This window comes from Streptomyces sp. CHD11 (genome assembly GCF_018638295.1).
GTDB lineage: Bacteria > Actinomycetota > Actinomycetes > Streptomycetales > Streptomycetaceae > Streptomyces.
Genome location: NZ_JABTTS010000026.1, coordinates 188,112 through 245,782, shown reverse-complemented (window position 1 = coordinate 245,782; position 57,671 = coordinate 188,112). Strand labels below are relative to the sequence as shown.

The window sequence follows — 57,671 nt, the reverse complement described above, 5'->3', positions numbered from 1 at the left end:
CGTGGTGGTAGCTGTCGTGCGGCTTCACCCGGCGGAGCATGTCCGCCCGCATCACCCCGTAGAAGTCGTCGCCGCCGGGCTCGAACAGCAGACTGCGGAAGCGCTCCGGCGCGTGCGGGGAGTCGGTGGCGAGCCCGTACGCGTAGGGGACCTTCACCTTGCCGTCGCCGTCGATGACGGCCTGGCCGCTGTGCGCGAGGATCACGCCGGGACGCTCGTCCAGTGCGTCGACACAGGCCCGCAGCAGGTCCCGGGCGTACAGGTCGTCGTGCGAGGCCCACTTGAACAGTTCGCCGCGGCACTCGGTGAACACGTGGTTGTGGTTCGGCGCGGCGCCGATGTTCCGGGGCAGCCGGATGTACCGGACCCGTGAGTCCTTCACGGCGTACCGGCGGCAGATGTCTTCGGTGCCGTCGGTCGAGGCGTTGTCGGAGACGACCAGTTCGAAGTCCTCGTAGGTCTGGCCCAGCAGCGCGTCGAACGACTCGGCCAGGTACTCCTCGCCGTTGTACACGGGCAGGCCGATGCTCAGCCGGGGATGGGTGGTCACGGTGTCCTCACTTCGGGGATGGTGTTCCGGTGGTGCTCGCGCAGGGCGGACCGCAGCTGAAGCCACCACACGGCCGAGCCGCAGGCGGTCGCGGCGGCGACGCCCCAGGCCGACCCGGCCGTACCGGCCACGACCGCGCCGCCGAGCCCGCCGGTGACGTAGAGGGCGGAGGCGATCAGCTGGCTGCGCAGGCTGCGCCGGGCCGCGCCGAGCGCGCGCAGCCCGGCCGCCGCGCCGGTGCCGAGACCCGCGCCCGCGACGCCGAGCGTGACGGGCACGATGAGCTCCGCGGCGCCGCTCCAGACGCCGCCGAGCACGAGTTCGCCGAGCCGGTCCGGCACCAGCAGCAGGGCCCCGCCCCAGAGCAGTGCGGCGGCGGCCTGTCCGCCGCCGAGGAGGAGGCAGAATGTGCCGAGCTGCCGCGGGGCCCGCCGCAGTATCCGCGCCGCCTCCGCGACGGTGACCAGCGAAAGCCCCATCAGCAGCGCGAGGAACGGGCCGAGCAGCAACTCGGCGCCGCGGATCTCGCCCACCGCGCCGACTCCGGCGATCGCGCCGAGCCCGTAGGCCCGCAGCTGACTCGCGCCGCTGTTGCCGACGTTCTCGACCAGATAGCGGTAGCCCAGGTCGCGGTGCGCGCGGATCCACTCGCGCGCGCCGGACAGCCGGGGCCGGATCCCGGACTGCAGGCAGCCGTACAGGGCGGCCAGGGCGGCGGAGCCGCCCCAGGCGAGCACGAAGGCGGGCACGGTGCCCACGCGGGCCGCGACCAGCAGGGCCGGGACGAGCGCGACGCCCCACACGACGTCGTTGACGAACGCCTTCCGCCCGGTGCCGGCGGCGAAGAACGCGAACCGCCAGGCGTCCTGGAGCAGCAGACCCGGCAGGACGACCCCGAGACAGGCGAGCGCGGCCCCCAGGCTGCCGCCCACCACCGCTCCGGCCGCACAGCACACCGCGCCGAGGGCGGTGCCGACCCCGAGCGCCGTACCCGACGACCGGGCCGTCGCCCCGCGCCAGGAGGCGTCGGGCACTCCGCTGTAGCGGACCATGAGCGGGTCGGTGGCCAGCCCGCGGGAGACGTTGAGGACCACGCCGTAGGTCACCCAGGCCAGCGTGAACACGCCGAACGCGGTCGCGCCCAGTGAGCGGGCCACGTAGACGCCCACCACGAAGTTGGACACGCTGGAGGCCGCCTGGTCGGCCAGTCCCCAGGACAGCCGGCCGGCGACGGCCCGCCGGGCGGATCTCGCCGGTGTCGTCGTCTCCCCCTTGGCGGTCATCGGCGTCACGCCTTGAGCAGCCCGGCGCCGTGCAGGGCCTCGGCCGCGTCGGCGACGGTGTCGAACGGCAGTCCGGACCGCTCGGCGACGTCCAGCAGACTGTGCTCCCCGTCGGAGAGACTCAGCACCCAGAGCATCGCCATCTGGGCCTCCTTGGCGTCGCTGCGGCCCCCGAGCGAGTCGTAGAGCCCGCGCCGGCCCAGCTGCGGTTCGCCGTACGGGCTGAGGTTGACGTACCGCCGGTTGCGGTCGAGCAGGGCGAACGCCTCGCGGCAGACGGCGAGGGTGTCCGCCATCGCCTCCGGGGTGACGAAGTCCGGGTTGTCCGCCGAGGTGTGGTACTCGGGGTACCCGGCGTACGGGGTCCGGCTGAGGGAGCCCACGCCGAGGTCGAAACCGGGGGAGCAGTACTGCCGTTCGTCGTAGCCGTACGGGGTGAAGTCGGTGATGTGGTGCGGGCGTCCGGAAGCGGTCAGTACGTGCCCCAGGGCCCGGTCGATCTCCGCGTCGCCGCGCCTGCTCCGCTTGTAGGTCAGTTGGCCCCGGTCACCCGCGCAGGCCAGCACCAGGCCGTGCCTGACCCGCGCCACCCGCTCCGCGTTGCGGGCCAGCCAGGTGATCGCGCCGATGGTGCCGGGGGCGAAGATGAACCGGTAGGTGTAGTGCGGCTGCCGCTCCGCCAGTGCCCGGGCCAGGAAGACGGCCACCGCGATGCCGGCCAGGTTGTCGTTGGCCAGCGACGGGTGGCAGACATGGCAGGAGACGATCACCTCGTCGGGGACCCGGCCGGGGACCACGTGCTCGGCGTAGGTGAGGTGGCCGTCGGCGAGCGTGGAGTCGATCCGCACCTCGTACTCGCCGTCCGGCAGGGCGTCCAGCGTCTCCTGGGCCAGGCAGAAACCCCACTCCGGCGTGTAGTAGCTGGTGCGGTACGGCACCCAGGCCGGGTGGTCCGGCAGGGTGTGCAGATGCGGGCGCAGCTCGGCCAGCGGCATGGTCGCCGACACCGGCACGCTGTAGCCGAGCACATGCAGACTGGACGCGGCGAAGTCGACGACCCGCCGGCCGGAGGCGTCGGCGATGTACGCGTCCCGGACGTTCCACTCCTGCGGCACCGTCCAGTCGAGCACCTGCGTTCCGGTCGGCACCTCGTGCACCCGCAGCGGGAGGTACTCGCCGACGATGTCCAGGGTGGCGCGCACACCGTCGCCGGTGATGCTCCGGCACAGCGGGTACAGCCGCTCCACCAGCGCGTGCATCTCCGCGCCGGCCGACGTCATCCGCGCCACCGCAGGGTGTCGTCGACGGCCCTCGAGCCGGTGGCCGCGCGCAGCACGGCGAGGCGGGTGAAGCGCTGCTCGAAGTCCTCCCGGGTCAGGCCGTGTTCCCGGTAGGCATCGGCGAGTTCGAGCGCGCCCCGCTTCACCGTCCACTCGCAGTCGAAGCCGGGTATCGCGGCCCGGAACCGCGAGAAGTCCACCCGGTAGGAGCGCGGATCGGCGCCGGTCTCCCCGGTGATCACCACCTCCGAGCCGGACACCGCCTCGGCGACCTGCCCGGCGATCTCCGCGACGGTGACGTTGTTGGTCTCGCTGCCGATGTTGAACGCCCGGTCGTGCACCGCCACCCGGGGCGCGGTCAGCGCGGCGGTGAAGGCGCGGGCGATGTCGGCGGCGTGCACCAGCGGACGCCAGGGCGTGCCGTCGGAGAGCACCAGGACCTCGCCGGACAGAAGGGCGTGCCCCACCAGGTTGTTCAGCACGATGTCGGCGCGCAGCCGGGGCGAGAATCCGAACGCGGTGGCGTTGCGCATGTACACCGGGCTGAAGTCGCCGTCGGCCAGCGTGCGCAGGTCGTCCTCCACCCGCACCTTGGACTCCGCGTACGGCGTCACCGGACGCAGCGGCGCGTCCTCGCCGACGAGTTCGTCACCGCCGGCGGCACCGTAGACCGAGCAGGTCGACGCGTACAGGAACCGCTGGACCCCCGCGTCGCGCGCCAGTTCCGCCAGCCGCACCGACGCGTGGTGGTTGATGTCGTAGGTGAGTTGCGGCGCCAGCGATCCCAGCGGGTCGTTGGACAGGGCGGCCAGATGGATCACGGCGTCCACACCGGCCACGTGTTCGGCCGTGATGTCCCGCAGGTCCACCCGGTGCCCCGGCGGGTCGGCCGGGGCCGGGCCCAGGACGCAGTCGGCGAACAGGCCGGCGTCCAGGCCGACGACCTCGTGTCCGGCGGCGGCGAGGACCGGGGCCATCACGGTGCCCAGATAGCCCTGGTGTCCGGTCAGCAGTACACGCACGGTTCAATCCCCCAGGTCGAGAGTGAGTTTGGTGACGGCGAACGCCTCGGCGTAGCGCGCGTGGCATTCGATGCCGCGGATCCGGGCCAGCCCGAGGAAGGCCTCCCGGTCGTACCAGGGCCGGTGCCGCTGCGAGGGGTAGTGCTCCTGCAGCAGCCGAACCTTGCGCTCCGCGACGTCCGGCGACAGCGGCTGGTACGCCACCGGACGGCCGAGATCACCGTCCCACTTGACGATCTCGTAGCCCAGCACGAGGTGGTCGCGGAACGCGGTGGTCATCAGCTTCGCCGATGCGCGGTGGTCCTGGTGGGCGTCCCCGGTGCGCGGGGCCAGGACGAGGTCGGGCTCGGTCCGTGCGCGCAGCTCCTCGACCGCGGTCTTGGCCTCCTCCCAGTGCGCCGGGATCCGGCCGTCCGGCAGCTTGAGCACGGTCGGCCGCAGGTCGGCACCCGGGCAGAAGGCGGCGAGCGCGGCCCGTTCCTCCTGTTCCCGCTCGCCGCCACCGCCGGAGAGCACCAGCGCGTCGACGCGGACGCCGGGTTGCGCGAGGCACAGCGTCAGCAGGGTGCCGCCGGCACCGATGGCGATGTCGTCGCAGTGCGCGCCCACCGCGACGATCCGCTCCAGGCGCCCGGCGCCGAGCCGGATCACGCGGTCCTCACCCCGGCCTTCGCCGCCGCGCCGCCCCGCTCCCACACGGCCCAGGGGCGGTCCCCCCGGGCGTAGGCCTCGTCGAGCGCGGCCCGCTCCTTCACCGTGTCGGTCGGCTTCCAGAAGCCGCGGTGCCGGTGCGCCACCAGCCGGCCCCGCTTGGCCAGTTGGGCACACCCGTCGGCGACCAGGTCCCCGCCCTCGGGGATGTGGTCGAAGACCTCCTGGCGGAGGACGAAGTAGCCGCCGTTCTCCCACAGCGGCAGTTCGCTCACCGGGGTGATGCCGCCCACCAGACCGTCCTCGCCCAGGTCGACGCAGTGGAACGACGACTGCGGCGGCACCACCATCATCGACGCGCCGGCGTCGCGCCGGGCGAACCGGTCGATCATCTCCGGCAGCGGGGCGTCGGTGAGCACGTCCGCGTAGTTGGCGAGGAACATCTCGTCGCCGTCCAGATGCTCGCGCACCCGGCGCAGCCGCTCCCCGATCGGCGACTCGACGCCGGTCTGCGCGAACGTGATCGTCCAGTCCGCGATGTCGGTGGAGAGCAACTCCGTGCGTCCGCCGCGCAGGACGAAGTCGTTGGACGTGGTCTCCTCGTAGTGGAGGAAGAAGTCCTTGATGTGGTGCGCCCCGTACCCGAGGCAGAGGATGAACTCGGTGTGCCCGTAGTAGGCGTAGTAGCGCATGACGTGCCAGATCAGCGGGCGCGGGCCGACCATCGCCATCGGCTTGGGCACGTCGTCGGAGGTCCCGTTGCGCATCCGCAGCCCGTAACCGCCGCAGAACAGTACGACCTTCATCGCTCGACCTCGACAATGCTGAGTTCCGGTATGGGGAAGACCAGCCGGCCGCCCCACTCGTGCACGTAGGACAACTGCTCGGTCAGTTCGGCGCGCAGGTTCCACGGGAGGACGAGGACGTAGTCCGGCCGGTCCTCCGCGATCCGCTCGGGCGGCAGGATCGGGATGCGGGTCCCCGGGGTGAACCTGCCGTGCTTGTAGGGGTTGCGGTCGACCGTGTACGCGAGCAGGTCGGGCCGGACGCCGCAGTGGTTGAGCAGGGTGTTGCCCTTGCCCGGGGCGCCGTAGCCGGCGACCGTCTCGCCGCGCTCGGCCGCCTCGATCAGGAACCGCAGCAGGTCCCGGCGCACCTTGGCCACCCGGGCGGAGAACTCGGTGTACCCGGACAGTTCCTGGAGCCCCGCGGCCTTCTCCCGGTCCAGCACCTCGGCCACCCGGCGGGACGGTTCGCCCGCCACCTCGGCCGGCCGGGCCCACAGCCGGACGGAGCCGCCGTGCGTGGGCAGCGACTCGACGTCCACCAGCGTGAGTCCGCCGCTCGCCAGCGCCCGGATGGCGGACGCGACCGTGTAGTACTGGAAGTGCTCGTGGTAGATCGTGTCGTACTGGTTCTCCTCGATCAGGGTCAGCAGGTGCTGCACCTCGACGGAGACCCAGCCGTCGTCGGCGACCAGGGCGCGCAGGCCGCGGGTGAACCCGGCCACGTCGGGGATGTGCGCGTACACGTTGTTGGCCACGACCAGGTCCGCCGGGCCGTGCCGGTCGCGGACGGCGGAACCGGTGTCCGGGTCCAGGAACGCCGTGTGCGTGGGCACCCCCGCGTCACGCGCCGCGGCGCCGACGTTCACCGACGGCTCGATGCCGAGGCAGCGGATCCCGCGGTCCACCACATGCCGCAGCAGATAGCCGTCGTTGCTCGCGACCTCGACCACGAAGGAGCCGGCCCCGAGACCCAGCCGCTCTTCGGCGCCGGTGACGAAGGCGCGCGCGTGCTCCACCCAGGAGGTCGAGTAGGACGAGAAGTACGCGTACTGCGTGAACGTCTCCTCCGGCGTGATCAGCGGCGGGATCTGCGCGAGCCAGCAGTCGGTGCACACCCGCAGGTGCAGCGGGTACGCCGGTTCCGGCAGGTCCAGTTGATCCGCGGCGAGGAAACTCTCGCACGGCGGAGTCGCCCCCAGGTCGACGACGCTCTCCAGCGCCGCCGAGCCGCAGAGTCGGCATCGTGTCATCTGTTTCCCCCATCCCGCTCGCGCGGGCGCCCCCGCCGCGAGCCCGTGTGTCCGTCCCCCGGCGGCGGGCCGTCCCCGCCGCCGGACCGCCCCGCGATCGCGGTGCGGTACCCCTCCTCCAGACGCTCCAGCCCGACGGCCGGGCTGAAACCCCGTTCGTACCGGCGCCGGGCCGCCTCGCCCATCTCCCGGGCCGGGCCCGGCCCGGCCGTGATCCGGCGCAGACAGGAGATGAGCGAGCCGACGTCGTCCGGCCGGTGCAGCAGCCCGGTCCCGCCGTCCTCGACGAGTTCGGTGAAGGCGCCGTGACCGGCGGCGACGGCCGGCACCCCGGCCGCCATCGCCTCCGCGACCACCAGGCCGAACGTCTCCCGCCACGTGGAGGGAGCCACCACGGCGACCGACCGCGCGACGGCCCGCAGGCACTGCGCCCGGTCGTACAGGCCGCCGTACCGCACGTCGTCCCGGCCCGCCGCCCAGGCGGCCACCTCCCGCTCCATCGGTCCCGCGCCGGCGATCACGAGCGGCACGCCCACCCCGCCGCCGGCGGCGATCTCGTCCCACGCGGCCATCAGCAGCCGTACGCCCTTGGCCTCCGCGAGACGGCCGAGACAGAGCAGATGCTCGCCGTCGCCCGCCCTGCGGATCTCCGGCTCGGGCACGAAGTTGTGCTTCACCGCCAGCCGTCCGGCCGGCATCCCGGCCGCCACCAGGATGTCGCGCTGCGCCGCGGAGATGCAGAAGAACCGCGCCACACCGCTCCACCAGCGCCGCCGGTTGAGCGACAGGCCGACCGCGAGCGGCACCGTCGCCGGCCGGGAGTTCCGGTAGCAGCCGTGCCGGACGGCGGGCAGCGGTGACGCCCCCACGCACTCGGTGCACGGCCGGCCGTCCCGCTGCAGCGTGCCGGGCGGACAGACCTGCGAGTAGTTGTGCAGCGTGGCGACGGCGGGCACCCCGGCGTCGGCGCAGGCGGCCAGCACCGCCGGCGACAGCAGCGGGAAGACGTTGTGGATGTGCACCACGTCCGGCCGTTCGTCCCGCAGCCGCGCGGCGAGCTCCCTGCGGACCGCCGGGTTCCACGGCACCAGGAGCGGCACCGCGGCCTTGCCGAGCAAGGAGCGGCCGGCGATGTCGTCGCTGCGCCGCTCGAACAACCCGACCCGGTGGCCGGCCCCGCGCAACAGCGCCACCTCCCGGTCGACGACCGTGTTCTCCCCGCTCGGCTGCTCCGAGCGGTAGCGGTTGTGCACCACGAGGACCCGCATGCTCAGGTCACCTCCGTCGTCCGGGCCCACCGGGGGACGCGCCGTCGGGGGACGCCGGGCGCCGGGAGAGCGGTGGCCTCGCCGGACGCCGGCCGGTCGGTGCCGGCGGCGGGAGCCGCCAGCAGCGACGCGGCCACGGCCAGATGCAGCAGATACGGCGAGGCGTCGCCCAGCCCGGCCTCGGTGTACGAGGCGATCGCGCAGTAGCTGATCAGGAAGAGCGCGCAGGCCCTCGACAGAGACGGCGGCCGCAGCAGCGCGACACCGCCCAGCACGATGATCATCGCCGCCACCAGCACCACACCGGCCGTCCCCTGCTCGTGGTAGACCGCCAGCCAGCTGTTGTCGATCGGCAGCCCGCCGAACGACTTGTCGCCCAGACCCACGCCGAACAATCGCTCCGACGCCGTCCGCGGTGCCGCGAGCAGGGCGTCCCAGACCTTGGCCCGGCCGGTGAGACTGGTGAAGTTCTCCTGGCTCTGTCCGCGCAGGAACCACGCCTGCAGCGCGGAGCCGAACCCCACCGCCGCCACGGCCGCGCACAGCACCGCCCAGCCGAAGAACCGGCGGGCGGCGGCGCTGGTCAGCACCAGCGAGCCGATCGCCACCGTCAGCCCGGCGATCAGACCGAGCGTCGCCGTACGGGTATGGGTCAGCGCGAGCAGCACCAGGGCCGGCCCGGCGACCAGGGCCGCGCCGCGCCGGTCGGTGCGGCGGCCCAGCACGAGCAGCACGGAGAGCCCGGTGATCACCGCGGCGTACTGTCCGATCTGTGGCGGGGTGAGCGGCCACAACGCGCCGACCAGCCGCCCGCCGTACAGCTCGGGCAGCGCGGTACCCGGTGCGACGACCAGTCCGGCGGCCACCGAACAGAGCACCATGAAGTACATCCGGATGTGGTGCCGCACGAACGCCGGGCCGCCGTCCCACCAGCGGCTGAGCAGCCACAGCGTGCCGACGAAGAGAGCCAGCCGGGCGCAGCGGAACAGCGCCCCGAACCCGGACTCCAGGCCCGCGCTGGAGAGCACGCTCGGCACCAGCAGCAGCGTCAGCAGGAACAGGAAGGCACTCGGCCGCACGCGCGGCCGGGAGTTGACCGCGAGCGCCAGCGCGAACGCGGCGACCAGCGCGCCCATGGTGACCGACTGGATGAGGGAACGGGGCAGCGGGACGATGGTCTCCGCCCCGGTGGAGCCGAGCGTATTGAGGACCAGCAGCCCCCAGGCCGTCCCGACGATCTTCGGCGTGCGGTCCGTACCCATCTCAACCACCGTCCCGTGCGCGGAAGGTGCTGCCCTCGTCCTGCTGGTACGGCGCCCCCTGCCACTGCCCGGGGTCGAGCACCCGGCTGGGGTCGTGGGCGACGAACTTCCACGGCCCGACGTAGACGTTGTCGTGCCATCGGTTGTCCTGCCCGAGGGTGATCGCCTCCGCCACCCGCTCACCCTGGTACGGCGACCACTCAGGGTAGGTGCCGTAGTTGGCCAGCACCGCCATGCGGTCGCACTTCACCACGCAGTCGACGACGGACTTGTCCAGGACGAAGCGGTTGTCGTGGATGTCCACCCGCTGGGTCCTCCACCGGCAGTCGTCGTAGAGCGGGGCGGTGGCGATCCCCGGCCGCGCGCAGCGGTCGGTGTCCTCCACCAGCAGCGTGCAGTCGCCGGACGAGGTGTTGGCGGGGCTGTTGCAGAACCGGTCGGCGTTCTCCCACAGGGTGATGCCGGACCAGTTGTTCTCCAGCACGTTGCGGTAGATCTCGATCCTGTCCGTACGGGCCCGCACCCGCGGCTCGCCACCGGACTCGGAGAGGTAGACGGTCGCGAAGGGGAAGCTGTCGCCGCGGTCGGCGTACTTGCGGCCCTCGACCCAGTTGTTCCGCCGGATCGTGTTCTCGCGGATGACCGCGTTGTAACTGGTCTCGTAGATCAGCGCGGCGCCGTCGTTGGCCTCGATCACGTTGCGCTCGATGCGGAAGTCGTTGTTGTTGGTGTCCGCCCACAACCCCGTTCCCCGGTTGTGGTGCACCCAGTTGCCCCGGACGTCCGCGCCGTCCACGGCCCAGAACTTGACGCCCCCGGTGCAGCCGCAGCCCGGCCGCCGCCGCTCCCAGTCGCCGGTGTTGTTGCCCGTGATCTCGTTGCCCTCGACCACGAGACCCCTGATCCCGCCGCCGCCCTTGTACGCGTTCATGCCGTACTGGCCGTTGCCACGCAGGCAGTTGGCGCGGACCTGTTGCCGGGCACCGGCCATCAGACCGGCGCCGGAGTTGTTCTGGATGGTCGTGTGCTCGATCACCCACCCGTCGGCCGAGTCGTGGTTGACCACGCCCTCGTCGTGCGGCGCGACGAAACCCTGCACGGTCAGATGGCGGACGCTGACGTCGGGAGCGGCGCCGCCGAACGCGTACTGGTTGGTCTTCCGGCCGTCGAGCACCGCGCCCGGCGCGCCGAGGTAGCTGTTGCCCTCCTTGGGGACGACCTGGGCGTAGCGGTCGGGAGCGAGCGTGTGCCGGCCCGGCCGGAGCCAGAACGTGGTGCGCGGGGGGCTGTTCCTGGTCTTCGCGGCCAGGTCGCCGGTGACGGCGGGATCGACCGTCACCGCGCCCGCCGGCGCCCTGGCCGGACCGGCCGCGGGATCGTCGCACACCCGGGCGACGGGCGTGGACGGTGACGCGGTCGGCTCCGGCCGCGCGTCCGTCGTCCTCTCACAGCCGGTCGCCGCCAGCAGGACCACCGCCAGCGGTAACGCCCGGCGCCGCCACATGCTCCCCACCTGCTCTCCTCCTCTCAGCTCTGGAACCCGAGCACGGTGGTGAAGCCCGCCGCACCGTCGGTGAAGGTCCGGGCACCGTCGGTGAAGCCGGTGCCGACCAGGGTCGTGGCGGGTTCCTTGCGGCCGAAGCCGGGGGAGTACCAGCCGAGCGGCGGATCGCTCTCGCCGCGGTGTGCCCGCCAGGACAACCGGCCGGGCAGGTCCAGCTCCGCGGAGCGGTCCTCGCCGTCCCGGGTCCAGGTGAGCACCGCACGGCCGCCCACCAGGTCCGCGGTGATCGCCGGGCCCAGGTGGAACGCCAGGCGCACGGCCCGGCGCGGACCGCTCACCTCGTCGGTCACCCTCAGCTCACGTCGGGTATGGCTCAGTTCGACCGTGCGGCGGTGTACGGACGGCCGGTAGCCGTCGTGCTCGGCGCACCAGCGGGACACCCCCTCGTCGGAGGTGTCCACGGTCAGGACACGGCTGCGGGCGTGCCGGGTCCACAGGAACGGGCCGCCGGAGACGGACTGGTCACCGCCGTCCAGTTGCAGGGTGTTGTGGCCGAGGGTCGAGCGGAAGTACCGCCGCCACTCGGGCTGCCCGTGGTAGCAGTACGTCCCCGGATCGGCGAGCACGTCCACCCCGTCGTGCCGGACCTCCACGGACAGCGCGTCGGCGTGCGCGTGCGCGGCGATGGACAGGAACCCGTGCGGACCGCCGTCGCAGCGGCACCAGATGCCCCCCGGGCCGCGCAGCACGGTGAGCCCCGCGTCCGCGAAGTGGGCCGGCCGGCTCGCCGGGCGGGACGCCGCGCGGACGGCGGGGCCCGCGCGCAGTGTCCCGCCGCCCGCCCGGAGGCCGGCCACGGCGGCATCCGGCGCCCGCCCCCGGCGGGCGGCCTCGCCGGCCGTGCCGCGGAACCGTCCGTCCGGAGGCGCCGTGGGGCGGGGACCTCTGCCGGACGCCGGGCGGAGCCATCCGCCGAGGGTGTTCGTGAGGCGGGGGAGTGTGCCGGGTGCCGGGCGGGGGCGGCTGTCCGGGGTGGCTGTGGGGTGGGGAGGTGTTTGGGATGTCGGGCGGAGCCATGCGTTCAGGGCTGTCGCGAGGCCGGGGTGTGAGCCGGGCCCCGGGGCATCGGCGGCGAACGCCGGAGCGGCTCCGGGCCGGATGAGCGCGGCCAGCAGCGGGGTGCGCACATCCGTGCCGGTCACCTCCGGCCACCAGGTGAGCCGGCCGAACACGGCGTCACCGGTGGACAGCAGCGAGCCCCAGCGGTCGGTGCCCGCGCCGTCCACGACCAGGCCGTGTCCGTCGTCCGCGTCCCCCTGGCGCGGTGGGCGCAGCCGGTGGTCCACGACGGCCGCGAGCGCGTCGGTCATCCGCAGCAGCACCAGCCGGACCGGCGCGGGAACCGCCACACCCGCGGCGTCCGCCTCGGCCACCGCGGCCAGGCCCAGCTCCAGCACCAGTCCGTGGTACTCGGTGGCCAGCTCGCGGTTGAGGCCGGAGCCGAAGGTGTTGTGCCGCAGTTGCCGCTCCAGCGTCCGCAGCGCCTCGGCCCGCCAGCGCGCCGAGGCGGGGAACCACCCGAAGGCGCAGGCCGCGGCCACCTGCCCGGCGGCCTCGGCGACGACGTGGTTGTTCGCCGAGGACCCCCGGCTGGGAAAGGCGGCCAGCCAGCGCTGGTGGTGCCAGATCTGGTGCAGCGCCACCGGGTTGTCCTCGAACAGCGGGGCCGCGCCGGGCCAGCCGTCGAGCAGCCGGCGGATCCACACCCAGGACAGCAGCCGGATCCCCAGCTCGATGCCGCTGGTCCAGTGCACCCCGCGCAGCGGCCCGTTCACCGCCCACCAGGACCGCAGATGCCCTGCCACCCGCTCGGCGTACCGCTCGTCCCCGGTGACCGCGTAGGCGGCGGCGAGCACGGTCAGGTACTGGTGCCGGGAGGGCTCCCAGATCTGCTTGATGTCCCCGACCGCGTCCTCGTCCCGGTAGGGCACGTCGAAGGCGTAGCCGCCCGGGGCCCGGCGCCCGGTCTTCGGGTCGTACCACCAGTCCGGGTCGGTCAGGTCGTCGCGCTCCACCCCGAAGAACCCGCCGTGCCCGGCCATCAGCCGGTCCGCCTCGGCGACGAGTCGCTTCGCGGCGTCCGGGGGCACCGCGGCGAGCGTCCCCGGGGGCAGCACGGCGGTGAACCGGGCGCCGGTCACGACCGGGCAGTCCGGCGGCGGCACCGACCGCCACCGCCGCCTGCGCACCGTGTCGCCGACCCGGCCGCCGACCTCCCGCGGTCCCATCCGGGAGAGCCGGCGCAGGTACCAGCCCGGACTCCCCGAGCTCACGGTCATCGCGTCCCCGTCAGCGTCACGGGCACGCCCCCGGCCAGCGCGGCCCGCACGGCGAGGGTGGCCGCGGTGGTGGCGGCCAGCGACTCCAGCGGCACGGGCATCGGCCCGCCGGTCCGCACGGCCCTGACGAACGCGGCCAGTTCGGCGGACTGGCCCTTGTCCCGGGCCTTCGGCAGCCGCGAACTGACCCACCGCTTGCGCCCGTCGTACACCGAGGCACGGACGAAGTCGTCCAGGCGCAGCGCCCGGCCGTCCGCGACCAGGTCCAGGGTCTCCTTGGGGAAGCCGGCCGGGCCTGTGGTGACGTAGCCGATGGTGGCGGTGGACCCGTCCGGGTAGCGCAGGACGACCTGGAGGTCCTCGTCGCCGGGTGTGGTGAGCGCGTACACCGAGACCGGATCGGCCCTCAGCAGCCAGCTCGCGGTGTCGATGAAGTGCCCGCCCTCGCCCGCGAAACGGGAGCCCTCGGTGCCCTGGCGGAGGTACCAGCTGCCGTGGTCGAGGCGGCCCGCGTTGACCAGGTAGCGGACGTGTCCCGGACCGGTCCGCGGGCCGAACCGTTCCCCGGCCTCCCGCAGCAGCGGGGCGAACCGGCGGTTGAAGCCCACCTGGAGCCGGTCGTTGCCGGACTCCTCCACCGCCGCGAGCACACCGGCCAGCTCGTCCTCGGTGAGCGCCAGCGGCTTCTCCACGAAGACCGCCTTGCCGGCCAGCAGCGCCCGCCGGGTCAGTTCGGCGTGCGAGCTGTGGCGGGTGACCACGAACACCGCGTCGACGGCCGGATCGCCGAGCACGGCGTCGAGGTCGGTGGTCGCCCCGGCGAAGCCGAACTTCCGCTGCGCGTTGGCCGCGGACAGCGCCGTCGTGGTGACGACCGTGGACAGCTCGACGCCCTCGCGCTGTGCCAGGTGCGGCAGCAGCATCGACGTCGCGTAGTTGCCCGCGCCGACGAACGCGAGCCGCACCGGCTTCCTGGCGGCCCGGACCGGGGCGGACGGCTTCGCGCCGTGCCGCACGGCGGGCACGGTCACCGCGGGCGCCCGGGCCGCCCCGGCCTCCTGCTCCGGGTACCGGAACAGCACGGCCACGGCCTTCAGACCGCCGTCCTTCATGCTCCGGTACGTCTCCACGGCGTCGTCGAAGTCGGCCGTGTGGGAGACCAGGGGCTCCACGTCGACACGGCCCCGGGCGACCAGATCCAGGAAGCACGCCAGATTGCGCCGCTCGGTCCAGCGCACATAGCCGATCGGGTAGTCCCGGCCCTCCAGTTCGTACTCCGGGTCGTACCGCCCGGGGCCGTACGACCGGGAGAACCGGACGTCGAGCTCCTTCTCGTAGTACGCGTTCCACGGCAGGTCCAGCCGGCACTTGCCGATGTCGATCACCCGCCCGCGGTCCCGGCACAGCCGGGCGGCCAGCTCGACGGGCTGGTTGCTGTCACCGCCGGCGGCCAGATACACCTGGTCCACCCCCCGGCCGCCGGTGAGTTCGGCGACGGCCTGCTCCACCGCGGGGGAGGCCGGATCACCGCAGGCCGTCGCGCCCAGCCGCTCGGCCAGCTCGCAGCGCACCGGGTCGGGGTCGGCCCCGACGACCCGGACACCCGAGGCGTCCAGCAGCTGCACCACCAGCTGCCCGATCAGCCCGAGGCCGATGACCAGCGCCACATCACCGAGCTGCGGCTCGCCGCGGCGGACGCCCTGCATCGCGATCGACCCGACGGTGCCGAAGGACGCGTGCTGCGGCGCCAGGCCCTCCGGCACCGGGGCGTAGAGGTTCTTCGGCACCCAGTTCAGCTCGGCGTGCAGCGCGTGCTCGTTGCCCGCGCAGGCCACCAGGTCACCGACCGCCACGTCGTCGATCCCGGCGCCGACCTGCTCGACCACCCCGCACAGCGAATAGCCCAGCGGCGTGTAGGAGTCCAGCTTGCCCATCACCTTGCGGTAGGTGGCGGGGACCCCGTTGACGGCCACGCTCTGCACCACCTTCGCCACCTGGTCCGGCCGGGAACGCGCCTTGCCCAGCATCGACATGCCGGCCTCGGACACCTTCATCAGCTCGGTCCCGGTGGAGATCAGCGAATAGGAGCTGCGGACCAGCACACCGCCCGGCTTGCACCCCGGCACCGGCACGTCGAGCAGGGCCAGTTCGCCGCTCTTGTAGTTCTGTACGACCTGTTTCACCCGAAGTCCTCTTGTTTCTCTACGCCGTCGGTGAGCTCTGGCCGGACCCGGAGGTCGCGCCGCGGTACCAGTACTCGAGGGTCAGCACGTGCCACAGATGCTTGGAGAAGTCCTGCTGTCCGGCGGCGTCCATGGCGACGAGCCGCTGGAGCGCGTCGCGGCGCAGGAACCCGGAACGGACCAGTTCGCCGTCGTTGACCACCTCGCGCACCAGCGGGGCCAGATCCCGGCTCATCCAGGCCCGCAGCGGGGCGCTGAACAGACCCTTGGGCCGGTGGACGATCTCCCGGGGCAGGACCGAGAGGGCCGCCTCCTTGAGGACGGCCTTGCCCTGCCGCCGGACGATCTTGCGGTCACCGGGCACCGCGAACGCCGCCTTCACCACCTCGACGTCCACGTACGGCACCCGTACCTCGGTCGACGCGGCCATGCTGGAGCGGTCCGTGTACGCGAGATTCAGGCCCGGCAGGAACATCCGGGCGTCGCCCAGGCACATCCGGTTGACGAAGTCGTCGAGCTCGTTGTCCTCGTAGACGTCCGCGTGCTCGGTCAGCACGTCCTCCACCGCTCCGGCCAGGTCCGGATCGACCAGATCGAGCAGTTCCTGCCGGTCGTACATGGTGTAGCTGCGCCGGAACGCGGTCTCCTCCGGCAGCTCGGCGAAGGAGAGGAACCGCTTCGCGAAGCGCACCGACCGGAACCCGCGGCGGGACGTGGCCACCGGCAGCCGGTCCACGGCGCCGGACACCCCGCGCCGCAGCGGCCGCGGGACGCGCTGGTAGCGCAGCGCGAGCGTGTTGGCCAGGTGCTTGCGGTACCCGGCGAACAGCTCGTCGGCGCCCATCCCCGACAGCATCACCTTGACCCCGGCCTCGCGGGCGGCCGAGCAGATCAGGAAGGTGTTGATCGCGGCCGGGTCGCCGATCGGCTCGTCCAGGTGGTACGTCATCCTCGGCAGCAGATCGAGCACGTCCGGGGCGATCTCGATCTCGTGCAGGTCGACACCGAACCGCTCGGCCACCTGCCGGGCGTAGCGCAGGTCGTCCGGCATCGCCTCGAACCGGGCGTCCTCGGCGCGGAACCCGATCGTGTACGCGGAGATCCCGGGCCGGTCGCGGGCGGCCAGCGCGGTCAGGTAACTGGAGTCGAGCCCGCCGGAGAGGAAGGTCGCCACGGGTACGTCGGAGAGCAGGTGGCGCCGGGTCGACTCCTCGACGACGGCGGCGATGTCGGGCTGTTCACCGGCCAGGGCCCGCTCGCGCGCCTCGGCGGCGACCTGCCGCAGATGCCAGTAACGGCCGCGCTCCACCCGGCCGTCGGGCCGGCACCTCAGCCAGCTCCCCGGCGGCAGCTTCTCCGCCTCGCGGAACGCGCACCGTGAGTCCGGCACCCAGTAGTACAGCAGCGAGGCCACCATGGCCGCGTGGTCCACCTCCAGTGACCCGCCGGTCACGGCGGCCAGCGCCTTGAGTTCGGAGGCGAACACCAGACCCTCGCCGCGGCGGAGCAGGAACAGCGGCTTGACACCGAGCTGGTCGCGGGCGAGCACCAGCTCACCGGTCCGCTCGTCGAAGATCCCGAACGCGAACATGCCGCGCAGCCGGGGCAGGCAGTCCGTGCCCCAGCGCCGCCAGGCCTCCAGCACCACCTCCGTGTCGGAGGTGCCGCGGAAGCGCACGCCCGAGGCCGCCAGTTCGGCGCGCAGCTCGGGCGCGTTGTACAGCTCGCCGTTGTAGGTCAGGGCGAGGCCGCCCGAGACCATCGGCTGGGCGCCGGTCCCGGACAGGTCGATGATCGCCAGCCGGCGGTGCCCGAGGTGCACCTCGCCGTCACCGACGCCGTGGCTGTACCGGCCCGCCCCGTCCGGTCCGCGGTGGGCGAGGGTGTCGGTGAGCCGGTCGGTGACGGCCTTGCCGTCCGGCCATCGGTAAGTGCCTGCGATGCCACACATGTGCTACCGCGCCTCCTGGTCGCTGTCCGGGACCCGTGCCGCCGGCGTCGGCAGCCGTTCCGCCCGCCGGGGGCCCTCCCCCGCTGCCTGGACGGCGTGGGAGGTACCCCCACCGTTCCGCCGGGCCGCGGGCTCGCTCCCGCCGCGGAGCGCGGTGTGCGGCCCGTCCCACAGCGTGCCGTCGGTCCGGTCACGCGGATCGGGGTCGGTCAGTACGACACCGATCACCGCGATGCGCAGGTCCGCGAGCTGCCGTGCCACGGTGTGCAGCCACGCGGCGCTGCCGTGCCCGGCCCGCACCACGAGCACGGTCCGCGTCCCGAGGTACCGCAGGTCGGCCCACGCCGTACCGGGCGCCACCGACCCGACACCGAGCCGCCGCCCGCCCGCCGGCACGGGCTCACCGCCGGCCGCGGCGGGCTCCGCCGGCGCCGGGAGGCCGCCGCCGGGGTGTGGGCCGGCCAGGGTGCCGGGGATGGCGTGGGCCTGCTCGGTGCCGGTCACGGGCGGATCGCCGGGCTCGCGGCGGTGGCCGGAGAGCCGGGAGCCGGGCAGGCCGTCGATGACGACCACGGGCTCCTCCCGCGCGAGGAACCGGGCGAGGTCCAGGGCGATCAGGCTCGCCCCGCGCGCGCAGCCCAGTTCCAGCAGCGACACCGGTTCCGTGGACCCGCGTACGGTGCGGGCCAGGGACGTGGTGAGCCGGGCCCGTGCCGCCCGGCTCCGCCGGCGCCGCCACAGCCGGGCCGGCCGGCGGGGCAGTTCCGCGATCACCGACGCGCCGAGGTTCGCCGCGACATCCCGGCGCAGCACGGGGCGGTCCGCCACCACCGAGGCGACCGCGGCCACCGCGAGCCCGAGGGCGAGCCCGAGGACCAGCCCGATCGCGGCGTTGGTGCCGGCGGTCCCGGGCAGGGAGTGCCGCACCACGCGCGGCGCGTCCACGATCTGCGTGGCGGCGACGAGCCGGGGCGTGCCCACCCGCGCCTCGGCCGCGCGCTGCCCGAAGTCGGTGATGCGCGAGGTGAGTTCGGCCCGGCGGGCGAAGAGCGACTCCATGCTCGCCGAGTCCTGCGCACCGCCCTGCGGAGGTGACCCGTCGGACTCGTCCCCGATCGCCTCGTTGACCTGGTCCAACTCCTCCCGCAGGCGCTCCCGCTGGTCGAGCAGGGACCTGGCCTCGGCGTCCGCCGCCTCCCGCATCCGCCGCACGTGGTCCGCGACGAACGCGTCGGCCAGCGCCCCGGCGCGGGCGACCGCCTGCGCGTCGCTGTCACCGGTCACCGTGATCTGCAGCAGGTTGTTGGTCAGGCCCCGGCCCTCGTAGTCCGCCAGGAAGTCCTCGGGCTTCTCCGGGGACTCCAGCGACCGCAGCGCCGCACCGGCGATGCGCGTGGTGTGCAGCAGCGCGGCGTCGGTGCGGATCAGCGTGCCGGGGTCGTTCGGCTGGTCCTGCTGGTGGGCGACCAGCACCTTGGCCACCGCGGTCGGCGGCGGCGGCAGAAGGACCGCCACCGTCGCGCCGAGGAGCAGTCCCAGCAGCGCCGTCGAGCCCCACAGGCGGCGTCGCCTGCGCACCGACACCACCAGCGCCTGGAGGTCCAGCAGGGGAGCGGAGGCCGGAGGGTCCGGCGTCACGGGCGTCGTCATGCCGGTCCTCCCGTCGGGTTGCCGCGCGCGGTGAGCGCCGGCGCGGCGTCGTCGTCCCGGGCACGGCCGGCGGGCCGCGCCGGAGCGGCCGGGACCCGGCCGGCGAGGACGACGCCGACGATCTGGTGCCCCGCGTCCGCGCACGCCCCGGAAACGCCCGCGAGCTCCTCCGCGGTCCAGCGGCCCGCGCCGAGCACGACCAGGACGCCGGACTCGTCGTCGCGGTCCGGCACCATCGGCCGGGACACCGGTACCTCCACCACCCGCAGGCGCGGATCGCCCCCGGACTCGGCGGCGAGCCGCTCGGCGGCCCGGACGGCGGTCTCGTCGCCGCCCGGGACGACGACCAGCAGCCGCCGGGCGCCGGGCAGCCGGTCCCGCAGACGGGCGCACACCCGCCGGTAGCGCAGCCGGCGGCCGGCCTCGTCCCCGGACGCGCGCGGGGAGGGCACGTCCCACCGCACATCGGCGCCCAGCAGCCGGCGGATCCGGCCCCGGGGGCGGCCGCCGTCCCGCGTCCGGCGCCCGGACGGTCCACCGGGTACGTCGACGGTGCCCAGCAGGGCGGAACCCAGCGCCGCGGCGATCTCCGCTCCGGTGCGCGGCCGTCGACCGGCCCGCGCGGCGGTGAGATGGCCCACGACCGTGAGCAGGAAGAACAACAGCGCACCGGCGCCGATGAGTTGCGGCCTGGTCGGCGGTGCCTCGCCGTCGGGCCGGGCGGCCGGGCCCATCACGACCATGCCGGCCCTGCCCGTCGCCGGGTCGGCCTGGTTCAGCTGGACGACCGCCTCCTGCAGCGCGGTGCGCAGCTTCGCCAGCTCGGTGCGGGTCTGCACGCTCTCCACGGTCCGACCAGGATCGGCCGCGTCGGCCAGTTCGGAGATCCGGCGGCTGGTCCCCAGTACCAGCTGCCGCAGCTCCTCGGGCCGCGCCGCCGCTTCGGAGTCGGCGGTGTCGCCCACGACGCGCGCGGCGAAGTCGACGAACCGCTCGACCATCCGGTCGGAGAGCTGCTGTGCGCGCTCCGGGGTGTCGGCCGTGCCCGAGATCTCGATGATGTTCCCGTCGGAGGCCCTGGCGCTCACCCGGTCCCGCAGGCCGCCGCCGTCCACCCCGCTCCAGCCGAGCTCGGTGGCCACCCGGTCGACCACCACCGAACTGGTCGCGATCTCCACCTGGGTCCGCAGTTCGCGGTCCTCCCACGCCCCCGGCAGCAGTACCGACGCCGATGTCGTGTACCGCGGCGGGAACACCAGGGAGACGCCGAAGCCGACGAGCGCGCCCACCAGCGTGAGGACGGTGAGGAGCCGCCGGCGCCCGCGGATCAGCCTCCCGATCGTGACCAGGCGTATCGTGTCGTCACTCAACGGCGCTGCCTCTTCCCTGCCCGGAGCGGGCCGCGGGCCGCAGGCCGGTCGCGGCAGGCGGCGGCGTACGCGGCGAGCAGCGACGCCTGCGAATTCCGCCAGGCGAGCGGCCCGTTGATCCGCTCCTGGCCGATCTTGCCCATCCGGGCCCGCTGTTCCGGATCGTCCAGCAGCAGCGCGATGAGCCGGGCGAACTCGGACTCGTCGTCGGCGGGAGCGTAGAGGGCGGCGTCACCGGCGGAGACGCGCGCCTCCTTCAGATCGAACGAGACGAGCGGCCGGCCCATCACCATGTACTCCAGGACCTTGTTCATGGTCGACACGTCGTTGAGCGGATTGAGCGGGTCCGGGGAGAGGCACACGTCCGCGGTGGAGAGGTAGCGCACCAGGTCCTCGTCCGGGATGCGCCCGGTGAACCGCACCTGCTCGTCGAGCCCGAGCGTCCGGGACAGCTCCACCATCGCCTCGAAGGTGTCGCCGCCGCCGACGAACACCGCGTGCCAGTCGGTCCGCCCGACCTCGTCGCGCAGCTTCGCCAGTGCGCGCAGCGCGTAGTCCACGCCGTCCTGCGGGCCCATGACGCCGAGATAGCACAGCAGATGGGGCTTGCCCTGCTTCAACTCCGCCTCGGGCGGTACGGGACGGAACCGGCCGGTGTCGGGTGCGCTGCGCACCACGAAGACGTCCTGCGGCCGCCGGCCGCCGCGGCGCACCGCGACGTCCCGGTAGCTCTCGTTCGTGGCGAGCACGACGTCCGAGGCGCGGTAGGTCATCCGCTCCAGCGCGCACACCGCCCGGTAGAGCAGGTCCTCGCCGCGGCCGAACCGGGAGAGGTACAGCTCCGGTACCAGGTCGTGCTGGTCGAAGACGAACCGCGCCCCGCGCCGCTTCAGCCACAGGGCCGGCAGGAACAGCAGGTCGGGCGGGTTGCAGGCGTGGACCACGTCGACCGGGCCGACCTTGCGGGCCAGCCGGGCCGTGTGCCACAGCGCCGATCCGTACTCCCGCAGATAGCCGGCCGGACCTCCGGTGGCCGCGCGCAGCGGGTAGCGGTGGATCCGCACCCCGTCGATCTCCGCCTCCGGCTCCGTGTCCCGCTTGCTTCCCCGCGGGCAGATGACGTGCACCTCCCAGCCCGCGTCGCGCAGCGTCGTGCACTCCTGCCACACCCGCCGGTCGAACGGCACCGACAGGTTCTCCACCAGGATCAGCGCGCGCCGGCCCGGCCGGCCGCCGCCGGCCGTGGCCCCGGACGCCGTGTCACCGGCCGGCACGTCCCCGGACGATCTGTCACCAAGCAAGGCCCACGTACCCCGGTTCGGCCCGGCGCGCCTCGGCGTCGGGGAGGTGGACGAGGTCGACGATCACCGGGCCGCCGCTGCCCCGGGGCAGCGCCGACAGCACGGCCGGATCCCTGGTTCCGACCAGGCACACCTCGGCGTGCTCGAGCACGTCCCCGACGGAGTCCGCGAGGAGTTGCGCCAGATGCGGCAGCCGGGTCTCGATGTACTCGCGGTTCGCGCCGAGCAGCCGTGACAGGCTCACGTTGGCGTCGTGGATCCTGAGGTCGTACCCCTTGCCGAACAGCCGCTCCGCCAGCTCGACCAGCGGACTCTCGCGGAGGTCGTCGGTGCCGGGTTTGAAGGACAGCCCGAACAGGCCCACCCGGCGCTTCCCGGTGCGCTCGACCAGCTCCACGGCGCGCTGCAGATGGTCGGCGTTGGAGGGCAGCACATGGGCGAGGATGGGCACCGACACATCGGCCCGCTGCGCCGCGTGGACCAGGCTGCGCAGGTCCTTGGGCAGGCAGGAGCCGCCGAAGGCGAAGCCGGGCCGCAGATAGGCGGCGCTGATGTTCAGCTTGCGGTCGGCCAGGAACACGTCCATCACCTGGTGCGAGTCCACGCCCAGCGCCTGGCACACCGCGCCCAGTTCGTTCGCGAAGCCGATCTTGAGCCCGTGGAAGGCGTTGTCCGCGTACTTGATGGCCTCGGCCGTCGGGATCGGCACCCGGAACACCTCGCCGGGCAGCCCGTCGTAGAGCGCCGCCACGGTGTCGCCGCTCGCCGGGTCGAGTTCGCCGATGACGGTCTTGGGCGGGTCGAAGAAGTCCCGCACGCTCGTGCCCTCGCGCAGGAACTCCGGGTTGACCGCGACCCCGATGTCCACCCCGGCCGTGCCGCCGACGTGCTTCTCCAGGATCGGCAGCAGCAGGTTCAGGCAGGTGCCCGGGAGCATGGTGCTGCGGAACACCACGGTGTGGCGCCCGCCCCGCTCGGCGAGCGCGGCGCCGATCTCCTCCGTCACCCGCTCCAGATAGGTGGTGCACAGGCTGCCGTTGGGCTCCGACGGCGTACCCACACAGATCAGCGAGACCTCGCTGTCCCCGATCGCCTCGCGGACGTCACCGGTGGCGCGTAACGCCCCGCTCCGCACCCCCTCGGCGACGAGCTCGCCGATCCGTTCCTCCACCACCGGGGCCTTGCCGTCGTTGACCAGGTCGACCTTCACCGGGTTCACGTCCACCCCGACGACCCGGTGTCCCGTGGCGGCCAGGCACGCGGCCGACACACAGCCCACGTAGCCGAGCCCGAACACGCTGACTCTCATGTCCTGTTCCTCCCCCCAGGCAGGCCCTCACGGCCTGCGGTCCGCGCGCCGGCCGGTCCACGGCGGCCGCGCATCAGTAGGCCCCCTGCCCGTGGAGCACCGCACGCAGCGTCTTCCACAGGATCACCGTGTCCAGGGCGAGCGACCAGTCCTCCACGTACCGCAGGTCGAGGCGGACCGCCTCCTCCCACGACAGGTCACTGCGTCCGCTGATCTGCCACAGGCCGGTGAGTCCGGGCTTGACCAGCAGCCGCCGCCGGATGTCCGGGCCGTAGGCCGCCGACTCCTCCGGCAACGGGGGCCGCGGGCCGACGAGCGACATCGATCCGGTGAGTACGTTGAAAAGCTGCGGGAGTTCGTCGAGCGAATAGCGGCGCAGCACGGCTCCCACCCGGGTCACCCGCGGATCCCGGCGGATCTTGAACAGCAGTCCCGCACCCTCGTTGCGGTCGGCCAGCGCGTCCCGCGCCCGGTCGGCCCCGGCGACCATGGTGCGGAACTTCCAGATGGTGAACTCGCGGCCGTCCTTGCCGACCCTGCGCTGGCGGTAGAACGCCCCGCCCCGGCTGTCCGCCACCACCAGCAGCCCGACCAGCACCATCAGCGGCGCGAACAGCAGCAGCAGGGCCGCCGCGCCCAGCCGGTCGACCACCCCCTTGACCGCCCGGCGGCCCCCGGAGAAGGCCGGCATGCTGACCCGCAGCAGCGGAATGCCGAGCACCGCGTCGATGTGCAGCCGCGGACCGGCCACCTCCATCAGCACCGGGGCCACCACCATCTCGGTGTCGCTGCCCTCGAGGCTCCAGGCCAGCCGTTGCAGCCGCTGCGGTGACCAGTGCGGGTCGGGGGTGACCGCGACGACACGGTAGCCGTCACGGTGGAGGTGGTCCGCGACGTCCGCCAGCCGGCCGACGACCGGTACGCCGTCGAGCCGGTCACCCTCCGGCGCGGCACCGTGCGTCGTGCACACCGCGTCCACCCGCCAGCCGAGGTGCGGGAACTTGCGGGTCCGGGAGATCAGGTCGCGCACGGTCACCGGGCTCCCGGCGGCGAGCACCGGTCTCAGGCAGCGTCCCTCCTTGCGCTGCCGGTGCAGCCACAGGCGCAGCAGATACCGCTCGGTCATGGTGACGACCGCGATCGCGGGGACCGCCACGAAGATCCAGAGCTTGATGTTGCGTGAGGTGAGGGCGATCCCGCCCAGCGCCAGCACGACGGTCGCCATGAACAGCGAGCGGCCGAGCCGGCGGAACTCCTCGGCGCCCTGCCCGAGTACGGCCGGTGCCCACGACCGGCTCACCGCGAGCGCCCCCAGCACCAGCAGCCAGGTGCCGAAGGCGAGAATGCCCCATTTCTCGTGCCAGTCGGCCGCGTCCCGCGCGCCGAAGAAGTTGCCGATCGACGCCACCACGACGGCCGTGGCCACGGTGTCGCCGGTGATCACGGTACGGCGGTACCGCTGCTCCCAGTCGACCACGGGCCGGCTGATCCCCCCGCCCGCCAGACGCTCGCGCGCCGACGGGAACGGGCTTAACGCTCCCCCTTGCCGCACAGAACCCCCCAGGTCCAGTGACTCGCGTATGCGCCCTACACTGTTCCTCCGCCCGGGAGACCCCCGCCCCCCGCGCCGCGCCGTTCCTCGCCCCCACGGGAAGGCCCCCGCCTCCCGCACCTGACCTTCCGGCTCTTTCGGAGGTGCTCGGACACCCCGTCCCGGCGGCCACGGACATGCCTGTGCCGCCGGACATCCGAGGTGCGTGGAACCCCCTGGAACCTCGGATGCTCCCCGCATCCGGGCCCGTCAGGCTCCAGAAAACTTGATCATCCCCGCGGGTGCTGCCGGGGACGCGACTGCTGGCTTTCCGTAGCGCCGGACCTATGGATCATTAACGGTCGCCTCGTGTTCGAACAGCTGAAGCACGGTCAATCTAGACCATCGAGCACGGTATGTAGAGGGGATGTGTGTAATTCGTGTTCATGGTCGAGGTGTTGTCGTGGTGATCCGGCCGGATTCCGCCCGGAGGGCGTGGACCGACAGGGCGGATCCGGGAGGGACGGCGCAGGCCGACGCGCACTCCGCAAGCCGGGCGGACCCTTCGGGAGTGCCTGGTTCGTCCCGCAGTCCCCCGCCGATACGGGCGTACCGCCGTCGGCGCCCCGTCGTCCGGAGCCCGGCGAAGCAGGACCTGCGTCAGCGTGGGTGCGGCGCGCCGGCGAGTCCGCCGCCTCCTGCCGCGATCCCCCCGGTCGGCCCGACCGGGGTGAAGGGGGCGGTGTCCTGGGTGCAGACCGCGCCCTCGGGCGGCAGGGCGCCGGTGGTGAAGTAACGCACGGCGTGCTCGTTGACGCAGGTACTGGGGTTGAGCAGGGCCGTGTGACCGTAGCCCTCCAGGGTCAGCAGGCGGGCGTCGGCCAGGGCGCCGGTCATGGCCTCGGCCGCCTGGTAGGAAGTGGCCGGATCGTAGGTCGGGTTGACGACCAGGACGGGGTGGGCGGTGGGCCGGTCCCAGGGTCCGGTGTAGCGGTGGGCCGCGGTGGCGGGCCAGTGGCCGCACCACTCGTAGTCCCACACCCAGCGGCGGCCGAGGTCCCCGGCGCGTGCCGCGCCGAAGGCGTCGAGTTCGGCGTAGCGCTCCAGGGTGCGGGGGTTGGGGCTTTCGGAGCAGACGACCGCGGGCTGCTGCTCGAACCCGGGGTAGGGCAGCAGCTCCGGGAGCCCGGGGACGGGCGGCGCCTCCCCCTGCCACAGCTTCTGCAGCAGGGCGGCGGCGTCGGTCCAGCCCGGGTGGACGAAGTACAGGAAGGACCACAAGGACTCCACGGTCCTCGCATAGGTCCACTCACCGACCGGCTTCTGCCGGAGCCGCTCCAGCAGGGTGGTCAGTTTGCTCCGGGTGGCCTCGGGGTCGCCTGCGGTGAAGGCGCAGCCGGACGCCGGTGCCCGGCCGCACAGCTCCAGGAACTGCTCGAAGGTGTCGGCCGAGCCCAGGTCCGAGCCCATCCGCAGTGAGGTCGTCTGCTCCGCCTCGATGTCCATGGCGCCGCCCGCGTAACCGACCGGGTCCACGTTCCCGTCCAGCAGCAGACCGCCCGCCCTGCCGGGGAAGAGGTTGGCGTACACGGCACCGAGGAAGGTGCCGTAGGACAGGCCCCAGTAGTTCAGCTGCTCGTCCCCCACCGCGGCGCGCAACCGGTCCAGGTCACGGGCGGTGTCCGGCGTGGACACGTACGGCAGCAGCTCCGGGACGCGCTCCGCGCACCCCTGGGCCAGTTCCTCCCTCCCGGCGCTCCAGGCCTGCCGCTCCTCGGCCCCCACCGGGAACCCGGCCGGCTGCCGTTCCCACCAGGCCGTCGCCTCCCCGGCGTCGTCGAAGCAGCGCGCCGCCGTGCTGCGGCCGACGCCCCGGGGGTCCCAGCTGACGATGTCGAAGCGCTCGCGGAGCTCGGCCGGGAAGAACCGTTCGTACCAGAGCGGCAGCGAGGCGGTGCCCGAACCGCCTGGTCCACCGGGGTTGAGGAACAGGGAACCGATGCGTTCGGCCGGATCGGTGGCCTTGTGCCGGATCACGGCGAGGTCGATGGTCTCGCCGGCGGGGCGGTCGTGGTCGAGCGGGACCTCGAACGTCGCGCAGTCGAAGTCCGGCTCCGCCGGATCCTGGCACGGCTGCCACTCGAGCGCCGACGGCCCGGCCGCCCCTCCGCGCGGGCTCTGGGCCACGGTGGCGGCGGGGGAGAGCAGCACGCAGGGCAGCGCCAGGGCGATGCCCCAGGCGAGTCGTCTGCGAGGACGCGATATCGGCCCTGGCATCAGGTGTCCTTCCCTCGGGTGCGCCGGGCGCCCGCGTCGTCCACGGGTCCCGGCAGGTCCAGCTCAGCCAAGCGCCAGGGGACCCGGACCGCACCCGCCGGGCGTCCGAACGCGGTACCGGACGGGGGACGGCCCGGGGGACCGGGCAGGGGGCACGGGGAGGGAGCGGCGGACGTACGGGGGGTGACCCGCGCCCGCCGCCGGGCGCCCGCGCCCGGTCCACGGCTGCCGCCTCCGCCGGCGGTCGCGTGCCCCGTCCGGGAGACGGCGACCGCCCGGGTTGAGGGCGTCCGAGGAGGGCACTCGGCCGCGTGAATCGTACGGTTTCCGGCCGACGGAGGAGACGAGGTACGCCCATGAGCCTCATCGAAGGCGCTGCCGACATCGACGTCCCGGTCCATATGGCCTACAACCAGTGGACCCAGTTCGAGTGCTTCCCGCGGTTCATGCGCGGTGTGCGCCGGGTGGACCGGTCGCGCTCCTCCATGACGCACTGGGTGACCAGGTACGGCGGTGTGACCCGCGCGTTCGACGCGGAGATCGTCGAACAGCGCCCGGACGACCGTGTGGTGTGGCGCGCGGTGGGGGCGTCCCGGCTGACCGGTGAGGTGGATTTCCGGGCACTGGGCGAGAGCCGTTGCCGCGTCACCCTGCGTGTCGAGTTCCGTCCGCGCGGCGCGGCCGAGCGGGTGGGGGACCTCCTGGGGCTGATCCGCAGGCAGGTGCTGGAGGATCTCGCGCGCTTCAAGGAGTACATCGAGGGCCAGGGCCGGGAGAGCGGGCAGTGGCGGGGAACGATCAAGGGCGGCCACGTCGAAGCGGACGCCGACCGGCTGCCGCCGCGGGTACCCAACTGGCCGGTCGGCTGAGGAGCCGTCGCTGAGCCGGACCACTCCCGAACTGATATGTCATGGATGGCCCACAATCATCCGCTCCCCCGCTCGGTGGGGAGCGGACACGCGAGGGGAACGGAGCGGAAGGTGGACGCGGTGCGAGAGCCATCGAACGGTGATCCGGGCGGCGAGCAGGCGAAGGTCACTCCGCCGAAGACCTGGGCGGCGGGTGTCCCGGCGGTGGCCCACGCGGTGCGGTACTCCCTCGCCGAGACGTCGCCCCGCCGTACGGCACTGAACCTGCTCGACATCAACCAGACCAAGGGCTTCGACTGCCCGGGCTGCGCCTGGCCGGATCCCGCGCCGGGCGAACGGCACCGGAACGAGTACTGCGAGAACGGCGCCAAGCACGCCAACGACGACGCCACCACGCGGCGCGTCACCCCCGAGTTCTTCCGGCGGCACCCGGTCTCCGAACTGGCACGCAGCTCGGACCGGTGGCTGAACCAGCAGGGGCGGCTCACCCAGCCCATGGTGAAGCGGCCGGGCTCCGACCACTACGAGCCGATCAGCTGGCACGACGCCCTGGGCCTGATCGCCGGCGAACTGCGGGCCATGGACTCACCCGACGAGGCGGTCTTCTACACCTCCGGCCGGGCCGGCAACGAGCCCGCCTTCGTCCTCCAGCTCTTCGCCCGGGCCCTGGGCACCAACAACCTGCCCGACTGCTCCAACCTGTGCCACGAGTCGAGCGGCGCGGCCCTGTACGAGACGCTGGGCACCGGCAAGGGCAACGTGAGCCTGCTGGACATCCACCACGCCGACCTCGTGCTCACCCTGGGGCAGAACCCGGGCAGCAACCACCCGCGCATGCTCTCCGCGCTGGAGGAGACCAAGCGCCGGGGAGGGCAGATCGTCGCCGTCAACCCGCTGCCCGAGGCGGGTCTCATGCGCTTCAAGAACCCGCAGAAACCGCGCGGGATCGTCGGCCGGGGCACCAACATCGCCGACCAGTTCCTCCAGATCCGGCTCGGCGGGGATCTCGCCCTCTTCCAGGCCCTGAACCTGCTCCTGCTGGAGGCCGAGGAGGCCGCGCCGGGCACGGTGCTGGACCGGGAGTTCATCGACCGGTGCACCAGTGGGTTCGAGGAGTTCGCCCACCACATCCGCACCACCGTCTCCTGGCCGGACGTCCTGGCGGCCACCGGCCTGACCCGCGAACAGATCGGGGAACTGCGGGACCGGGTGCTGGCCAGTGAACGGATCATCGTCTGCTGGGCGATGGGACTCACCCAGCACAGGCACGCCGTGCCCACCATCCGCGAGCTGGTGAACTTCCAGCTGCTGCGGGGCAACATCGGCAGGCCCGGATCCGGCGTCTGCCCCGTGCGCGGACACAGCAACGTCCAGGGAGACCGGACCATGGGCATCTGGGAGCGGATGCCGCAGAGCTTCCTGGACTCCCTCGAACGCGAGTTCTCCTTCACGCCGCCCGCCCGGCACGGCCTGGACACGGTGAACTCCATCCGCGCCATGCTCGACGATCGCGTCAAGGTCTTCCTCGGCCTCGCGGGCAACTTCGTACGGGCCACCCCCGACAGCGATCTGACGGAGAAGGCGCTGCGCCGCTGTCGCCTCACCGCGCACATCTCCACCAAGCTGAACCGCTCCCACGCCGTCTGCGGCGACACCGCGCTGATCCTGCCCACCCTCGGCCGCAGCGAGCGGGACTGCCGGTACGGCGTGGAGCAGTTCATCACCGTCGAGGACTCCATGAGCGAGGTGCACGCCTCGTCCGGCCGCCTGGAACCGGCCTCCCAGCACCTGCTCAGCGAGGTCGCGATCCTGAGCAGGCTGGCCCGCCGGACCCTCGCCGACCGGGTGCCCGTGCCCTGGGAGGACTTCGAGGCGGACTACGGCACCGTCCGGGACCGCATCGCACGGGTCGTCCCCGGTTTCGAGAACTTCAACAGCAGGGTGCGCGAGCCGGGCGGCTTCACCCTGCCGAACCCGGTGAACGAGGGCGTCTTCCCCACCCCCGCCGGCAAGGCGCTGTTCACCGTCAACCGCTTCGACGCGCTGAGCGCCCCCCGGGGGCACCTCCTCCTGCAGACACTGCGCTCCCACGATCAGTGGAACACCGTGCCCTACACCACCGACGACCGGTACCGGGGCATCCACGGCTCGCGCCGCGTCGTGCTCGTCCACCCCGCCGACCTGCGGTCCCTCGGCCTCGAGGACGGCTCCCGGGTGGACGTGGTCAGCGTCTGGCCGGACGGCACCGAGCGCCGCGCCGATGACTTCCGGCTCGTCTCCTATCCCACGACCGCCGGGTGCGCCGCCGCCTACTATCCGGAGGCCAACGTCCTGGTACCGCTGGACAGCGTGGCCGAAACCAGCAACACGCCGACGTACAAGGGCATCGTCGTACGCCTGGAACCACGCTCGGGCGACCGCGTGTCCGAGGCCGTGAAGCAGCCCTGACAGCACCGGCGAAGCGGCGGGCGCCGACGGGTTTCCCGCGACGCGGGGCCGCGCCGGGCGTTGGAGGGAACCTCTGCCGACAACGCGCGTCCCGGGGGCGCGGCACCCGCAGAGGGGCACCGGCTCCGTCCCGCGCCTCAGCCCGCTCGGAGTGCGTCGGCATCCCGCCCTGCCCTGGCGGCTGGTGAGGGGCAGGCCGTCAGGGCAGGGCGCCTCGGAACCGCCGACTCAGTCATTGCCCCACAGGCCGGCGAGCCGCCGGGCCGTCCCGGGTGCGCCCGCCAGCAGGACCGGCGAGTCGAAGGAGAACGTCGTGCCGTCGGCGCCGAGGACCGCCCGCCCCCGTTCGCGGCACAGCGCCGCCCCAGCCGCGATGTCCCATGGCTTGGGGGCGATGCACACGCAGGCGTCCAGCCAGCCCTCCGCCACGCCCACCAGGTCCAGAGCCATCGAACCCTGCATGCGGACCCGGTAGGCATTCTCCTGGAGGTGGTCGAGGAGGCGTCGCGCGCCGCCGTGCCTCGGGCCGGTGCCGGAGACACCCACGACCGCGCGGTCCACGTCCTCGGCCACAGGTCGTGCGCCCTCCAGGCGGCCCGGCGTCGCCCACCGTCGGCCGAGGACAGGCGCCTCCACCACACCCACCAGCGGGACACCGTCCTGCACATAGGCGAGGGAGACGGCGTACATCGGCGCGCCCCGGGCGAAGTTCATCGTGCCGTCGATCGGGTCGAGCACCCAGCAGCGTTCGGGCAGCGGGGTTCCGGGGATCGAAGACTCCTCGCCGACGACCGGGATGCGCGGTGTCCGGGCGGCCAGCACCCGCGTGACCCGGGACTCCACCTCGATGTCTGCGGCGGTGACCTCCTCGCCGGACGCCTTGAAACGCGCAGCCGACCATGTCTCTCCGGCCGTCGCCAGCCAGGCGACGGCCTCCTCCACGGCCGCCTCGGCGACGGTCAGCAACTGCCGCGGGTCCGTCACGTGCGGCTCAGCGGTCGCTCCAGCAAGGTCTCCGCGTGTGCACCGTGTTGCCCCATGACATAGAAGCTGAGCCGGTCGAACACCCACTCCTTGGGGAGGTCGACCCGGTCCCGTGCGGAGCGGACCAGTTCCAGGGCGGTCTCCTCCTCAGTGCGGCCCAGTGTCATGTGCGGTGCGTACGCCTCACCGGTGTACCGGTAGCCGTAGCGCTCGTAGCTGGCCCGCTCGGCACCGGTGAACCGGGAGACGTCCTTGTCGCCGTCGAAGGACGCCCGGTCGAGATGCCGGTCCAGCGCGGTGAGCGCGGCCTTCTGCAGCGCTTCGAGCAGTGGCGGACGCTCCAGGGCGAGGAACAGCCAGCCGGTGGGCTGGTAGACCACACCCGTGCTGGACAGGGGCACCTCGCCGTGCAGACCACTGTCGAACGCCGCCGTGCCGATTAGCTCCAGTGCCTCCTGCGGAACGAGGGTGTTCTCGAACGGCCCTTGGAAGAGGGTGACATGAGGGAGGTTGCCGTCCGGATGCAGCGGAGGCTGCAGACGTACCTCGCCGCCGATGTCTGCCTGAAGCCGGACGGCGGCACGCAGGTGGTCCGCTCGCGGAAGCAGTGCAACGCCGAGCCATCTCGTCACGGGTGAGCTCCAATTCTCGTGATCACATGACGTGCCGCGTCGAGACCTCGCCGCATGGAGGCCATCGGCGGCTCACCGCCCAGCCAGCCGGCGACGACGCCCGCGTCGAAGGCGTCGCCGCCGCCCGTTCTGTCCAACGGTTCCACCGGCACGGTCGGCTCATGGAACAGTTGCCCGTCGGCAGTGGCCCACACGGCGCCCTCGGCGCCCAACGTCACTATCACATCGCCGGACACCAACTCCGCTGTGCGCCGCGCGATTCCTATGACGTCGGACGCTCCGTAGGGCTGCGGCAGACGTGCCGCCTCGTCGGCGTTCATGAAGTTGAGCGACGCTCCGTGCGCGAGCGGGCCCATGTCCCTGCCGTTCCACTCGATGGAGACGCTTCGCCCGGCCAGGTGCGCGAGTTCGACGAGGCGCCCGAGTGCGGGAGTGGGCTCTCCGATGACATGGACGTGGTCCGCCGTGCGTACGTCCTCCTCCGTGACGGCGTCGAACGCCAGACCGCGATCCGCGCCCGCGAACGTCAGCATCCGCTTCCCAGCCCCCGACGACAGGACGACTGCCATGCTCGTACGAGTCCCGGCCTGCACCTGAACCAACGAGGTGTCGACACCGCTCGCGTCGAGAATTTCCAGGCACATCGCGCCCGCCGTATCGTCACCCACGGCGGACACCAGCCGGACGGAGCAGCCCTGCCGCACCAGCCCCACGGCGGTGTTCGACGCAGCGCCGCCCGGCAGCACAGAGCATTCCCTGCCCCGCAGTTTCTCGTGTTCCGAGGGGAGCCGGTCGGCCTGTGCGATGACGTCGAAGTTGACCCCGCCCGCAACGAGCACGCGCCTCGCCGTGCTCACGGCCGGCCCCAGCGGTAGCTTTCGAACAGCACGTGGCGCACCAGCCTTTCACGGCTGTCGGACAGCGTTTCCGGCGGGAACGAGGCGTGGGCCACCAGGTCGCGGACCAGACGCTCGAACATCTCGTCGTCGGACCCGCACTCGTGGAACGACCGCATCAGCTCACGTCGCAGCTCCCCGGGATGCAGGTCCAGTTCCTCCAGCCACGCCCGGTTCGCGATGAGCATGTTGGCGGCTGCCGAACGCAGCCGTGCCTGGGTCGGCGCAGGAAGCATGTCGGAGTTGAGGAGTTCGAAGTAGGCGTCGTCCTCCCGGGCGTGCATGCGCAGGTTCTGGCCGCCTACCGCCAACACGTCCCGGTTCAGATGAAACAGCTCGAGCCCGAGATGGTGCGGTACGTCGAGGATACTGATCCCCGTCTCTGCCAGGCCCGCCTCATCGGTCGACAGCGCCGAGAGCAGGTTGTCGAACATGTCGCTGTGCTTGGGCACCGCGATCTGCGCACCGGCCGGATCCGCGAGGAACTCCTGGGACGTCATTCCACCCCACCGGCCGCCGCGGGCAGCGAGCAGGTAGAAATTGCGGCCGCCCATCGAGTAGCCGACCCGTCCGACGGGCACCACCTGGTCCTGAACGGCCTCATCCGTCTCGAGCAGGCGCAGGATGCGCTGCTCGTTGTAGACCGCCGCGTCGAGGAGCCGGGCCGACACGTCCCGTACGAGATTGTCGGACCAGGGGAGCTGTATCGACACCACACGGTGGTTCCGTCGTGCCAGCGTCTTCTCCAGGCCGCAGCCCAGCAGGACGGCCTTCACCACGATCAGTGTGGAGTCCGCGAGCCGGGTGGTGCCCGCACTGTGCCGGTGGTCGGAAAGCTCGTGCCGGAGGGCCTCCTCGGCGAGTGATCTACTCGTCTGCCCGTACCAGACGGCCAATTGGGTCAGGGCGTTGAGGCACGGCCTGACGTCCTCGGCGGAGATCTCCTCGGCCGTCCCGTCCTGAGCGTGACTGCCGTAGTTGCCGTAGTTCTGGATCGTGCGCACGGCGAGTACGACCTTGGGGGGCACCAGATTCTTCGAGGTGAGCACGGTCAGCAGGGACTCGAGTGTCGGTTTCGAGCCGACCGCCTCTCGCATGGCGATGTCCAACAGGATCGACTCCGCTGCTCTCCTCGCTGTGCCGAGGAAGACCTCGGGGTCCGATTCCGCGTACCTCAGAGCCTTTCTGAACAGCCGGAGAGGCTCCCCCTCGTTGACCGTCACTCCGTGTCCCGCATCCTCTTCGCCAAGGTCCGCGGGGAGCAAGCTAGCGCATGGTGATGGAATGCGAACAGTCGGTATCCGGTCGTCGTGTCTCCCTCCCGGCCGCGCAGGCGCCGGTGTCACCGGTGGTCAATCACCGGGCTCTCCGCCGCGCAGTGAGGACAGGACGAGGCGGCCGTAGCGTGTGGTGAGGACCAGGGCCGTGGCGGCCAGTGCGGCGACGAGCGCGACGGTGAGGGCGACGGTTCCCTCGGCGCCGAGTACCTGGAGGATGCTCAGGGCCGTACCGACAGGCAGGCCGAGGATGGTCAGGACGCCGAGTGCGCCCGCGATCTGCTGACTCTCCTGGGTCTGTACCAGCCGTGCGTAGTCCGCAGCTTCGGCGAGGATCTCGTCGAAGCGCTCCGCGAGACGGTACTGGGTCTGGAAGCTCAGCAGCAGTTCGTTGGCCGGGCCGTGGGCGGTGAGATGCTGGCGCCAGTAGGTGCTGCGGAACGTGGCGATGTGCCGCTCGAGGGCGGACACCCGGCGGGCGAGCTTCGGGCCGTCGAAGACACCGGAAAGGCCGTCGGTCAGTTCGTCGATGTGGTCGCGCTGGACGCTGCCGAGCAGCAGGGCGTCGAGATAGACGGTGCGGCTGTGCAACTGCGCGAAGGCGTAGAAGTCGTCCCCGCCCGGATCGGCCCGGTGTCCGAGGAAGGCCGCGCCGTGGCGCAGCACCAGAGCGCTCCAGTCGGCGGATATGCGCAACGCGTGTTCCGTGCGGTCGGGCCACTGCTCGAGCGGGGTGGGGAAGTCGGCCTCCGTGGATTTCGAGGCGAGATACCAGAGCCAGCGGTCGGCGGTCTCCGGAAGCCGGCCGTCCTGCCGCAGCGCGGGGGCGTGCTGTGGGCCGGGCGTGAGGAACGCGACCGTGTAGGGGCGGGCGATCGCGAACGGGGCAGCGGCGCTGCGCGGCACGGCGATCCCGGTCAGCAGCAGTTGAGGGGAGAGCGGACCGTCGAGTGGATCGGGGGCGGCAGGGCTGCGGTGGCCGATGGCGCGCAGCGTCTCCAAGAGGGCGGGTCCCTCGACGTCGAAGTGCAGCACCGCCAGTCCGTGATCTCGATGGCGGGCGGTGGCCGTACGCAGTAACTCGATCCCCCTGAGATGCAGGGGGCCGTGCCGTACGTCCATGAACCGGTGCCAGCGGCAGGGCCTTTCGGGTGTGCCGTAGAGGGCACGGGCGGCGGCCGGGGTGAAGTACGTCTGCCGGGTGGTGGCATCGGTGCGGCGTCCGCCGAGCGCGAAGGGCAGGGGGCCGGTCGGCCAGTTCGTGATCGTGGTGAACCGGACCGGCAGGACGACGGCCAGGGTCTGCCGGACTCCGGTGACGCAACTGAGATCCGTGTCCAACGGGGGAGCCTCCGGTACGCAACGGATGGTCATGGGCAGGGCGGCCCCAGGATACGGATCACACCGCAATCTGAGCAGAGCGCCTGACGCTTTCGTGCACGCGGTACACAACGATCGGTGCGTGAGCGGCATGCACCGGGGGCATGACCGGGAAAGCAGCGGGTTTCCGTTGAATGCACCGATTCCGGGCACGGACACGGTGTGGCCGGCCGACCGCGCCGACGGCCGGGTCAACGAGTGCGATCTGCTGATCGCCGTCCCCGCCGGCCTCTTCCTCGTCGAGATCAAGAGCCACCCCGGCGAGCTCCACAACACCGGTTTCGACCCGAGGCGGTGGCGTCCGGTGACGCGTGGCCGCAAGGCGGCGGTGAAGCGGCCTGCGCTGGACGCTGAGCAGTCGGAGAGGTGGGGCAGCGACGCACGCTGCCCCACCGGAAGTTCAGACGAGCGAGTCGGCCGCCAGCGTCGTGAACGCCGACCAGACATCGCGGGACACGGCCAGCGCCTGCCTGTCCGTGTCCTTCGAGTCCCGGACGAGAACGGCCTCGGTGCGCATGGCGACCTCGACGCAGTTGCCGCCCCCACCGCCGCTGTAGCTGCTCTTGAACCAAGCAAGTTCGGTGGTGCTCATAGCGCTCCTCGCATCTGCTCCAGCAGGCCCGCGGTGGCTCGATGACTCAGAGCCTGCGAGCGCATCTTGCCATAGCGCTGAAGCATGGCGCTTGCGGCTTTTGTGTCGGTGACAAGCATGCTGCAGTCGTGCGCTTCGACGTAGCCCACCCATCGATTCTCTACCGTCTCGGCGAGGTAGAGAGGGCCCTCGAAACCGGAGTGGTCCTCCTGGACCCGAGGCATGATCTGAATCTCCACGTTCCGGAGACGGCCCACATCGATGAGGCTGCTGAACAGCGCGTGAGTGACGCCCTCACCGGCCAAGCGGCGATCCAGCAGGGCCTGCTCGATGATGAAGCTGAACGTGCTGTTCGGCCGCTCCGCCAGCAGACGCTGGCGTTCAAGACGAGCCGTGACCTGCTGCTCGAACTGCTGCTCCGACAGAGGCGGAAGGCGCCGCTCGAAAAGTGCGCGGATGTAGGGCTCCGGCTGGAGCAAGCCCGGAATCACAGCGCACTCATACGCGAACAGCGAGATCGCATCCTCCTCGATCCCCGCCCACTGCCGGAACCAGGATGCCAGCCCCGCCTTCCGTGTCAGGCTCTTCGCAGCCGCCCTCAATACCCGCCCCGCGACCGCGCCCAGTACCTCCTCCGACCGCTCCAGCAAATCCCGTGGAGGGAAACGCTTCCCCTGTTCGATCTTGGCGACGTACGCGACCGAGTACCGCACCAACGGCGCGAACTGCTCCTGCGTCAGGCGGGCTTCCTCCCGCAGAGCCTTGAGTACCGCGCCGAACGTCTTCAGACTGTCCGAGAGTTCCGGCTCGCAGCTACCGCCCCCGTTCCCGCCCCCGTCCTGCCCGGCGTTCCCGCCCACCCCGCCGCCGTTGCCCGTCGTCATCGCAGCCGCCTTCCCCTGTGCCGCCGGGCCGTACCCGTGCCGGGCCCGAACGCTTGCCGTACCGTCCGCCGTACGCGCTGCGCCACGCTCGGCACACTCATCGTCACGTACGGCGACCGACCCGGTCCAGCAAGTCGACCAGTACAACGCGATCTGTATCGGCGCCGGACCTGCCGACGGGCCATCAGCTCCCGGCAACGTGGCCGCCATGTCAGCCCCCCGTACCCAGAGCCCCACGCCGGCCCGTACGTTCACCCAGCGCTTCTCCACCACCCGCCGCGGCGCCCGCCTCGCCCGGCTGCTCGCCGCGCACCAGCTCACCGAGTGGGGCCATCCGCACGGCACCGAGGCGCACGACACCGTCGTCCTCCTCGTCGCCGAACTCGCCACGAACGCCGTCCTTCACGGCCACGTCCCCGGACGGGACTTCGCCCTGTCCCTGTCCCACGACGAGGGCAGGGGCGTCGTCCGGATCGAGGTGACCGACACCCACCCCGTCCTGCCGACGCGGCGGACCCCCGGTACGGACGAGAACGGCGGCCGCGGCCTGCTCCTCGTCGACGCACTCGCCACCGACTGGGGCGTACACGACCGCCTCGGCCCCGGCAAAACGGTCTGGGCGGAGTGCACGACGACCCTCGGCTCTGACGGCCCGCATGCGTAGTTGCCTCGGACCGGACGGAGTCCGGTCGCCCGGACACTTGGTGCCGCAGCCCTCACCCAGGGGGAATGGAGGGCGGCCCGGTCCCCTAAAGCTGCCCAGTGACGGGCGGGCGCGGCCCCTCGGTCGTCGCCATGAGCTGGAGCCGCAGTGCGAGCCGTACCCGGGGCGAGGTCAGGTCCACCGGGGCCACCTCCTCCAGCTTGCGCAGCCGGTAGCGCAGCGTGTTGGGGTGGACGCGCAGCAGCCGTGCGGCGCTCCGGGGGTCGCCGTAGTGGTCCAGCCAGGCCGCGAGGGTCTCGCGGTACGCCGTGCCGTGCTCCTCGTCGTGTGCGCGGAGCGCGCCGAGCGGCCCGCCGAGAAGGCCCGCGTCGACCCCTACGGCCGCCGCTGCCCGCTCCACGACGACGGTGTCCCAGGCGTCCTCCATCAGGAGGAGCCCTGTGCGGTCGGGGAGCGGAAGCCGGCCTGCGCCCACCAGCCGGTGGAGCTCGCCGGCCTCCGCGGTGGCCCAGGGCAGCTCGTCGGGGGTGCGGGCGGGGCAGCCGGCCACGGCGTACAGACCCGGATCGTGGGCGTGCACCTCACGGAGCACGTGCCGGAGCCAGTCCAGCGTGCCCGCACCGGCGTCGGCCAGAGCCCCGGCCGTGACCGGCCGCCGGCCCCGCGGCCGCTCGGTGACCAGGCCGAACAGCGCACCGTCGAGGTCGGTCAGCAGCGGCTGGTGCCAGCCGAAGCGCAGGGCGACCGACTCCCAGAGATCCAGTTGCCTGCGCACATCGGTCCCGGCGGGCGATCCCAGGACCACCACCCGCCAGGGGCCCGCCGGCAGCGCCGGTGCCGCACCCGCTCCCGCGACGCCGGACCCGGCGACCGTGCCGGAACCGGTGAGGGAGGCGGTGCCCTCGCGCAGGGCCACGCGCAGCCGGCCGGTGGAGACCCGCCGTGCGATACCCGCCTCGGCGCGCAGCCGCAGCAGATGCAGGGCGAGCACCGAGGCCACGTCGCCGAGTTCCCGGATGCGTTCCGGAGGGACCGGGGAGCGGACCACGGCCCAGATGGAGCCCAGCCACTCGCCGCCGGCCCGTACCGGGATGATCAGCCGGGGCAGGGTGCCGTCGGGGCCCGCCGGGGTCCAGATCGGCTCGCTGGAGCGGGCGAGCCTGCGGAAGACCCCGCCGGCCCGGAAATGGGTGAGTGTCTCCGGCGGGACGCGCCGCCCCACGATGGTGGAGACACGGGCCGGGTCGGTGGTGTCCTGCCGCGCGGAGTAGGCGAGGACCCGTGACTGCGCGTCCTCCACCGTCACCGGCGCGTCGATGATCTCGGCTGCCGCGTCGGCCAGCGCGAAGAGGTCGACGTGCGGGCCGGGCGACCCGAGGCGGCTGGTGTCCGGCGCGGCGGCCCGGTCGATGACACCCCGCAGCAGCCAGACGACATGCGCCCACGACGTGTGCGGCTGCAGTTCGACCAGTGCGGGACCGGCCAGTTCGCGGGCGGCGGCGGCCACCCGGGGGTCACCGGCGAAGGGGCTTTTGAGGACGACGCCCCCGGCCGACGCCCGGGCGGCCCGTTCCAGCAGGGTGACGGCCCCGTCCGGGTCGGTCACTCCCACCCCCAGGACGAGTTCACCCGGCCGGGCCACGGCATCGCCGGGCTCGGCCAGGGCGACGTCGTGCACGTCGGCGTCCCCGGCCGCCACGACCGTACGGAGGAACCCGGCGCCCAGGGAGTCGACCAGATCGGTGACCGTGATCATGTCCGGCTCCGGGCGGCACGGCGACAGTGCTGCGTGAACGGGGTCATGCCCTCATTGTGGCCCGGAGGCACTGTTCCCGGCGCATCACCCGGGCCGCTCTCCTTGGCCGCACGGCACAAAGACAACGGCGGAGGCGGGGCCCACCATCGAGAGGCACCACCGCCTGCAGATCGAAGGCACCACCGCCTTGGAGAAAGAGGTTCCGCATGGTCCGCCCCGCCTCTCCCGCCCCCTCCGGCCGCCCCCGCGCCGTCGCCGTCGTCGGTGCGGGCATGGTCGGACTGTCCACCGCATGGTTCCTGCAGGAACGGGGTGTCGACGTCACCGTGTACGACCGTGACGCGGTGGCCGCCGGCTCCTCCTGGGGCAACGCAGGATGGCTGACCCCCGGCCTCGCCACCCCGCTGCCGGAACCCGCGGTCCTCACCTACGGCGTCCGCGCGGTGCTCAGCCCGTCCTCCCCGGTCTACGTCCCGCCCAGCGCCGACCCCCGGCTGCTCAGGTTCCTCGCGGGATTCGCCCGGAACAGCACCGCGAAGCGGTGGCTGCGGGCGATGCGCGCGCTCGTCCCCCTCAACAGCCTGTCGCTGGCCGGTTTCGACCTGCTGACCGGGGGCGGTGTCGAGGCCCGGACGCTCGAGGCGAAGTCCTTCCTCGCGGCCTACCGCACGGCCGGGGAACGCCGGGTCCTGCTGGAGGAACTGCAGCAGATCTCCGCCGCCGGGCAGAACATGGAGTTCGACGTCCTGGACGGCGACGAGGCCCGGGAGGTCGAACCGTCCCTCTCGGACGGCATCGGCGCCGCGATCAGGCTGCACGGCCAGCGCTACATCGACCCCGGACACTTCGTGCACGCCCTGGGCGACGCGGTCCGTGCCCGGGGCGGTGAGATCCGCGAGCGTACGGAGGTCACCGATGTGCGGGACGCGGCCACCGGTGTCACCGTCCTGACCGGTGACGGCGGAGACCGGCGCTTCGACGCGGTGGTCCTGGCCACCGGAGCGTGGCTCGGCCGCCACGCCAGGACGTTCGGAGTCCGTTCCCTCGTCCAGGCCGGCCGGGGGTACAGCTTCAGCGTTCCGGTCGAGCACATGCCGTCCGGGCCCGTGTACTTCCCCGGGCAGCGCGTCGCCTGCACACCGCTCGGCGACCGGCTGCGCGTCGCCGGGATGATGGAGTTCCGCAAGCCGGAAGCGCCGCTGGACGCACGCCGGATCAACGCCATCGCCGAGGCGGCCCGTCCGCTGCTGCGCGGCGCCGACCTGGACGCCCGCAAGGACGAGTGGGTCGGCTCGCGTCCCTGCACGACCGACGGACTGCCGCTGATCGGGGCCACCCGCTCGCCCCGGGTCCACGTGGCCGGCGGCCACGGCATGTGGGGCATCACCCTCGGCCCGGCCACCGGACTGCTGCTCGCCGAGGCGATGGTCACCGGTGAACGCCCCGCCCAGCTCGCCCCGTTCGACCCGCTGCGCTGAACCGGCCGCCGCCCGGGTCCCGGCGTGCCGCGTGCGGGCGGGAGAGCCACCCCGGCGGCCATGCCCGTGCCCGTCGCGCACAGTCCCACGCATCCGCCGGGCCGTCCCACGCATCCGCCGGGCCGTCCCACCTATCCGCCGGGCCGCGCGGCCCGGCCGCACACATGCGGCCGTCGGGAGGACACGGACACGCCGACGAGCCGTCGCGGTGACGGCCCGGCGAGGGGAGGAGAAAGGGGGAAGCGGGGAAGCAGGGAAGGAGGGAGGGGGGAGCGGGGTGACGGTCAGCGGTCCAGCAGGAAGTCGAGCTGGATCCGGTCGAAGGTCTCGGTCTGCTCGTACTGGGGCCAGTGACCCGCGTTCTCGATCACCGCGAGGCGGCCGCGCGGGATCAGGTCCGCGATCCGGCGCCCCTCGTCCACCGGCCCGGAGGGGTCCTTGGCGGTCCACACGACCAGCGCCTCCGCCTCGATGGCGCGCAGGTCGTCGTCCGTGAGCATGTTGCGGCGCCGGATCTCCAGGTCCTGCAACGCCATGTTCATCCGGCAGGCCGTCTTCCAGTCCGGCTGCTCGAAGATCGCCTGCCGGGTCCGGATCAGATCGTCGGTGACCATCGCCGGGTCGGCCATCAGCCACTCCAGACGAGCCTTCACCCGCTCCCAGGACGGGTCCTCGGCGGCCTGCGTGGAGAGCGTCAACAACCGTTCCATCACCTGGGGGTTGGCCATCGTGCCGCCCATGGTGTTGAGCACGATCCGCTCGGTGCGCTCCGGGTGCAGCTGCGCGAACCGCGCGGTCACCCAGCCGCCCAGCGACTCCCCGCTGAGGTACGCGCGGTCGTACCCCAGCGCGTCCAGCACCCGGTGCACCTGGTCCAGGTAATGCGGTATCTCCAGCGGGTGCTCGGGCTTGGTCGAGTAGCCGTGGCCGATGAAGTCGATCGCGTAGCAGTTGAAGTGCTCCGCGTGCGCGGCCAGGTTCCGCACGTAGGCCTCGGCGTGCCCGGTGATCCCGTGCAGCATCAGCAGCAGCGGCTTGTCCGGGCTGCCGGACTGCAGGAACCGGGTCCGGTACGGTCCCGTCTCCAGGTACCCCTGCCGGAACTCGACCTGTGCCAGGTCGGACCACACACTCGTGTACGACATTGTCTCTCCTTGCGATGCGGGCCGGGGCGGCTTCAGGCGGCGGCGGGGACGGCGGGGCGGTCGGCCAGGAATCCGAGCACCAGCCGGGTGAACTCCCCGGCACGCTCGTACGGCACCCAGAGTCCGGTCCGCTTGAACAGGTGCAGCCGGGCGTCCGGGATCTGCCGGAGCAGGAAGAGGGCGTTGTCGAAGCCCTGCACCCGGTTCTCGGTGCCCCAGACGATCAGTGCCGGCGCCGTGATCCGGCCCAGTTCCTGCCACAGCGGCTCGGCCGGCACGCCCGCGGACTCGGCTCCGGCCCGGCGCTCCTCGCCGCCGGCGACCGACTCCAGGTACCGCTCCTCGACGAGTTCGTCGGTGACCAGCGCCGGGTCGTACATCATCATCCGCAGATAGGCGCGCATCTTCTCCCGCGACGGGCCCTCGCCCGCGTAGTAGGAGCGGATGGCCTGCTGGCCCTCGGACGGTGTGGTGCTGAACAGCGGCACCCCGCCCGCGCTGGAGACCAGCACCAGACGCTCCACCCGCTCGGCGTGGTACAGGGCCATCGCGAGGGCGACCGCGCCTCCGGTGGCCAGGCCCACCACCGTCGCCCGCTCGATGCCCAGTTCGGTGAGCATCGCGGCGAACACGTCCGCGTAGGGGCGGTACTTGCCGCCGGCCAGGTCGATGGTGTCGGACCGGCCGTAGCCCGGCAGGTCGACGATCAACACCTTCGCGTGCCGCGACAGTTCGGCGAGACTGGTGCCGAAGTTGCCCCAGCCGGAGGCGCCGGGGGCGCCGCCGTGGACACAGAGCAGCACCTCCGGTCCGCTGCCGGCCTCGTGGTAGTGCAGCCGGGTGCCGCCGACGGTGACGAAGCGGGAGGTGGACTCCCGGGTCAGCGGCTCGGTGGCGGCGGGCATCAGACCTTCACCGCCGCCGGCATCTCGCCGCCGAAGTAGTCCATGCCGTACGCCTGGTACAGCGGGCCCGCGTAGTTCTGCACGTGGTGCAGGGCGCTCTGGCAGTCCCGCCACATCCGCTGCATCGGGTTCCTGGCGTGCAGTTGGGAGCCGCCGCTGACCTTGAAGACCTCGTCGGCCGCCGTGGCCGCGCGGTGCGAGGCGGAGACCTGGTTGCGGCGGATCGCGGCCCGCTCGGAGAGGGTGAGGGGCCGGCCGGAGGAGACGATGTCGAACGCCCGGTTCATGTCGTGCAGCACATGGCCGAGACTGGCGTCGATGTCGGCGGCCGCCGGGGCCAGCGCGGACAGCTGGAACGGGTCGCGGCTGGCGGAGCCGAAGCGGCTGCTGCGCTCCCGGGTCCACCGCAGATACGCGTCCAGGGTGCCCTGGGCCAGCGCGATGGTGGCCGTGGTGATCGCGCCGGAGAAGATCACGTTGCGCGGCATCGAGTACAGCGCCGCGTCCCGGCCGGCGATCGCCCCCGCGCTGCCGTCGGTGACCGGGTCGGTGCGGATCAGCCGGTGCTCGGGGACGAACGCGTCCCTGACGACGATGTCCTTGCTGCCGGTGCCGCGCAGCCCGACGACGTCCCAGGAGTCGTGCAGGATCTCGTAGTCGGCGCGCGGGAGGACGAAGTGGATCGTCTCCCGGTCGGTGACGTTGCCCTCCTGGTCGGTGATCAGGCCGCCGATCATGACCCACCGGCAGTGGTCGGTGCCCGAGGAGAACGGCCAGCGTCCGTTGAAGACGTAGCCGCCCTCCACCGGACGTGCCCGGCCCATCGGGGCGTACGGCGAGGCGACCCAGGTGTCGGGGTCGTCGGCCCAGATCTCGCGCTGCATCAGCGGGTCGCCCTGGGCGAGTTCGTGCGGGTGCACGCCCACCACGCCGGCGATCCAGCCGGCCGCGCCGTTGCGCCGGCCGATCTCGTGCACGGTGCGCAGGAAGTCGGCCGGGTGGGACTCCAGTCCGCCGAAGTCGCGGGGCTGAAGCATCCGGATCACCCCGGACTCACGCAGCGCGGCGGCGACTTCGTCGCTGACCCGGCCGAGCTCCTCGGACACGGGTCCGTCGCTCTCCAGCAACTCGGCGTGCTCCAGCACGCGGTCCAGCACGGGGTTCATGGCGTGCGGCTTCCTCTCTGGTGGGGCGGTGGGGCGGTGGGGCGGTGGGGACGGTGGGGCCGGTGGGTGGCCCGTGGGGACGGTGGGTGGCCGGTGGCTCAGTGGTGGTCGACCGAGTGGTGGCCCCAGAGGTGCGCGGTGTCGTACCGGGTGGGCGTCCAGGTCTCGTCGTCGATCTTGATGCCGCCGGTGCCGAACTCCAGCCCCACCTCGGACGGGGTCAGCAGGTAGAAGCTGGTCATCCGGTCGTTGCTGTGCCGGCCGAACGTCTTCAGCAGCCGGTGCGGTTCCTCCTCGATCTGCTCGATGGCCCGGCCGATCACGTCCAGGTCGGTGACCTCGAGCATGAAGTGGCCCACGCCCAGCGGGCGGCCCGGCACCTGTGGGGTGAAGGCGAAGGAGTGGTGGCGGGGGTTGCAGTGGGTGAACGTCGCGGTGAGACCCGGGGCCAGGTCGATGTGGTCGGAGAGCCGGAAACCCAGGACGTCGAGGAAGAGCGACTCGTAGCGGGAGCGGTCGGAGACGACCTGGAGCACATGTCCCACGCCCTCGGTGCCGGCGACGAACTCCGCGCCGACCGGGGAGGCGAACCGCTGTGCGGAGGTGCTCAGGCCCCAGAAGATCTCGTGGTCGTAGCAGTCGTCGGGGTCGCGGAAGCGGATCAGGTCCGAGACCATCCGCTCCCGGGCGACGGCCTCGCCCGGACGGGTGACCTCGTACCCGGCGGCGGTCAGCCGCTGTTCCAGCTCGGCCAGCCCGGCCGGGCCCCTGGTCTCCCAGCCGACCGCGGCGACCCCTCCCCGCTCGCCGGGACGCACCTCGAGCCGGTAGGCCTTCTCGTCGATGCGCAGCAGCAGCCGGTCGTCACCACGACGGTCGGCCATCAGCCCCAGCACCCGCTGCCCGAACTCCTCCCAGTGGTCGAGGTCGGTGGCCGTGAACTGCAGGTACCCCAGGGCGGTGACACGGGCGGTCATGTCTCTCCTTCGTACGGTCGTGCGGGGCGGCCCGGCTCAGCCGAGCACGCGGTCCTGGCCGAATCGGATCTGGATCAGGTCGGCGACCTCGGCCGCCCGGTCGCACACCTGCGCACCCCAGCGGGCGACGGTCCGCCCACTGGCCCCGGCCGGCGGGAAGGACATCCGGACCGCGAGACGCGGGCTGCCGGCCATCGGCACCGCCACGGTGATCGAACGGACGTCGTACACGCCGTCCGGGTCGAGGTCGGGCTCGTAGTAGTCGAGGTGGTCCAGATGCATGGTGAGCACCTGGCGCCGGTGTCGGGGTGTCGGCTCGCCGTGGATGTAGCGGGTCACGTCCTGCCAGGTGTCCCGCTCCGGGGCGTGGCCGACCAGACAGAGGGAGTAGCCCTGGGCGGCGACCCGCTCGGCGATGTCCAGGCAGCGCTTGCGTGACGCTTCGTCCTTGCGCGGCAGCCGATCGAGCCAGCGGGCGAGGCCCGCTTCCCCGGCGGGGTCGAGGTGGACCGCGCCGACCGGCGGCAGGTGCGGCAGCCGCAGGCCGATCTCGAAGTACGAGGGCGTCGCCGAGCCCCGCTCGGTGCCGATCACCACGTCGTGGTCGCCGATCGACGCGAGCAGCGACACGTCGGCCGACTCCTCGGCGGCCAGGGCGGCCAGCGGCTCCATGGCCGCCTCACTGAGCCGGGCCGCCCGGATCAGCTCCTGGTCGGCCGGCACCAGGAACGACGACGGCGCGAAGCCGCCGAAGCCGCCCTGGAAGAACAGCAGCGGGGAGGTCGGACGCTGCACCTCCAGCGCCCGCACCTCACCGATCGCGATGTAGTGGTCGCCGGCGTCGACCAGCTGGTGGTAGGAGCAGTCGATCCAGGCGACCGAGTCGCGCAGGATCGGCGCGCCGGACGGCGACGGCCGCCACTCCACACCGGCGAACGACTCCGGACCGCGCCAGCCGGTGACCAGGTCGGTCTGGTCGGCGGCGAGGACGTTGACGCAGAAGGTGGCCGCCTCCCGCAGCCGGGCGAAGGTGCCCGAGGAGCGGTCCGGCATGAACGAGACGAGCGGCGGGTCGATCGACACGGAGTTGAACGTGCCGACCACCATCCCGATGTGCTCGCCGCTGTCGAGGGTCGCGGTGACCAGCGCCACCCCGGTGGGGTGGTGTCCCAGTGCCTCGCGGAACGCGTGCGGGTCGATCGCGGTCCGTGCCGCGCCGGTGGTCGTCTCAGACATCACGGATCAACCTGTAGACCTGGCTGCGCAGTTCGGCGAACCGCGGCAGCGCCTTGGTGGCGACCTGCTCGCGCGGGGCGGGCAGATCGACCGTGAGCAGACTGCGGATACCGGCCGGCTTCCCGCCGAGGGCGAGCACCCGGTCGGAGAGGTAGACGGCCTCGTCGATGTCGTGGGTGACCAGCAGCACCGTGATGCCGAGGTGCTCACGCACCCGCAGCAGCAGGTCCTCCAGGTCCGCCCGGGTCTGGGCGTCCACCGAGGCGAACGGCTCGTCCATCACCACCACCGCCGGCCGGTAGGCCAGCGCCCGCGCGATGGCGACCCGCTGCTGCATACCGCCGGAGAGCTGCCAGGGGTAGTGGCCGGTGAAGTCAGACAGACCGACCTCGGCCAGCGCCTCCCTCGCGGTCGTCTCCCGCTCGGCCTTGCCGGCACCCGCCGAGCGCAGCGGCAGCACCACGTTGTCCAGCACGCTCAGCCAGGGCATCAGCGAGCGGCTGTAGTCCTGGAACACGATGGCCAGCCCGCGCGGCGGCGCGTCGATCCGTTTGCCGTCGAACAGCACCTCGCCCTCGCTGGGCCGGCGCAGCCCGGTCAGGCACTCCAGGAGCGTGGTCTTGCCGACGCCCGAGGGGCCGACGATGCACATCAGTTCGCCGCGGCCGACCTCGAAGTCCAGGCCTGCGAGGATCTGGCGTTCGCCGTTGCTGTGGCCCAGTCCGCGGATCCGCATGATCGGGTCGGAGGCACCGCCGTCCGGCTGTCCCTTGTCCAGGGTGGTCTGCGTCTTCAACGCTGGTCCTCCTTCTGCTTGGTGTAGCCGCGGTGCCAGGCCAGCACCCGGGCCTCGACGAGGCCGAACGCCTTGTTGGCCGCGTAGCCGATCAGTCCGAGGACGATCAGGCCGGTCCACATCGCGACGATGTCGAACGTGCGCTGCGAGTCGAGGACGAAGTAGCCGAGTCCGCCCGGGCTGCCGACCATCTCGGTGAGCACCATCGCCACCACCGACATCGACAGCGCCACCCGGGCACCGGCGAAGACCTGGGGCATGGCGGCGGGGACGACGAGGAAGCGGATCCGGTGCCAGGTGCTCAGCCGGTAGCCGGCCGCGACCTGGCGCAGCACCGGGTCCACGGAACGGACACCTTCGACGGTGTTGAGCAGGATCGGCCAGGTGGAGACGAAGGCGATGGTGATCACCTTCATGTCGTCGTCGGTGCCGAGCAGCAGCATCATGATCGGCAGCAGCGCCACGCTGGGCAGCGCCCGCATGAACTCCACCAGCGGCCGGGTCGCGTCCTCCAGTGCCGGCAGGGAGCCGAGCAGCAGTCCGAGCGCCACGGCGGCGGCGAACCCGATCCCGAATCCGGCAACGAGCCGGATCACGCTGGGCAGCGCGTCCTCGACGAGGTGGTCGAAGAACCACAGGTCGACGAAGCGGCCGGTGATCTCCGACAGCGCCGGCCAGTAGATCGAGGTGCTGCCGGCACTGAGCCACCACCAGGCGGCGACCAGGAGCACCGGGAGCCAGAGTTCCCGTGCGACGGCCGTGGCGACTCTCAGCGTCCTGTTCACGTGGCACCTCCCTTGCGGACCGAGGGGTGCCACCACAGCACGCGGCGCTGGAGCAGCACGAAGACCAGATTGAGCACCAGGCCGAGGATCGCCGCGGTGAACGAGTAGACGAACGCCCGGTGAGTGTCGTTGATCTGCATCGCCTGCAGCAGGAGGTAGCCGAGGCCGTCGGAGCCGCCGAGGAACTCGCTGCTGATCGCCATCAGCAGCGAGAGCGTCGCGGCGATCCGCAGGCCGGCGAAGACGAACGGGAGCATCGACGGCGCGATCAGATAGCGCAGCCGGTGCCACCGGGAGAGGTGGTACGCCCGTCCCACCCGGCGCAGCTGGGGCGAGATCTCCCCGACCGCGTAGGAGGTCTGGATGATGACGGGCCAGACGGCCGACACCAGGATCAGGACCAGTCCGAGGTCGCGGGTCGCGCCGAACAGCAGCAGGAACAGCGGCAGCAGCGCGATCGCGGGCACCGTCCGGCCGAAGTCGAGGACCAGCTGGGTGCTGCGCCGGGCGTGCTCGTTGGCACCGATCAGCAGACCGGTGGGCAGGCCCACCAGGACGGCCAGCGCCAGGCCCAGCAGGGCGGTCTCCACCGAGGTGGCGATGCTCGACCAGTAGGCGCCGGTACCGGCCAGGTCCGCCGCCGAGCCCAGACTCTCGCCGGGTGTCGGGAAGCCGCTGGCGGCTCCGGGCCCGCGGGCGAACACGTGCCAGACGGCGACCGCGACCAGGATCGCCAGCAGCCGGTTGACCAGGCGCCGGACGCCGGGCGGCGCCGCCCGGAGCGGGGTACGGGTCACGACAGGATCAGCTTCCCTGCGTCCGGCGCGGCCTTCTCGAACATGTCGTACTTGTTCATGTACTCGACCGAGAAGTCGATGTCGGCCTTGGTCAGCGGCTTCTCCGCGTAGACGGGGAACGCCGCCTTCTCCAGCAGGCCGGCGTCCGCCTTCAGGACCTCGGCGGCGGTCCTCACCAGCAGATCGCGGTCGTCGTTGACGGCCGTGTTGCCCTCCCGCACCGCCTCGGCGAAGGACTTCAGGGTGTCCTTGTTCGCCTCGGCGAACGCCCGGGTGGTGACCCAGACGTAGGCCATGCCGCCGCCGCCGGAGTTCACCGGCGCGAGCGGACGCAGCTCGCCCTTGGCGCGCTCCACGGTGCCCACCGGCTCGGGGGTGGTGGTCGCGTCGACCTGCCCGGACTTCAGGGCGGCCAGGGTGTCGGGGGACTCGACGAACTTGATCGTGGAGCTGTCGCCGCCGGCCTCGTCGACGGAGCCGCGCAGGTCGACCCAGGGTGCGCTCTTGATCTGCGGCACACCGACGGTCTTGCCGGTGAGGTCGGCCAGCGACCTGATGGGGGAGTCCTTCTCGACCCACACATTGGCGAAGCTGAACTCCTCCTGGCCCTCGGGGATGCCTCCGTCGGTGGCCGCGGCGACATAGACCAGGTCGACGCCCTGGCCGGCGGCCACGAGCGAGGTGGCGGTGTCCAGCAGGGCGAGGTTCACCTTGCCGCCGAGCAGCTGCGGGACCATCTCGGTGGACGTCTTCGCCGTGCTGATGTCGACGTCGAGGCCGTGCTTGTCGAAGACACCCTCGTCGTCCGCGGCGAAGGCCGGGACACCGTTGAGCGAAGCGAAGACGGCCAGCTTGAGCGGGCCGCCGCCCGACGCCTTCGAGTCGGCGCCGTCGGAGGAACAGGCGGTACACAGGGCAAGCGCCGCGACGGAGGTCGTGGCGAGAGCGCGAAATCGAGTGGAAGCCATGAGGGGTCCAGTCCTTCTGTCGTGCCCGAGAGCTCGGCTCGTGCGGAGGATGTGTCCGTGACGGGCACGACGACAGTGACAAAGCACGGCCCGCGAATGGCCCGATCGCTCACCAATCGGAATTTCATCTCGTCCGGCCAGGAAACCTCGACGTAACGCGGGACGTCACGTACGTTCCGTGTACACACATCTTTCACATGGCTGAAACTGTTCCCCCGAGGGCTTCGGGTGACGAGACGGAGTCGAGATGAGCGAGATCAACGGCAAGCGCGGAGTGCTGGCGCGGGCCTTCGACATCCTCGGCTGTTTCACCGGAGACGAGCCCGAGCGCTCGGTCGCCGACATCTGCGCGGCGACCGAGCTGCCGCCGGCCACCGTGCACCGGATGCTCGCCACACTCTCCGAGCACGGCGCGATCGAGCGGACCGGCCGCGGCCGCTACCGGCTCGGCCCGCGCCTGTGGCGTCTCGGTCACGGCGTCCCGGACATCCGGCTGTTGCGCGACTGCGCCCGGCCGGCCCTGGTCGACCTGCACGCGAGCACCCGGCTGCCGGTCGCCCTGGCGACCCGCGAGGGCGACCGGCTGCACATCATCGACAAGATCGCCGGACGCGGCACCGTCGGGGTCTGGCAGATGCTGGGGACACCGGTGCTGGACGAGCACCCCGCCGGTCTGGCCCTGCTGGCCTGGAGCGGAGAACCCGACCGCCGGCCGAGCTCGCGCCCGCTGCGCGGTGAGGAGCAGTTCGCCTGGCGGCAGCAGCTGGCCGAGGTGCGCCGGCTCGGTTTCGCGCACTCGCCCACGGGCGCGCAGCACACCTCCCCGTTGGTCTGGGCGGCCGCTCCCGTCTTCGCCGACGACCAGTCGGTGAGCACCTGTGTGATGATCGGCGGCCGCCGTGGCGAGCATCCGCCGGTGTCCCTGGGCCGCCTGGCCCGCACGACGGCCCGCGACATCTCCACCGGCCTGCGCAACGGCGCGGACGACACCCGCCTGACCCACACCCACGCCTGACCCGACCGGCGCCCGCGCCGGACCTTCGACCTGCATCCGTGGCCGGGCCCGGGCCCGGGCCCGTACTCGTGCCGGGCCCGTACTCGTACCCGTCGCACCGGCCCCCCTCGCACCCGTACCCGCACCCCGCCTGACCTGGCCCGCGCACCCACGGCTGTTCCGGCCCACCCCGACGCTGCCGCCGCGGTGGTGAGAGCACACCCGGGGCGCGCGGTGCGGACGCCGGCTCCAGGATGGCCGGTTTCCCTGTGGTGCCGGCGGGGCGGGTGTGCTGTGGAGCCGGGAGGGGGATGAGGTCCCCGGCCCGGGGTGGCCGGCGCGCCGTGGTGCGGTCGCCGGGGGAGTCCGTCCGCAACGACAGCCCGGGGGCACGGCGGTGCCTGTCCCGGCGCCGGCCGCACCGTACGCGTGTGTCGCGCCTCGACGGGTCCGCTCTCCCGATGCCTCCCGTCCCTGGTCACCGCCGCCACCCTGGCGTCGGCGCGAACGGGGGTCCGGGAGGCAGCGCCCCGGGGACGGGACGGGAAAGGGCGGCGGGGGCGAGACACCGATGCCCTCCGCCGTGCGGTCACCGCCCGTTCCCGTCCCGCCCGCGGAGCGCGTGGCCGCCGACGACCCGGTCCGCCGGAGTGCGGCGTCGGCCCTCCCCGGAGATCTCCCGCGCCACCGGGCCCGTACCCCCGGCCGGGCAACTCGCATTCCGCTGGATGCGAGCCCGCGACCGATCGGGCCGTGCTGATTCGACACTGGTGCCCTCGGGCCGCGGACCGGCCCGCAGGATCACCGCAGAACCCAGAGAGGACAGCCGTGAGCGTTGCCTCCCCCACGTCGCAGCAGACCGGCGCCACCGCGCAGCTGGTCGGCTTCGTCTGCGACCCCGGCCGCCGCGCCGAACCAGCCCCCCGGGCGGCCCTGCGCGGGCTGGTGGCCGACACCGTCGGTGTCGCCGTCGCCGGGCTCGCCACCCCCGCCGCGGTACTGGTGCGCGACTGGGTGGAGGACCAGGCGCCCTCCAACGCGCTCGCGCCGGCCGGGACGGCGGCCGTCTGGGGCACGGCAGGACGGTTCGGGCCGGCCGACGCCGCCCTGGTCAACGGCACCGCCGCGCACGCCCTCGACTGGGACGACGCCGCCCCCTCCATGGCGATGCACCCCGCCGCGGTCCTGCTGCCCACACTCTTCGCGTTCGCCGCCCGCCGTCCGGTGACCGGCGGTGATCTCGTCGCCGCCTACAGCGTCGGCTCCGCCGTCTTCCGTGCGGTCTCGGAAGTGCTCCCGCACGCCGTCCACTACGGCCGGGGCTGGCACAACACCTCCACCACCGGACGGCTCGCCGCCACCGCCGCCGCCTGCCGGCTGCTCGGTCTGGACGCCGGCAGGGCCGCCCACGCCCTGGGCATCGCGGCCTCGCAGGCGGCCGGGAGTCTGGCCAACTTCGGCACCATGACCAAGCCGATGCACGCCGGCCTCGCCTCCCGGGACGCCGTGATGGCCGTCGGCCTCGCCACCCGGGGCTTCACCGCGCACCCCGCCCAGCTGGAGGCGCGCGGCGGCTTCCTGGACCTCTTCGGCGACCACGACCCCGAGCGCACCGCGTTCCTGGGCGAACGCCTGGAACACTGGATGACCGGCTGGGTCGACGACTACGCGATCAAGGCCTACCCCTCCTGCTTCGCCACCCAGCGCGCGATCGACGCGGGGATCTCCCTGCGCGAGGAACTGGGGGCCGCCACCGGCCGGATCGCCCGGGTGGAGGTGACCCTCGAGCACGGCGGCACCCGGCCGCTGCGGGACACCCGGCCGGGAAACGGCCTCGAGGCCAAGTTCTCCCTGGAGTACACCCTCGCCGTCGCTCTGCTGACCGGGGACGTCCGGCTCGGCGACTTCACCGACGAGGCCCTGGAGCACCCCGGCGTGGCCGGGCTGATGGCCCGGATCGGTCTCGCGGAACGGCCGCCGGCCGACGAGCCCGGCCACACCGTCGTCCGGCTGCACACCGACGACGGCCGGATCCTGGTCCGCGACGTCCGCCATTCCCGCGGCGACTCCCACCGGCCGCTGACCCGGGACGAACTGGCCGCGAAGTTCCACCAGTGCGCGGGACACGGCCCGGCGGCCCGTTCCTGGTTCGACGCGCTCCTCGCGGTCCCGGACTCCGAGGAGCCGCGGGACCTGCAGACACTCCTCGCCGGCCCGCCCGTACGCGGCTGACCCGGCCGCCCTCCGTCCCCCACCGGGCGCGTTCCCCCGTCGCGCCGTAACACGACACCAGGAGAACCCCGACCATGACCGACACCTTCACCGAGGAAGCGACCGGCCGCTTCGTGGACCTGCCGAGCGGGCGCGTCCACTACCACGAGTACGGCGAGGGCCACCCGCTCGTGCTGCTGCACGGATCCGGCCCCGGCGCGACCGGCTGGAGCAACTTCGCGGAGAACATCCGCGAACTCGGCAGGCGGTTCCGCTGTCTGGCCGTCGACATGCCCGGCTGGGGCAAGTCCGACCCGGTCGGCTACGACGACCGCGACCACGCCGCGACCGCGCTGGAGTTCCTCGACGCGCTGGGCATCGACAAGGCGGGGTTCATCGGCAACTCGATGGGCGGCGCGACCTCCGTCCTGGTCGCCGCGACCCACCAGGAGCGGGTCAGCCACCTCGTCACCATGGGCGCCGGCGTCGGCGGCGCCCATCTCTTCGTGCCGGGCGGCGGCCCCAGCGAGGGCGTGAGGGTGCTCCAGCGGACCTACCGCGAACCCACCGAGGCGAACTTCCGCGACCTGGTCGACGTGATGACGTTCGACCCGGCGCACGCCTCGGAGGAACTGGTCCGCCTGCGTCACAAGGCGGCGGTCGAACGCCCCGACCACCTCGCCAACTTCGCCGCAGGCATCGGCAGGCCCCGCCCGCACATGGCCACCCACGCCCAGATCGCCGGCATCACCGCACCGTCCCTGTTCTTCCACGGCCGCGACGACCGGGTCGTGCACTACGAGAGCTCGCTGAAGCTGGTCTCCCTGGTGCCCCGTTCCCGGATGGTGCTGCTGGCCGGCTGCGGCCACTGGGCCCAGCTCGAGCACGCCGACGAGTTCAACCGCACCGTCACCGACTTCCTGCTCCACAACTGAGGAAGAAAGGCCCCTTCAGCCATGCACGAGGTACACGAGCGGATCCTGGCCCGCGCCGAGGAGATCGCCGCCGAGGCCGCGCCCAGCGACGAGCTGGGCCGGCTGACCGACAAGGCCGCCGAGGTGCTGCGCGCCAGCGGCGTCATCCGCATGCTGCAGCCGGCCGAGTTCGGCGGCCACGAGGCGAGCCCGGTCGACTTCTTCCGCACCCTGCGCGACATCGGCGTCCGGTCGTCCTCGGCGGGCTGGGTGGCCGGGGTGGTCGGCGTCCACGCGTTCGAGGTGGCGCAGATGGACATCGAGGTGCAGAAGGAGATCTGGGGCGAGGACCCGGACACCTGGATCGCCTCGCCGTACGCCCCGCTCGGCCGGGCCACCCCGGTCGAGGGCGGATACCGGTTCTCCGGCCGCTGGCCGTTCTCCTCGGGCACGGACCACTGCCGGTGGATCATCCTCGGCGGTCTGATCGTGGACGAGGACGGCAAGCCGGTCCCGGGCGGGCTGCGCCACTTCGTCCTCCCGCGGGCGGACTACGAGATCGTCCAGGACTCGTGGGACGTGGTCGGGCTGCGCGGCACCGGCAGCAAGGACATCGTCATCGAGGACAGGTTCATCCCGGAGCACCGGATCCTCGACCCGGTGCCGATGGAGGACGGCGGCCTGGCCGGCCGGGTCGGGCGGGGCGGCTCGCCGCTGTACCGGATGCCGTTCCACCCGATGTTCACCGCGGGCATCACCACCGCGACGGTCGCGATGGCGCAGGGTGCCCTGGCGGCGTTCGTCGCCTCCATGCGGGGCCGGGTCACGGCGCGCGGGGTACGGACCGCGGGCGACCCGCACCAGCTGGCCGTATTGGGCCGGGCGGTCTCCGACCTGGAGGCCGGCGAGGTCCAGCTGTTCGACGACATCGAGCGGATGTGGGAGCGGGCCCGGCGCGACGAGCGTTTCCCGGCCGAGGAGCGACTGCGGATCCGCCGCAACCAGGTCCGTATCGCCCGCCGCGCGGTGAACGCCGTCGACGAGCTGTTCCTGCACGCCGGCGGCTCGGCGCTGCGCTCCGACTCCGCCCTGCAGCGGTGCTGGCGCGACATCCACGCCGCGATGAACCACGCCAGCAACAACGCCGACCCGATCTACCAGGCGTACGGCCTCGACACCTTCGGCCACCCCGTACCGCCGTCCGTGCTCTTCTGACCACCCCCGCACCCCGCACCCCGTACCCCGCGCGCCGCGCGTCCCGCAGTCCTCTCCCGGAGGTATCCCACATGCCCGCCCCGCACCGCCGTACCGTCCCACCCCGGGAGCAGCCATGACCAGCCGTGATTCCGCCGCTGCCGTGACGAAGGCGGCGGAAGTCCTGGAGGACGCCGCCCGCACCGGCACCCCCGTCCCCCCGGTACGCGCGCTGCTTCCCGAGGGGGACGTCCAGGCCGCCTACGCGGTGCAGCGGCTGAACGTGGCACGTGCCGTGGCCGGCGGACGCCGTCCGGTGGGCCGCAAGATCGGCCTGACCTCCCCCGCCGTCCAGCGTCAGCTCGGCGTCGACCGGCCCGACTTCGGCGCGCTCTTCGCCGACATGGCCGTCCCCGAGGGGCAGCCGGTCGCGCCCGGCCGGCTGCTCCAGCCGAAGGTGGAGGCGGAGGTCGCCCTGGTCCTCGGCGCGGACCTGCCGCACCGCGACCCGACCGTCGCCGACCTGCTGCGCGCCACCGCCTTCGCGCTGCCCGCGCTGGAGATCGTCGACAGCCGCGTCGCCGGCTGGGACATCACCATCGTCGACACCGTCGCCGACAACGCCTCCTGCGGCCTGTACGTCCTCGGCGGCACCCCCGTCCCCCTCGACCGGGTCGATCTGCGCGCCGTGACCATGACCCTGACGAAGAACGGCGAGACGGTCTCCCGGGGCACCGGCGCCGACTGCCTCGGCAGTCCGCTCACCGCCGCTCTCTGGCTCGCCTCCACCCTCGCCGGCCTGGGCGACCCGCTGCGGGCCGGCGACATCGTCCTGACCGGGGCACTGGGGCCCATGTCGGCCGCCGCCGAGGGCGACGCGTTCTCGGCGCACATCGAAGGACTCGGCACGGTCGACACCGTGTTCGCGTCCGCCACCGCGGAAGGAGCGGCAGCATGACCACGAAGGTCGCCGTCATCGGATCGGGCAACATCGGCACCGACCTGATGATCAAGATCCTGCGGCTCTCCGAGTCACTGGAGATCGCCGCGATGGTCGGTATCGACCCCGGCTCGGACGGTCTGGCACGCGCCCGCCGGCTGAAGGTCGCCACCACCCACGAGGGCGTGGAGGGCCTGGTCGCGATGGACGAGTTCGCGGACGTGTCGCTCGTCTTCGACGCCACCTCCGCGGGCGCCCACCGCCGCCACGACGAGGTACTGCGCGCGCTGGGCCGCACGGTCGTCGACCTCACCCCCGCCGCACTCGGCCCGTACGTGGTCCCGCCGGTCAACGGGGACGCGCATCTGGCCGCGCCGAACGTCAACATGGTCACCTGCGGCGGCCAGGCCACCATCCCGGTCGTGGCCGCGGTCTCGGCCGTCACGCCGGTGCACTACGGGGAGATCGTCGCCTCGATCTCCTCCCGCTCGGCCGGTCCCGGCACCCGGGCCAACATCGACGAGTTCACCGAGACCACCTCCGCCGCCATCGAACAGGTCGGCGGAGCGGCGCGCGGCAAGGCCATCATCGTCCTCAACCCGGCCGAACCCCCGCTGATCATGCGGGACACCGTGCACTGCCTGGTCGGCGACTGCGACGACGCGGCGGTCACCGCCTCCGTGGAGGAGATGGTGGCCCGGGTCCGGGCCTACGTCCCCGGCTACCGTCTCAAGCAGCGGGTGCAGTTCGACCGGGTCGCCGCCGACGACCCGCTGCGCGGCCTCGTCCCGGACGGCACCGCGGCCACCAAGGTGTCGGTGTTCCTGGAGGTGGAGGGCGCCGCCCACTACCTGCCCGCCTACGCCGGCAACCTCGACATCATGACCTCGGCCGCCCTGCGCACCGCCGAACGCATGGCCGCCCACCACGCCATGGAGGTGGCAGCCCGATGACCGCTCTCTACGTCCAGGACGTGACCCTGCGGGACGGCATGCACGCCGTCCGGCACCGTTACACCGTCGAGCAGGCCCGCACCATCGCCGCCGCCCTCGACGCCGCCGGGGTCGCCGCGATCGAGATCGCCCACGGCGACGGGCTGTCGGGCTCCAGCATCACCTACGGCGTCGGCGCCCACACCGACTGGGAGTGGATCGAAGCCGTCGTGGGCGCCGTCACCCACGCGGTCCCCACCACGCTCCTCCTGCCGGGCATCGGCACCCTGCACGACCTGAGGCAGGCGCACGCGCTCGGGATCCGCTCGGTGCGCGTCGCCACCCACTGCACCGAGGCCGACATCTCCGCCCAGCACATCGCCGCCGCCCGCGAACTGGGCATGGACGTGGCCGGGTTCCTGATGATGTCGCACATGGCCGAGCCCGCCGAACTCGCCCGCCAGGCACAGCTGATGGAGTCCTACGGCGCCCAGTGCGTCTACGTCACCGACTCCGGCGGCCGGCTCACCATGGACGGCGTCCGCGACCGGGCCCGCGCCTACCGCGACGTCCTCGACCCGGCGACCGGACTCGGTATCCACGCACACCACAACCTCGGTCTGGGCGTGGCCAATTCGGTCGTCGCCGTCGAGAACGGCGTCACCCGCGTCGACGCCTCCCTCGCCGGCCAGGGCGCCGGCGCCGGCAACTGCCCGCTCGAGGCCTTCGTCGCGGTCGCCGATCTCATGGGCTGGGACCACGGCTGTGACCTGTTCCCGCTGATGGACGCCGCCGACGACCTCGTACGCCCCCTCCAGGACCGAGAGGTCCGCGTCGACCGGGAGACCCTCACCCTGGGCTACGCCGGCGTCTACTCCAGCTTCCTCCGCCACGCCGAGGCCGCGTCCCGCCGCTACGGCGTCGACACCCGCGCGATCCTCGTCGAGGTCGGGCGCCGGGGGATGGTCGGCGGCCAGGAGGACATGATCACCGACATCGCCCTGGACCTGGCGAAGCCCCCGGTCGCGGGCTGAACGCCACCACCCGCCACGCACCCCGGGCGCCTGCCGTGTTCGACGGCA

General features: G+C 72.6%; 47 protein-coding genes and 1 pseudogene (1 of these 48 only partly in view). 12 read left to right on the top strand and 36 right to left on the bottom strand.

From position 1 onward, the window contains the following. The 19 genes from HTV45_RS23865 to HTV45_RS23770 all read right to left on the bottom strand — a co-directional run. Positions 1-550, bottom strand: the 5' portion of a protein-coding gene (locus HTV45_RS23865; protein WP_215207904.1) for a glycosyltransferase family 2 protein. 398 nt of this gene lie to the left of the window's left edge; the window shows 550 of its 948 coding nt (coding positions 1-550); the start codon lies at positions 548-550; its stop codon lies beyond the left edge, outside the window. Beyond that, positions 547-1,833 (bottom strand): hypothetical protein, encoded by a 1,287-nt coding sequence (locus HTV45_RS23860; protein WP_215207903.1) that lies wholly within the window; start codon positions 1,831-1,833, stop codon positions 547-549. Before HTV45_RS23860 ends, HTV45_RS23865 begins: the two co-directional genes overlap by 4 nt. A 5-nt stretch (positions 1,834-1,838) precedes the next feature. Then, positions 1,839-3,113 carry a DUF4910 domain-containing protein gene (locus HTV45_RS23855; RefSeq protein ID WP_215207902.1) on the bottom strand — a complete coding sequence of 425 codons (1,275 nt, stop codon included), beginning with the start codon at positions 3,111-3,113 and terminating at the stop codon, positions 1,839-1,841. After that, positions 3,110-4,135: an NAD(P)-dependent oxidoreductase gene (locus HTV45_RS23850; protein ID WP_215207901.1), complete on the bottom strand. Its 1,026-nt coding sequence runs from the start codon at positions 4,133-4,135 to the stop codon at positions 3,110-3,112. The genes HTV45_RS23855 and HTV45_RS23850 overlap by 4 nt, the downstream gene beginning before the upstream one ends. Before the next feature lie 3 nt (positions 4,136-4,138). Then, entirely contained in the window at positions 4,139-4,786 is a 648-nt protein-coding gene (locus HTV45_RS23845; RefSeq protein WP_215207900.1) for a PIG-L deacetylase family protein, read from the bottom strand. After that, entirely contained in the window at positions 4,783-5,592 is an 810-nt protein-coding gene (locus tag HTV45_RS23840; RefSeq protein ID WP_215207899.1) for a sugar phosphate nucleotidyltransferase, read from the bottom strand. The genes HTV45_RS23845 and HTV45_RS23840 overlap by 4 nt, the downstream gene beginning before the upstream one ends. Further along, a complete protein-coding gene (locus HTV45_RS23835; RefSeq protein ID WP_215207898.1) occupies positions 5,589-6,824 on the bottom strand; it encodes a class I SAM-dependent methyltransferase in 1,236 nt (411 codons plus the stop codon). Before HTV45_RS23835 ends, HTV45_RS23840 begins: the two co-directional genes overlap by 4 nt. After that, a complete protein-coding gene (locus tag HTV45_RS23830) occupies positions 6,821-8,092 on the bottom strand; it encodes a glycosyltransferase (protein WP_215207897.1) in 1,272 nt (423 codons plus the stop codon). The genes HTV45_RS23835 and HTV45_RS23830 overlap by 4 nt, the downstream gene beginning before the upstream one ends. Positions 8,093-8,094: 2 nt before the next feature. Next, positions 8,095-9,354, bottom strand: coding sequence for an O-antigen ligase domain-containing protein (locus HTV45_RS23825; RefSeq protein ID WP_215207896.1), 1,260 nt, complete (start codon positions 9,352-9,354; stop codon positions 8,095-8,097). 1 nt (position 9,355) lies between these two features. Then, on the bottom strand, positions 9,356-10,858 hold the full coding sequence (locus HTV45_RS23820) for a right-handed parallel beta-helix repeat-containing protein (RefSeq protein ID WP_215207928.1): 1,503 nt from the start codon (positions 10,856-10,858) through the stop codon (positions 9,356-9,358). Positions 10,859-10,881: 23 nt separating this feature from the next. Then, the gene (locus tag HTV45_RS34475; protein WP_251692615.1) at positions 10,882-13,197 is read right to left on the bottom strand and encodes an alginate lyase family protein; all 2,316 of its coding nucleotides are present in this window, start codon (positions 13,195-13,197) and stop codon (positions 10,882-10,884) included. Next, positions 13,194-15,380 carry a bi-domain-containing oxidoreductase gene (locus HTV45_RS23805; RefSeq protein ID WP_215207895.1) on the bottom strand — a complete coding sequence of 729 codons (2,187 nt, stop codon included), beginning with the start codon at positions 15,378-15,380 and terminating at the stop codon, positions 13,194-13,196. The genes HTV45_RS34475 and HTV45_RS23805 overlap by 4 nt, the downstream gene beginning before the upstream one ends. Positions 15,381-15,399: 19 nt before the next feature. Beyond that, complete coding sequence (asnB, locus tag HTV45_RS23800) at positions 15,400-17,331, bottom strand: asparagine synthase (glutamine-hydrolyzing) (RefSeq protein ID WP_215207894.1); 1,932 nt, start codon at positions 17,329-17,331, stop codon at positions 15,400-15,402. Between the two features lie 3 nt (positions 17,332-17,334). Continuing rightward, the gene (locus tag HTV45_RS23795; RefSeq protein WP_215207893.1) at positions 17,335-18,981 is read right to left on the bottom strand and encodes a Wzz/FepE/Etk N-terminal domain-containing protein; all 1,647 of its coding nucleotides are present in this window, start codon (positions 18,979-18,981) and stop codon (positions 17,335-17,337) included. Further along, positions 18,978-20,351, bottom strand: coding sequence for a polysaccharide biosynthesis protein (locus tag HTV45_RS23790; RefSeq protein WP_215207892.1), 1,374 nt, complete (start codon positions 20,349-20,351; stop codon positions 18,978-18,980). Before HTV45_RS23790 ends, HTV45_RS23795 begins: the two co-directional genes overlap by 4 nt. Further along, a complete protein-coding gene (locus tag HTV45_RS23785) occupies positions 20,348-21,625 on the bottom strand; it encodes a glycosyltransferase family 4 protein (protein WP_215207891.1) in 1,278 nt (425 codons plus the stop codon). Before HTV45_RS23785 ends, HTV45_RS23790 begins: the two co-directional genes overlap by 4 nt. Before the next feature lie 16 nt (positions 21,626-21,641). Beyond that, positions 21,642-22,961, bottom strand: coding sequence for a nucleotide sugar dehydrogenase (locus HTV45_RS23780; protein WP_215207890.1), 1,320 nt, complete (start codon positions 22,959-22,961; stop codon positions 21,642-21,644). 73 nt (positions 22,962-23,034) lie between these two features. Continuing rightward, positions 23,035-24,513, bottom strand: coding sequence for a sugar transferase (locus tag HTV45_RS23775; protein WP_215207889.1), 1,479 nt, complete (start codon positions 24,511-24,513; stop codon positions 23,035-23,037). 639 nt (positions 24,514-25,152) lie between these two features. Then, positions 25,153-26,769: an alpha/beta hydrolase gene (locus HTV45_RS23770; protein ID WP_215207888.1), complete on the bottom strand. Its 1,617-nt coding sequence runs from the start codon at positions 26,767-26,769 to the stop codon at positions 25,153-25,155. Positions 26,770-27,125: 356 nt separating this feature from the next. On the opposite strand from HTV45_RS23770, the gene HTV45_RS23765 reads away from it, so the two are divergent. Both HTV45_RS23765 and HTV45_RS23760 read left to right on the top strand, forming a co-directional pair. Next, positions 27,126-27,638: an SRPBCC family protein gene (locus HTV45_RS23765; RefSeq protein WP_215207887.1), complete on the top strand. Its 513-nt coding sequence runs from the start codon at positions 27,126-27,128 to the stop codon at positions 27,636-27,638. A gap of 120 nt (positions 27,639-27,758) precedes the next feature. Next, a complete protein-coding gene (locus HTV45_RS23760) occupies positions 27,759-30,086 on the top strand; it encodes an FdhF/YdeP family oxidoreductase (RefSeq protein WP_308309741.1) in 2,328 nt (775 codons plus the stop codon). Positions 30,087-30,314: 228 nt separating this feature from the next. On the opposite strand, the gene HTV45_RS23755 is transcribed toward HTV45_RS23760, so the two are convergent. The 5 genes from HTV45_RS23755 to HTV45_RS23735 form a co-directional block, all read right to left on the bottom strand. Continuing rightward, positions 30,315-31,070 (bottom strand): inositol monophosphatase, encoded by a 756-nt coding sequence (locus HTV45_RS23755; RefSeq protein WP_215207885.1) that lies wholly within the window; start codon positions 31,068-31,070, stop codon positions 30,315-30,317. Beyond that, the gene (locus HTV45_RS23750; RefSeq protein ID WP_215207884.1) at positions 31,067-31,702 is read right to left on the bottom strand and encodes a 2'-5' RNA ligase family protein; all 636 of its coding nucleotides are present in this window, start codon (positions 31,700-31,702) and stop codon (positions 31,067-31,069) included. The genes HTV45_RS23755 and HTV45_RS23750 overlap by 4 nt, the downstream gene beginning before the upstream one ends. Beyond that, on the bottom strand, positions 31,699-32,559 hold the full coding sequence (locus HTV45_RS23745; RefSeq protein WP_308309740.1) for a carbohydrate kinase family protein: 861 nt from the start codon (positions 32,557-32,559) through the stop codon (positions 31,699-31,701). Before HTV45_RS23745 ends, HTV45_RS23750 begins: the two co-directional genes overlap by 4 nt. After that, complete coding sequence (locus HTV45_RS23740; protein ID WP_215207883.1) at positions 32,556-33,821, bottom strand: DUF4145 domain-containing protein; 1,266 nt, start codon at positions 33,819-33,821, stop codon at positions 32,556-32,558. Before HTV45_RS23740 ends, HTV45_RS23745 begins: the two co-directional genes overlap by 4 nt. A 129-nt stretch (positions 33,822-33,950) precedes the next feature. Further along, the gene (locus tag HTV45_RS23735) at positions 33,951-35,216 is read right to left on the bottom strand and encodes a hypothetical protein (protein WP_251692613.1); all 1,266 of its coding nucleotides are present in this window, start codon (positions 35,214-35,216) and stop codon (positions 33,951-33,953) included. A gap of 25 nt (positions 35,217-35,241) precedes the next feature. Between HTV45_RS23735 and HTV45_RS35230 the strand changes: the two are divergent. Further along, positions 35,242-35,589, top strand: a pseudogene (locus HTV45_RS35230) (NERD domain-containing protein); the annotation flags it as partial. Positions 35,590-35,655: 66 nt separating this feature from the next. Here the strand turns inward: HTV45_RS35230 and HTV45_RS23730 are convergent. Continuing rightward, entirely contained in the window at positions 35,656-35,847 is a 192-nt protein-coding gene (locus HTV45_RS23730; RefSeq protein ID WP_215207881.1) for a DUF397 domain-containing protein, read from the bottom strand. Beyond that, positions 35,844-36,731: a helix-turn-helix transcriptional regulator gene (locus HTV45_RS23725; RefSeq protein ID WP_215207880.1), complete on the bottom strand. Its 888-nt coding sequence runs from the start codon at positions 36,729-36,731 to the stop codon at positions 35,844-35,846. Before HTV45_RS23725 ends, HTV45_RS23730 begins: the two co-directional genes overlap by 4 nt. A 208-nt stretch (positions 36,732-36,939) precedes the next feature. Here HTV45_RS23725 and HTV45_RS23720 point away from each other — a divergent pair, with 208 nt between their 5' ends. Further along, positions 36,940-37,395 carry an ATP-binding protein gene (locus HTV45_RS23720; protein WP_215207879.1) on the top strand — a complete coding sequence of 152 codons (456 nt, stop codon included), beginning with the start codon at positions 36,940-36,942 and terminating at the stop codon, positions 37,393-37,395. An 85-nt stretch (positions 37,396-37,480) separates the two neighbouring features. On the opposite strand, the gene HTV45_RS23715 is transcribed toward HTV45_RS23720, so the two are convergent. After that, positions 37,481-39,151, bottom strand: a complete 1,671-nt coding sequence (locus tag HTV45_RS23715) for a PucR family transcriptional regulator (RefSeq protein WP_215207878.1) — start codon at positions 39,149-39,151, stop codon at positions 37,481-37,483. A 206-nt stretch (positions 39,152-39,357) separates the two neighbouring features. On the opposite strand from HTV45_RS23715, the gene HTV45_RS23710 reads away from it, so the two are divergent. Beyond that, positions 39,358-40,629, top strand: coding sequence for an FAD-binding oxidoreductase (locus HTV45_RS23710; protein WP_215207877.1), 1,272 nt, complete (start codon positions 39,358-39,360; stop codon positions 40,627-40,629). Between the two features lie 284 nt (positions 40,630-40,913). On the opposite strand, the gene HTV45_RS23705 is transcribed toward HTV45_RS23710, so the two are convergent. The 9 genes from HTV45_RS23705 to HTV45_RS23665 all read right to left on the bottom strand — a co-directional run bounded on the left by HTV45_RS23705 (position 40,914) and on the right by HTV45_RS23665 (position 49,404). After that, positions 40,914-41,774: an alpha/beta fold hydrolase gene (locus HTV45_RS23705; RefSeq protein WP_215207876.1), complete on the bottom strand. Its 861-nt coding sequence runs from the start codon at positions 41,772-41,774 to the stop codon at positions 40,914-40,916. Positions 41,775-41,806: 32 nt separating this feature from the next. Further along, positions 41,807-42,679 carry an alpha/beta fold hydrolase gene (locus tag HTV45_RS23700; protein WP_215207875.1) on the bottom strand — a complete coding sequence of 291 codons (873 nt, stop codon included), beginning with the start codon at positions 42,677-42,679 and terminating at the stop codon, positions 41,807-41,809. After that, positions 42,679-43,845: an acyl-CoA dehydrogenase family protein gene (locus tag HTV45_RS23695; protein ID WP_215207874.1), complete on the bottom strand. Its 1,167-nt coding sequence runs from the start codon at positions 43,843-43,845 to the stop codon at positions 42,679-42,681. The genes HTV45_RS23700 and HTV45_RS23695 overlap by 1 nt, the downstream gene beginning before the upstream one ends. A gap of 98 nt (positions 43,846-43,943) precedes the next feature. After that, positions 43,944-44,822: a VOC family protein gene (locus HTV45_RS23690; protein ID WP_215207873.1), complete on the bottom strand. Its 879-nt coding sequence runs from the start codon at positions 44,820-44,822 to the stop codon at positions 43,944-43,946. 36 nt (positions 44,823-44,858) lie between these two features. Beyond that, entirely contained in the window at positions 44,859-46,058 is a 1,200-nt protein-coding gene (locus HTV45_RS23685; protein ID WP_215207872.1) for a flavin reductase family protein, read from the bottom strand. After that, on the bottom strand, positions 46,051-46,854 hold the full coding sequence (locus tag HTV45_RS23680; RefSeq protein ID WP_215207871.1) for an ABC transporter ATP-binding protein: 804 nt from the start codon (positions 46,852-46,854) through the stop codon (positions 46,051-46,053). Before HTV45_RS23680 ends, HTV45_RS23685 begins: the two co-directional genes overlap by 8 nt. Next, the gene (locus tag HTV45_RS23675) at positions 46,851-47,639 is read right to left on the bottom strand and encodes an ABC transporter permease (protein WP_215207870.1); all 789 of its coding nucleotides are present in this window, start codon (positions 47,637-47,639) and stop codon (positions 46,851-46,853) included. Before HTV45_RS23675 ends, HTV45_RS23680 begins: the two co-directional genes overlap by 4 nt. Further along, positions 47,636-48,436 carry an ABC transporter permease gene (locus HTV45_RS23670; protein ID WP_215207869.1) on the bottom strand — a complete coding sequence of 267 codons (801 nt, stop codon included), beginning with the start codon at positions 48,434-48,436 and terminating at the stop codon, positions 47,636-47,638. The genes HTV45_RS23675 and HTV45_RS23670 overlap by 4 nt, the downstream gene beginning before the upstream one ends. Next, entirely contained in the window at positions 48,433-49,404 is a 972-nt protein-coding gene (locus HTV45_RS23665; RefSeq protein WP_215207868.1) for an ABC transporter substrate-binding protein, read from the bottom strand. The genes HTV45_RS23670 and HTV45_RS23665 overlap by 4 nt, the downstream gene beginning before the upstream one ends. A gap of 247 nt (positions 49,405-49,651) precedes the next feature. On the opposite strand from HTV45_RS23665, the gene HTV45_RS23660 reads away from it, so the two are divergent. The 7 genes from HTV45_RS23660 (at position 49,652) to dmpG (ending at position 57,623) form a co-directional block, all read left to right on the top strand. Beyond that, on the top strand, positions 49,652-50,419 hold the full coding sequence (locus tag HTV45_RS23660; RefSeq protein WP_215207867.1) for an IclR family transcriptional regulator: 768 nt from the start codon (positions 49,652-49,654) through the stop codon (positions 50,417-50,419). Between the two features lie 807 nt (positions 50,420-51,226). Next, entirely contained in the window at positions 51,227-52,630 is a 1,404-nt protein-coding gene (locus HTV45_RS23655; RefSeq protein WP_215207866.1) for an MmgE/PrpD family protein, read from the top strand. A gap of 74 nt (positions 52,631-52,704) precedes the next feature. Continuing rightward, a complete protein-coding gene (locus tag HTV45_RS23650) occupies positions 52,705-53,544 on the top strand; it encodes an alpha/beta fold hydrolase (protein WP_215207865.1) in 840 nt (279 codons plus the stop codon). Between the two features lie 21 nt (positions 53,545-53,565). Then, positions 53,566-54,738 (top strand): hydroxylase, encoded by a 1,173-nt coding sequence (locus HTV45_RS23645; RefSeq protein ID WP_215207864.1) that lies wholly within the window; start codon positions 53,566-53,568, stop codon positions 54,736-54,738. A gap of 115 nt (positions 54,739-54,853) precedes the next feature. Next, entirely contained in the window at positions 54,854-55,675 is an 822-nt protein-coding gene (gene mhpD, locus HTV45_RS23640; RefSeq protein WP_215207863.1) for a 2-keto-4-pentenoate hydratase, read from the top strand. Next, positions 55,672-56,610 (top strand): acetaldehyde dehydrogenase (acetylating), encoded by a 939-nt coding sequence (locus HTV45_RS23635; RefSeq protein ID WP_215207862.1) that lies wholly within the window; start codon positions 55,672-55,674, stop codon positions 56,608-56,610. Before mhpD ends, HTV45_RS23635 begins: the two co-directional genes overlap by 4 nt. Beyond that, the gene (gene dmpG, locus HTV45_RS23630) at positions 56,607-57,623 is read left to right on the top strand and encodes a 4-hydroxy-2-oxovalerate aldolase (protein WP_215207861.1); all 1,017 of its coding nucleotides are present in this window, start codon (positions 56,607-56,609) and stop codon (positions 57,621-57,623) included. The genes HTV45_RS23635 and dmpG overlap by 4 nt, the downstream gene beginning before the upstream one ends. Positions 57,624-57,671 lie beyond the last annotated feature (48 nt).

Bases quoted from the DNA above. Each gene is read 5' to 3' on its own strand.
- HTV45_RS23840 (WP_215207899.1), bottom strand. From the start codon at position 5,592: ATGAAGGTCGTACTGTTCTGCGGCGGTTACGGGCTGCGGATGCGCAAC.
- HTV45_RS23695 (WP_215207874.1), bottom strand. From the start codon at position 43,845: ATGAACCCCGTGCTGGACCGCGTGCTGGAGCACGCCGAGTTGCTGGAG.
- HTV45_RS23835 (WP_215207898.1), bottom strand. From the start codon at position 6,824: ATGACACGATGCCGACTCTGCGGCTCGGCGGCGCTGGAGAGCGTCGTC.
- HTV45_RS23820 (WP_215207928.1), bottom strand. From the start codon at position 10,858: ATGTGGCGGCGCCGGGCGTTACCGCTGGCGGTGGTCCTGCTGGCGGCG.
- HTV45_RS23705 (WP_215207876.1), bottom strand. From the start codon at position 41,774: ATGTCGTACACGAGTGTGTGGTCCGACCTGGCACAGGTCGAGTTCCGG.
- HTV45_RS23650 (WP_215207865.1), top strand. From the start codon at position 52,705: ATGACCGACACCTTCACCGAGGAAGCGACCGGCCGCTTCGTGGACCTG.
- HTV45_RS23665 (WP_215207868.1), bottom strand. From the start codon at position 49,404: ATGGCTTCCACTCGATTTCGCGCTCTCGCCACGACCTCCGTCGCGGCG.
- HTV45_RS23685 (WP_215207872.1), bottom strand. From the start codon at position 46,058: ATGTCTGAGACGACCACCGGCGCGGCACGGACCGCGATCGACCCGCAC.
- HTV45_RS23860 (WP_215207903.1), bottom strand. From the start codon at position 1,833: ATGACCGCCAAGGGGGAGACGACGACACCGGCGAGATCCGCCCGGCGG.
- HTV45_RS23725 (WP_215207880.1), bottom strand. From the start codon at position 36,731: ATGACGACGGGCAACGGCGGCGGGGTGGGCGGGAACGCCGGGCAGGAC.
- dmpG (WP_215207861.1), top strand. From the start codon at position 56,607: ATGACCGCTCTCTACGTCCAGGACGTGACCCTGCGGGACGGCATGCAC.
- HTV45_RS23660 (WP_215207867.1), top strand. From the start codon at position 49,652: ATGAGCGAGATCAACGGCAAGCGCGGAGTGCTGGCGCGGGCCTTCGAC.
- mhpD (WP_215207863.1), top strand. From the start codon at position 54,854: ATGACCAGCCGTGATTCCGCCGCTGCCGTGACGAAGGCGGCGGAAGTC.
- HTV45_RS23710 (WP_215207877.1), top strand. From the start codon at position 39,358: ATGGTCCGCCCCGCCTCTCCCGCCCCCTCCGGCCGCCCCCGCGCCGTC.
- HTV45_RS23690 (WP_215207873.1), bottom strand. From the start codon at position 44,822: ATGACCGCCCGTGTCACCGCCCTGGGGTACCTGCAGTTCACGGCCACC.
- HTV45_RS23700 (WP_215207875.1), bottom strand. From the start codon at position 42,679: ATGCCCGCCGCCACCGAGCCGCTGACCCGGGAGTCCACCTCCCGCTTC.
- HTV45_RS23715 (WP_215207878.1), bottom strand. From the start codon at position 39,151: ATGATCACGGTCACCGATCTGGTCGACTCCCTGGGCGCCGGGTTCCTC.
- HTV45_RS23795 (WP_215207893.1), bottom strand. From the start codon at position 18,981: ATGACGACGCCCGTGACGCCGGACCCTCCGGCCTCCGCTCCCCTGCTG.
- HTV45_RS23720 (WP_215207879.1), top strand. From the start codon at position 36,940: ATGTCAGCCCCCCGTACCCAGAGCCCCACGCCGGCCCGTACGTTCACC.
- asnB (WP_215207894.1), bottom strand. From the start codon at position 17,331: ATGTGTGGCATCGCAGGCACTTACCGATGGCCGGACGGCAAGGCCGTC.
- HTV45_RS34475 (WP_251692615.1), bottom strand. From the start codon at position 13,197: ATGACCGTGAGCTCGGGGAGTCCGGGCTGGTACCTGCGCCGGCTCTCC.
- HTV45_RS23830 (WP_215207897.1), bottom strand. From the start codon at position 8,092: ATGCGGGTCCTCGTGGTGCACAACCGCTACCGCTCGGAGCAGCCGAGC.
- HTV45_RS23770 (WP_215207888.1), bottom strand. From the start codon at position 26,769: ATGCCAGGGCCGATATCGCGTCCTCGCAGACGACTCGCCTGGGGCATC.
- HTV45_RS23645 (WP_215207864.1), top strand. From the start codon at position 53,566: ATGCACGAGGTACACGAGCGGATCCTGGCCCGCGCCGAGGAGATCGCC.
- HTV45_RS23765 (WP_215207887.1), top strand. From the start codon at position 27,126: ATGAGCCTCATCGAAGGCGCTGCCGACATCGACGTCCCGGTCCATATG.
- HTV45_RS23780 (WP_215207890.1), bottom strand. From the start codon at position 22,961: ATGAGAGTCAGCGTGTTCGGGCTCGGCTACGTGGGCTGTGTGTCGGCC.
- HTV45_RS23635 (WP_215207862.1), top strand. From the start codon at position 55,672: ATGACCACGAAGGTCGCCGTCATCGGATCGGGCAACATCGGCACCGAC.
- HTV45_RS23825 (WP_215207896.1), bottom strand. From the start codon at position 9,354: ATGGGTACGGACCGCACGCCGAAGATCGTCGGGACGGCCTGGGGGCTG.
- HTV45_RS23855 (WP_215207902.1), bottom strand. From the start codon at position 3,113: ATGACGTCGGCCGGCGCGGAGATGCACGCGCTGGTGGAGCGGCTGTAC.
- HTV45_RS23730 (WP_215207881.1), bottom strand. From the start codon at position 35,847: ATGAGCACCACCGAACTTGCTTGGTTCAAGAGCAGCTACAGCGGCGGT.